At 66.4% G+C, this 57,671-nt stretch carries 49 protein-coding genes and 1 pseudogene (1 of these 50 cut by a window edge); 39 read left to right on the top strand and 11 right to left on the bottom strand.

The annotated features are described in order from the left end of the window. Positions 1-26: 26 nt before the first annotated feature. Positions 27-965 (bottom strand): LysR family transcriptional regulator, encoded by a 939-nt coding sequence (locus tag LGM71_RS23855; RefSeq protein WP_226116742.1) that lies wholly within the window; start codon positions 963-965, stop codon positions 27-29. Between the two features lie 254 nt (positions 966-1,219). Here LGM71_RS23855 and LGM71_RS23850 point away from each other — a divergent pair, with 254 nt between their 5' ends. From LGM71_RS23850 to LGM71_RS23785, 14 genes are all read left to right on the top strand, one after another. Continuing rightward, positions 1,220-2,545, top strand: coding sequence for a cation:dicarboxylate symporter family transporter (locus LGM71_RS23850; protein WP_124901900.1), 1,326 nt, complete (start codon positions 1,220-1,222; stop codon positions 2,543-2,545). A 23-nt stretch (positions 2,546-2,568) separates the two neighbouring features. Beyond that, positions 2,569-3,129 (top strand): carboxymuconolactone decarboxylase family protein, encoded by a 561-nt coding sequence (locus LGM71_RS23845; RefSeq protein WP_124901901.1) that lies wholly within the window; start codon positions 2,569-2,571, stop codon positions 3,127-3,129. Positions 3,130-3,140: 11 nt separating this feature from the next. Next, positions 3,141-3,968 carry an SDR family NAD(P)-dependent oxidoreductase gene (locus LGM71_RS23840; RefSeq protein ID WP_226116740.1) on the top strand — a complete coding sequence of 276 codons (828 nt, stop codon included), beginning with the start codon at positions 3,141-3,143 and terminating at the stop codon, positions 3,966-3,968. Continuing rightward, positions 3,968-4,804: an amidohydrolase family protein gene (locus LGM71_RS23835; protein WP_226116739.1), complete on the top strand. Its 837-nt coding sequence runs from the start codon at positions 3,968-3,970 to the stop codon at positions 4,802-4,804. The genes LGM71_RS23840 and LGM71_RS23835 overlap by 1 nt, the downstream gene beginning before the upstream one ends. Before the next feature lie 79 nt (positions 4,805-4,883). After that, positions 4,884-5,669: a substrate-binding domain-containing protein gene (locus LGM71_RS23830; protein ID WP_226116734.1), complete on the top strand. Its 786-nt coding sequence runs from the start codon at positions 4,884-4,886 to the stop codon at positions 5,667-5,669. A gap of 32 nt (positions 5,670-5,701) precedes the next feature. Continuing rightward, complete coding sequence (locus tag LGM71_RS23825; RefSeq protein WP_226116732.1) at positions 5,702-6,592, top strand: alpha/beta fold hydrolase; 891 nt, start codon at positions 5,702-5,704, stop codon at positions 6,590-6,592. 62 nt (positions 6,593-6,654) lie between these two features. Then, a complete protein-coding gene (locus LGM71_RS23820; RefSeq protein ID WP_226116721.1) occupies positions 6,655-7,545 on the top strand; it encodes an alpha/beta fold hydrolase in 891 nt (296 codons plus the stop codon). Between the two features lie 684 nt (positions 7,546-8,229). Next, complete coding sequence (locus LGM71_RS23815) at positions 8,230-9,369, top strand: porin (RefSeq protein ID WP_226116719.1); 1,140 nt, start codon at positions 8,230-8,232, stop codon at positions 9,367-9,369. A 14-nt stretch (positions 9,370-9,383) separates the two neighbouring features. Beyond that, positions 9,384-11,471, top strand: coding sequence for a glycoside hydrolase family 3 protein (locus tag LGM71_RS23810; protein ID WP_226116717.1), 2,088 nt, complete (start codon positions 9,384-9,386; stop codon positions 11,469-11,471). An 86-nt stretch (positions 11,472-11,557) separates the two neighbouring features. Then, positions 11,558-12,658 (top strand): alpha/beta hydrolase, encoded by a 1,101-nt coding sequence (locus tag LGM71_RS23805; RefSeq protein ID WP_226116715.1) that lies wholly within the window; start codon positions 11,558-11,560, stop codon positions 12,656-12,658. After that, positions 12,634-13,131 carry a cupin domain-containing protein gene (locus LGM71_RS23800; RefSeq protein WP_226116713.1) on the top strand — a complete coding sequence of 166 codons (498 nt, stop codon included), beginning with the start codon at positions 12,634-12,636 and terminating at the stop codon, positions 13,129-13,131. Before LGM71_RS23805 ends, LGM71_RS23800 begins: the two co-directional genes overlap by 25 nt. Positions 13,132-13,270: 139 nt before the next feature. Further along, complete coding sequence (locus LGM71_RS23795) at positions 13,271-13,951, top strand: hypothetical protein (RefSeq protein ID WP_226116712.1); 681 nt, start codon at positions 13,271-13,273, stop codon at positions 13,949-13,951. Between the two features lie 187 nt (positions 13,952-14,138). Continuing rightward, entirely contained in the window at positions 14,139-15,098 is a 960-nt protein-coding gene (locus tag LGM71_RS23790; protein WP_226116710.1) for an amidohydrolase family protein, read from the top strand. A 4-nt stretch (positions 15,099-15,102) separates the two neighbouring features. Beyond that, entirely contained in the window at positions 15,103-16,434 is a 1,332-nt protein-coding gene (locus LGM71_RS23785; protein ID WP_226116709.1) for an MFS transporter, read from the top strand. A 94-nt stretch (positions 16,435-16,528) separates the two neighbouring features. On the opposite strand, the gene LGM71_RS23780 is transcribed toward LGM71_RS23785, so the two are convergent. After that, positions 16,529-16,912, bottom strand: a complete 384-nt coding sequence (locus LGM71_RS23780) for an AMP-binding enzyme (protein WP_226116708.1) — start codon at positions 16,910-16,912, stop codon at positions 16,529-16,531. A 300-nt stretch (positions 16,913-17,212) separates the two neighbouring features. On the opposite strand from LGM71_RS23780, the gene LGM71_RS23775 reads away from it, so the two are divergent. Both LGM71_RS23775 and LGM71_RS23770 read left to right on the top strand, forming a co-directional pair. Further along, on the top strand, positions 17,213-17,602 hold the full coding sequence (locus LGM71_RS23775; RefSeq protein ID WP_226116706.1) for a fucose-binding lectin II: 390 nt from the start codon (positions 17,213-17,215) through the stop codon (positions 17,600-17,602). A 108-nt stretch (positions 17,603-17,710) separates the two neighbouring features. Further along, entirely contained in the window at positions 17,711-18,571 is an 861-nt protein-coding gene (locus LGM71_RS23770; RefSeq protein WP_226116703.1) for a fucose-binding lectin II, read from the top strand. 498 nt (positions 18,572-19,069) lie between these two features. On the opposite strand, the gene LGM71_RS23765 is transcribed toward LGM71_RS23770, so the two are convergent. Next, positions 19,070-20,461, bottom strand: coding sequence for a PLP-dependent aminotransferase family protein (locus LGM71_RS23765; RefSeq protein ID WP_059599616.1), 1,392 nt, complete (start codon positions 20,459-20,461; stop codon positions 19,070-19,072). A gap of 381 nt (positions 20,462-20,842) precedes the next feature. Between LGM71_RS23765 and LGM71_RS23760 the strand changes: the two genes are divergently transcribed. Genes LGM71_RS23760 through scpA form a run of 10 tightly spaced genes read left to right on the top strand, consistent with a single transcriptional unit; the run spans position 20,843 to position 30,786 of the window. Further along, a complete protein-coding gene (locus LGM71_RS23760; protein WP_059599615.1) occupies positions 20,843-21,325 on the top strand; it encodes an MSMEG_0572/Sll0783 family nitrogen starvation response protein in 483 nt (160 codons plus the stop codon). Between the two features lie 19 nt (positions 21,326-21,344). Next, positions 21,345-22,367, top strand: coding sequence for a Nit6803 family nitrilase (locus tag LGM71_RS23755; RefSeq protein WP_059599702.1), 1,023 nt, complete (start codon positions 21,345-21,347; stop codon positions 22,365-22,367). Then, the gene (locus tag LGM71_RS23750; protein WP_059599701.1) at positions 22,360-23,430 is read left to right on the top strand and encodes an MSMEG_0568 family radical SAM protein; all 1,071 of its coding nucleotides are present in this window, start codon (positions 22,360-22,362) and stop codon (positions 23,428-23,430) included. The genes LGM71_RS23755 and LGM71_RS23750 overlap by 8 nt, the downstream gene beginning before the upstream one ends. A gap of 2 nt (positions 23,431-23,432) precedes the next feature. After that, positions 23,433-23,993: an MSMEG_0567/Sll0786 family nitrogen starvation N-acetyltransferase gene (locus LGM71_RS23745; protein ID WP_226117060.1), complete on the top strand. Its 561-nt coding sequence runs from the start codon at positions 23,433-23,435 to the stop codon at positions 23,991-23,993. Then, entirely contained in the window at positions 23,990-24,976 is a 987-nt protein-coding gene (locus tag LGM71_RS23740; RefSeq protein WP_226116701.1) for a sll0787 family AIR synthase-like protein, read from the top strand. The genes LGM71_RS23745 and LGM71_RS23740 overlap by 4 nt, the downstream gene beginning before the upstream one ends. Continuing rightward, on the top strand, positions 24,973-26,157 hold the full coding sequence (locus LGM71_RS23735; RefSeq protein WP_226116698.1) for an MSMEG_0565 family glycosyltransferase: 1,185 nt from the start codon (positions 24,973-24,975) through the stop codon (positions 26,155-26,157). Before LGM71_RS23740 ends, LGM71_RS23735 begins: the two co-directional genes overlap by 4 nt. A 9-nt stretch (positions 26,158-26,166) precedes the next feature. After that, complete coding sequence (locus LGM71_RS23730) at positions 26,167-26,451, top strand: MSMEG_0570 family nitrogen starvation response protein (RefSeq protein WP_059599611.1); 285 nt, start codon at positions 26,167-26,169, stop codon at positions 26,449-26,451. 56 nt (positions 26,452-26,507) lie between these two features. Further along, positions 26,508-27,809, top strand: coding sequence for an MSMEG_0569 family flavin-dependent oxidoreductase (locus LGM71_RS23725; RefSeq protein WP_226116686.1), 1,302 nt, complete (start codon positions 26,508-26,510; stop codon positions 27,807-27,809). Between the two features lie 5 nt (positions 27,810-27,814). After that, positions 27,815-28,648 (top strand): Pnap_2097 family protein, encoded by an 834-nt coding sequence (locus tag LGM71_RS23720; RefSeq protein WP_226116683.1) that lies wholly within the window; start codon positions 27,815-27,817, stop codon positions 28,646-28,648. Beyond that, positions 28,645-30,786 (top strand): methylmalonyl-CoA mutase, encoded by a 2,142-nt coding sequence (gene scpA / locus LGM71_RS23715; RefSeq protein ID WP_226116680.1) that lies wholly within the window; start codon positions 28,645-28,647, stop codon positions 30,784-30,786. The genes LGM71_RS23720 and scpA overlap by 4 nt, the downstream gene beginning before the upstream one ends. A gap of 64 nt (positions 30,787-30,850) precedes the next feature. Here scpA and LGM71_RS23710 read toward each other — a convergent pair. The 8 genes and pseudogenes from LGM71_RS23710 to LGM71_RS23675 form a co-directional block, all read right to left on the bottom strand. Beyond that, positions 30,851-31,279: pseudogene (locus tag LGM71_RS23710) on the bottom strand (acetate--CoA ligase family protein); the annotation flags it as partial. Positions 31,280-31,499: 220 nt separating this feature from the next. Continuing rightward, positions 31,500-33,458 (bottom strand): phosphatase PAP2 family protein, encoded by a 1,959-nt coding sequence (locus tag LGM71_RS23705; RefSeq protein WP_226116678.1) that lies wholly within the window; start codon positions 33,456-33,458, stop codon positions 31,500-31,502. 236 nt (positions 33,459-33,694) lie between these two features. Further along, positions 33,695-35,215 carry a sensor domain-containing diguanylate cyclase gene (locus tag LGM71_RS23700; protein ID WP_226116676.1) on the bottom strand — a complete coding sequence of 507 codons (1,521 nt, stop codon included), beginning with the start codon at positions 35,213-35,215 and terminating at the stop codon, positions 33,695-33,697. 203 nt (positions 35,216-35,418) lie between these two features. Then, positions 35,419-36,891: an NAD-dependent succinate-semialdehyde dehydrogenase gene (locus LGM71_RS23695; protein WP_124901924.1), complete on the bottom strand. Its 1,473-nt coding sequence runs from the start codon at positions 36,889-36,891 to the stop codon at positions 35,419-35,421. 108 nt (positions 36,892-36,999) lie between these two features. Next, complete coding sequence (locus tag LGM71_RS23690) at positions 37,000-37,491, bottom strand: Lrp/AsnC family transcriptional regulator (RefSeq protein WP_006749694.1); 492 nt, start codon at positions 37,489-37,491, stop codon at positions 37,000-37,002. An 85-nt stretch (positions 37,492-37,576) separates the two neighbouring features. Next, positions 37,577-38,977: an aspartate aminotransferase family protein gene (locus LGM71_RS23685; RefSeq protein ID WP_226116674.1), complete on the bottom strand. Its 1,401-nt coding sequence runs from the start codon at positions 38,975-38,977 to the stop codon at positions 37,577-37,579. 160 nt (positions 38,978-39,137) lie between these two features. Then, positions 39,138-40,064, bottom strand: a complete 927-nt coding sequence (locus LGM71_RS23680; protein WP_226116672.1) for a 2-hydroxyacid dehydrogenase — start codon at positions 40,062-40,064, stop codon at positions 39,138-39,140. A gap of 12 nt (positions 40,065-40,076) precedes the next feature. Next, on the bottom strand, positions 40,077-40,937 hold the full coding sequence (locus LGM71_RS23675; RefSeq protein ID WP_124627510.1) for a GNAT family N-acetyltransferase: 861 nt from the start codon (positions 40,935-40,937) through the stop codon (positions 40,077-40,079). Between the two features lie 479 nt (positions 40,938-41,416). Between LGM71_RS23675 and LGM71_RS23670 the strand changes: the two genes are divergently transcribed. From LGM71_RS23670 to LGM71_RS23610, 13 genes are all read left to right on the top strand, one after another. Then, a complete protein-coding gene (locus LGM71_RS23670) occupies positions 41,417-42,085 on the top strand; it encodes a haloacid dehalogenase type II (protein WP_059599594.1) in 669 nt (222 codons plus the stop codon). Positions 42,086-42,287: 202 nt separating this feature from the next. Further along, positions 42,288-43,826 carry a methyl-accepting chemotaxis protein gene (locus LGM71_RS23665; RefSeq protein WP_226116670.1) on the top strand — a complete coding sequence of 513 codons (1,539 nt, stop codon included), beginning with the start codon at positions 42,288-42,290 and terminating at the stop codon, positions 43,824-43,826. Positions 43,827-44,523: 697 nt separating this feature from the next. Next, positions 44,524-46,107: an ABC transporter substrate-binding protein gene (locus LGM71_RS23660; protein ID WP_059599589.1), complete on the top strand. Its 1,584-nt coding sequence runs from the start codon at positions 44,524-44,526 to the stop codon at positions 46,105-46,107. A gap of 79 nt (positions 46,108-46,186) precedes the next feature. Beyond that, positions 46,187-47,140 carry an ABC transporter permease gene (locus LGM71_RS23655; RefSeq protein WP_059536198.1) on the top strand — a complete coding sequence of 318 codons (954 nt, stop codon included), beginning with the start codon at positions 46,187-46,189 and terminating at the stop codon, positions 47,138-47,140. A 30-nt stretch (positions 47,141-47,170) separates the two neighbouring features. After that, complete coding sequence (locus LGM71_RS23650) at positions 47,171-48,130, top strand: ABC transporter permease (protein ID WP_124627518.1); 960 nt, start codon at positions 47,171-47,173, stop codon at positions 48,128-48,130. Then, the gene (locus LGM71_RS23645) at positions 48,130-50,001 is read left to right on the top strand and encodes an ABC transporter ATP-binding protein (protein ID WP_226116662.1); all 1,872 of its coding nucleotides are present in this window, start codon (positions 48,130-48,132) and stop codon (positions 49,999-50,001) included. Before LGM71_RS23650 ends, LGM71_RS23645 begins: the two co-directional genes overlap by 1 nt. A 166-nt stretch (positions 50,002-50,167) precedes the next feature. Next, a complete protein-coding gene (locus LGM71_RS23640) occupies positions 50,168-51,445 on the top strand; it encodes an NAD(P)/FAD-dependent oxidoreductase (RefSeq protein WP_226116659.1) in 1,278 nt (425 codons plus the stop codon). Between the two features lie 183 nt (positions 51,446-51,628). Further along, positions 51,629-52,084: a helix-turn-helix domain-containing protein gene (locus tag LGM71_RS23635; protein WP_226116657.1), complete on the top strand. Its 456-nt coding sequence runs from the start codon at positions 51,629-51,631 to the stop codon at positions 52,082-52,084. 89 nt (positions 52,085-52,173) lie between these two features. After that, positions 52,174-52,908 (top strand): cupin domain-containing protein, encoded by a 735-nt coding sequence (locus LGM71_RS23630; protein WP_124901933.1) that lies wholly within the window; start codon positions 52,174-52,176, stop codon positions 52,906-52,908. 2 nt (positions 52,909-52,910) lie between these two features. Next, a complete protein-coding gene (locus LGM71_RS23625) occupies positions 52,911-54,236 on the top strand; it encodes an NAD(P)/FAD-dependent oxidoreductase (RefSeq protein ID WP_226116654.1) in 1,326 nt (441 codons plus the stop codon). A gap of 137 nt (positions 54,237-54,373) precedes the next feature. Next, positions 54,374-55,651: an NAD(P)/FAD-dependent oxidoreductase gene (locus LGM71_RS23620; RefSeq protein ID WP_226116652.1), complete on the top strand. Its 1,278-nt coding sequence runs from the start codon at positions 54,374-54,376 to the stop codon at positions 55,649-55,651. Next, complete coding sequence (locus tag LGM71_RS23615) at positions 55,648-57,117, top strand: aldehyde dehydrogenase family protein (RefSeq protein WP_226116650.1); 1,470 nt, start codon at positions 55,648-55,650, stop codon at positions 57,115-57,117. The genes LGM71_RS23620 and LGM71_RS23615 overlap by 4 nt, the downstream gene beginning before the upstream one ends. 31 nt (positions 57,118-57,148) lie before the next feature. Then, on the top strand, positions 57,149-57,671 hold the 5' end (the start) of the coding sequence (locus LGM71_RS23610; RefSeq protein ID WP_226116647.1) for a M20 aminoacylase family protein. It continues 665 nt past the right edge of the window; only the first 523 of its 1,188 coding nucleotides appear in the window; it begins with the start codon at positions 57,149-57,151; its stop codon lies beyond the right edge, outside the window.

Genomic DNA, 57,671 nt, shown 5'->3' with positions numbered 1-57,671 from the left:
GCGCACACATGGCCGGCACGCGGGGTTCAGGAGTCCGATGCGAGCCATACGACCTGGTCGCTCCAGGTCTGCTCGCGCGTAAAGCGGAACAGCGTGTCCTTCAGCATGCGGATCCATGCGTCGACCAGACGCGACGGCCGGTTTTCGCGCAACGTGGTGATCGATACGGTCGAGCGGATTGCGGGCCGTTCAATCGCAATGGCTTTGAGCTCGCCGCGCGCCAGTTCTTCCTGGATCGCAACGTAGGTAAGCAGCGAATAGCCGACGCCCGCGCGCACGAGCTGCTTGGTCAGCGCCACGCTGTCTATTTCGAACGCGACGCGCAGCCGCACGCCGTGCTGAACGGCGGCCTGGTCGATCAGTCGGCGGTTGCTGTGCGGCAGGCCGGGCAGGATCAGCGGCATGCTCGCGAGATCGCGAATGCTCAGCGCCTTTCGCACGGATGCCGCGTCCGGCGGCGCGACGACGATCAACGGTTCGCTGAAAAGGGGAACGACGTCGAACGCATCGAGGGGCGGCTGGTTGTAGACGACGGCGAGATCGACGCGCCGATCGAGCACCCATTCCTGAAGCGAATTGCTGAGCCCCTCGCGAACGTGCAGCGACACGCCGGGCCAGCGTGCATGAAAGTCGCGCACGAGATCGGTGCCGATCAGCCGGCCGATCGTCGGCGGCAGGCCGACCGCGAGATAGCCGCGTTCGGTGTCGGCGCTGGCACGCACCTGATCGGCCGTTTCGCTGACCATTCGTGTGATCATCTCCGCATGCTCGAGGAGCCGCGAACCCGCGGCCGTCAAGCGAACTCCGCGTCCGTAGCGGGTGAACAGCGCAACGCCGATTTCTTCCTCGAGCTTCGCGATCTGGCGGCTCAACGCGGGTTGCGCGATATACAGCTCCGCCGCCGCGCGGCTGAAGCTGCCGGCGCGTGCGACGTGAATGAAACTGCGCAGTTCTCGAATGTCCATTTCGGTTTTGAGCTATGCCGACGTGGCATAGAAATACATGTTCATAAGGTCTTTGTCAAAGAAGACGCCAGATTCTATGCTGCGGTTAGATAGCAATTCAACCCAATAACGATTCCGGAGACGCCATGCATCCTCTTCCCCCCGCCCATCCCGTTCCTCATTCGCGGTCGCGTCGCAGCGCGCCGCCGCATCGTCGCTGAGCGTTTCGTCGTTCGATCGAAGCGCCATCCGAACCGAAATATGAAGGAATACTGATGAAGAGCCTGAAAAAACTGCACGTCCAGGTGCTGATCGGCCTGGCCTGCGCGATCGTGCTGGGCCTGCTCGCGCCGAAGACCGCGATCGCGATGAAACCGTTCGGACAGGGGTTCATCGCGCTCCTGAAGATGATGCTGGCGCCCATCATTTTCTGCACGCTCGTCCAGGGCATGGCGCACGTCAAGGATCTCAGGATGCTGGGCCGGATGGGCGTGAAATCGCTCGTCTACTTCGAGGTGGTCAGCACGATCGCGATGGTGCTTGGCTTCGCGATGGTCAACCTGTTTCCGCCGGGCACGGGCCTGCACGCCGCCAACATCGCAGAGAGTGCCGAAGCGCTGAAGACGACGTCGAATGCCGGCGAGATCTCCGCGGTTGCGTATCTGCTCAGCCTCATTCCGCATACGCTCGTCGATGCGTTCGCGAAAGGCGACATCGTGCAGGTCCTGATCATCTCGATCCTGGCCGGGCTCGCGCTGAACGTATCGGTCGGCGCCGATTCGGTGGTGCTGCGCGGCATCGACGAAGCGCAGAAAGTGCTGTTCCGGATGCTCGCGTTCATCATGCGCCTCGCGCCGCTCGGCGCGTTCGGCGCGATGGCGGCCGCCGTTGGCAGCTATGGCGGCGTGACGCTGCTGTACCTGTTCAAGGTCATCGTTCTGTACTACGCGACCTCCGCGATCTTCGTGTTCGGCGTGCTCGGCGCGATCAGCTGGTCGATCGGCCTGCCGTTCGCCGCGATCATGCGCCTGATTCGCGACGAGCTTCTGCTGACGCTCGGTACCGCGTCCAGCGAAGTGGTGTTTCCGCGCCTCGTCGAGAAGATGAAGCGCGCCGGCTGCGACGAAGTCGTGGTCGGGTTCGTGCTGCCGGCCGGCTACAGCTTCAATCTGGACGGCACCGCCATCTACATGGCGATCGCGATCGGCTTCATCGCCCAGGCGACCGACACGCCGTTCTCGCTCTGGCAGCAGCTTGGCCTGCTCGCGATCCTGAGCCTGACGTCCAAGGGCGGCACGACCGTCGCCGGCGGCGCGTTCGTCAAGCTGGCGGCCACGCTGCAGTCGGTGCGTTCGTTGCCGCTCGCCGGGCTCGGTCTGCTGTTCGGCATCGACCGGATCATGGCGACCGCGACCGCACTCGTGAACGTGGTCGGCAACACGATGGCGGTGTTCGCGATTGCCCGTTGGGAAGGGCTGTTCGATTCCGCCGCGTTCAACCGCGAAACCGGCCGCACGGCGCGACGCTCGATGCTGCGCGCGCGCGTCGCGCCTGCCGATGCACGAGCCGAACGGTCCGGCGCGCCCGCCGAAGCCAACTGAATTCTGTCGAGGTGATTTCATTCATGGAACGTATTGCTACGCTCGCCCCCGAGCACATGTCCGACGCGCAGCGCCAGGTGTACGACGCGATCGCCAGCGGGCCCCGCAAAGGTGTGCGCGGCCCGCTGGCCGTCTGGCTGCATCGCCCGAAGCTTGCAGGCTGCGCGCAGGCGCTCGGCCAGTACTGTCGCTATGACAGCAGCGTGCCGCCCCGGCTCTCCGAGCTGGTCATCCTGTCGATGGGGCGCCATTGGCTCGCCGAGTACGAATGGGCTGCGCACAAGCCGTTCGCGCTCGAGGCAGGCCTGACGATCGACGTGATCGACGCGATCCGCGACGGCGTCGAACCGCCGTTCGTCCGGCACGACGAGAAGCTCGTCCACGCCTTCGTCACGCAATTGCACGAACGCCACGAGATCGACGATGCGTTGTATGCGGCGCTCGTCGACACGCTCGGCGAAGGCGCGGTCGTCGACCTCGTCGGCATCGCCGGCTACTACACGCTGATCTCGATGACGATCAAGGTCTTCAACGTGCCGCCGCCAGCCGGCGTCGCCCCCGAACTCCCTGCAACACACGGTTGAACACACCCATCATGAACGACACATCCATCAACGAGGCAGGCACCGGCCGCCTGCAAGGCAAGGTAGCGATCGTCACCGGCGCGGGCTGCGTCGGTCCCGGCTGGGGCAACGGCCGCGCCGTGGCCGCGCTGTTTGCCGCCGCGGGCGCGAAGATCTTCGCGGTCGACATCAACATGGACGCGATGGCCGAAACGGTCCGCCGCGTCGCCGAGCTCGGCGGGGAGATTACCGCGCACACGTGCGACGTCACGAACAGCGCCGCCGTCGCGGCCATGGTCGACGCGTGCCGCGAAACCTACGGGCGCGTGGACATTCTCGTGAACAACGTCGGCGGCTCGGCCGCGGGCGGCCCGGTCGCGTTGTCCGAGGAAGCGTGGGACAAGCAGGTCGCGTTCAATCTGAAGAGCGTCTACCTGACCTGCAAGCACGTGCTGCCGGTCATGGAGCAACAGGGCGCCGGCGCGATCGTCAACACGGCGTCGACCTCGGGCATCCGCTGGACCGGCTCCGCGCAGGTTGCCTACGCCGCCTGCAAGGCCGGCGTGATCCAGCTGTCGAAGGTGGTGGCCGTCGAATACGCGAAGAAGGGCATTCGCGTCAACACGGTCGTGCCCGGCCAACTGCATACGCCGATGGTCGAGGCGCGTCTCGCCGGTCAACGCTCCGGCGGCGATGTCGACAAGCTGCTCGAAAGCCGGCTCGCGCGCATTCCGCTCGGCTTCATGGGCGACGGTCGCGACACGGCGAACGCCGCGCTGTTCCTGGCCTCCGACGAAGCCCGCTTCATCACCGGGACGGAGATCGTCGTGGACGGCGGCATGACCGCACGGTGCGACTGATGGTGCACGCTCGGCAGGATGGCCCGGTCGCGCCTGTGTGGGATTGCCACACGCACATCTACGGGCCGTGGGAACGGTTTCCGGTGCCGGCCGACGCCGCATACGTGCCCGAGGCGGCGCCGATGTCGCGCTTGCTCGCGCTGCACGAACGGCTCGGCGTCACGCATGGCGTGATCGTCCAGGCCGCGTGCTATCGGCACGATCACGCCGCATTGCTTGCCGCGATCGCCGCGACCGGCGGCGCCTATCGCGGCGTCGCGCTCGTCGACGACACGATGGACGACGGCACGTTGCGCGAGCTTCACGAAGGCGGCGTGCGCGGCATCCGGTTCAACTTCATGGGGCACCTGCCCGGCGAGCGTGACACGGACAAGCTGCTGCGCACCGCGGAGCGCGTTGCAGCGCTCGGCTGGCACGTGCTTCTGCACGGCCGGCTCGCCGAACTGCTGCCCGTGCTCGACACGTGGGCCGGGGTCGACATTCCGATGGTGATCGACCACATGGCGCGCCCGTCGTTGCAAGCGCCGTGGACCGACGACGAACGCGGCGCATTGATCGCGCATCTCGGCAATCCGTATCGCTGGGTCAAGCTGTCCGGCGTTGATCGATTCGCGGGCGGCAACGCGCATGCGTGGCCGGATGCACGGCCGCTCGCGCGCCGGCTGCTCGATGCCGCGCCCGACCGGTCGATCTGGGGATCGGACTGGCCGCATCCGAACATCGAAGGCGCGGCCCCGGACGACTCCGTACTGCTCGCGTTCGTTCGCGCCTTGTGCGGCGACGCCGCGCTTGCGGATGCCGTGCTGGCCGGCAATCCGCGGCGGCTCTACGGCTGAGCCGAAGCAGTCCGCGAATCGCCGCTCGGCGGGAAAACAGAAAACACGTTCGACTCGCAGTGAACCCCGAGGAGGAGACATGAAGGAAAAATCGAACTGGCGCGCCTGGGCGGCCGCCACGGCGTGCATGACGTTCGGTGCGACATCGCCAGGCGCGCATGCGGAGAACATTCACGTATTGGCGACCGGCGCGCTGCATGGTGCGTTCGAACACCTGGTACCCATGTTCGAGCGTTCGTCGGGGCATCGTCTCGACATTGGATGGGGGCCATCGTATGGCACCTCGAGCGAAGCATTGCCGATGCGCCTGCGCAACGGCGAGAAGGTCGACATCTGCTTCATGATCAAGCCGGCGCTTCAGCAGGAAGTCGACGCCGGTCGATTCGACCGGGCCACGCTGTCGGACATCGCCGCGAGCGGAATCGGCGTCGCGGTGCGCAAGGGTATCGCCGTGCCCGACGTCAGTACGGACGACGCGCTGCGTCGCACGTTGCTCTCGGCCAAATCGGTTGCTTTCTCCGAAGGGGCGAGCGGCACCTACATCGTCGGCACGCTGTTCAAGCGGCTCGGCATCGCCGAGCAGATGAAATCGAAGAGCGTGCTGATTCGCGGCAAGGAACTGGTCGGCACCGCACTCGCGCGCGGCGACGCCGAGCTGGGGCTGCAACAGATCAGCGAACTGAAGGTGACGCCGGGCATCGACTTCGCGGGGGCGCTGCCTGCCGACGTGCAGAAGACCAGCGTGATCTCGTCGGCGATCGCCGTGAACGCGCAGGCCGCCGACGCATCGCGCGCGTTCGCGGCGTTCCTGAAGACGGCACCCGCCCGCGCCGTTCTGCAAGAAACCGGCCTCGATCCGCTTTGACGCGACGGTTCGTATCGATTCACGAGGAGACAATGAAAGCAAACCAGATACTGACGCGGCTCGCGCTCGCCGCCGCACTGGCGACGTCGGTTGCCGCCTGCACCACGCCCGCCGCCGACGCGAACGCGGTTCAACGCACGCTCGTGTCGAAGGGCGACGTCCGGATCGAAACGCTCGCGCAAGGGCATGGCCCGGTGGTCGTGATCCTGCCGTCGCTCGCGCGCGGCGCGGAAGATTACGACGAGGTCGCGCGCATGCTCGCGCACGACGGATTCCGCGTATTGCGTCCCCAACCGCGAGCTATCGGCCGCAGCACGGGGCCGATGCGCGACCTCGACTTGCATGCATTCGCATCCGACGTCGCGCTCGTGCTCGATCACGAGCACACCGGGCCGGTCGTCGTCGTCGGGCATGCGTGGGGCAGCCAGCCCGCGCGCATGCTCGCGGTCGACCGCCCCGACCTCGTGCGCGGGCTCGTGATGGCCGCGGCCTCCGCGGGCAAGTTGCCGCCGGGATCGACAGAGAAGCCCTATGGACGCCTGCGCGAAGCGATCGACGGCGCCGGCGATCCCCGGGTGCCGGAACCGCAGCGGCTGACCTACCTGCGGCAGGCATTCTTCGCACCGGGACACGATCCGAGTGCGTGGCTGACCGGCTGGTATCCCGCGGTACACGCGGCACAGGCCCATGCACGCAACGTCACCCCGATCGATGCGTATTTCGGCGGCGGAACGGTGCCGATGCTCGATCTGCAGGCACAGTACGACGCCGTCGTCGTGCCTAACGTGTTCAAGCCGTGGCTGGGTGAGCGCGTGACCGTGCAGGTCGTCGCGGACGCCGGGCACGCGATGGCGCCCGAGCAGCCGCGCGCGATGAGCGATGCGATCGCGGGCTTTGCGCGCAAGGTCTACGGCACGCGCTGAGCTGTATTCGCACGGACAGCAAGGGGCGAATGCGTTCGTCAATCAACGAGGAGATTCAAATCATGAAGGTATCGAAGCGCGGCATCGTCGCCGCATGCGTGTTGTGGTGGGCGGCGTCCGCCTTTGCATCGTCCGGCGTGGCTGCGGTCGATCGGGAGATCGTCCGGCATGGCGACGTGCAGATCGAGGTGATGCGCCAGGGGCAAGGCCCGCTGATCGTGATCCTGCCGTCGCTCGGGCGCTCGGGTCGGGATTACGACGTGGTTGCCGCGCGGCTCGTGGCGGACGGCTTTCGCGTGCTGCGTCCGGAGCCGCGCGGCATCGGACAGAGCAAGGGGCCGATGGAAAACCTGTCGGTCCACGATTTCGCGGCGGACGTAGCGACCGTGATCGAGAACGAGCATCGCGGGCCGGCGATCGTCGTCGGCCATGCATGGGGGAACTTCCCGGCGCGCATGCTGGCCGTCGATCGGCCCGATCTCGTTCGCGGGGTCGTGCTCGCGGCCGCGTCCGCGGGCAAGGTGCCGCCCGGTTCGACGGAAAAGCCGATCAGCGCGGAGATTCGGCAGGCGATCGACGGCGCCGGGGACCTTTCGCTGCCGGAAGCCAAGCGGATCGAATACCTGAAGAAGGCATTCTTCGCACCAGGCAACGATCCGCGGGTCTGGCTCGACGGCTGGCATGCCGCCACGCACGACGCCGAATCGCATGCGCGCGAGACGACGCCGGTCGATGCGTATTTCGCGGCCGGCACCGCGCCGATTCTCGACCTGCAGGCCGAGCACGACGCCGTTGCGCCGCGCCGGTTCTCCAACGTGTTGAAGTCGATGCTCGGCGATCGCGTGACGATCGTGAGGATTCCGGATGCCGGCCACGCGCTTGCACCCGAACAGCCGGCCGCAATGGCTGACGCCATCGCAGCCTTTGCGCGGAAGATCAACGCCGCGCAGTGATGATCATGCATGGCGGCTCCATCGGGCCGCCGTGCATGATCGAGGGGAGTGCGCCGTGCTCCCCCGCAAGCTTTCCACCTGACGTATGCGGACCTGTCCGTATGCGCATCCCGATACGACTTCGCGTGTCATGTCACGCTGTCCACCCTCCTCAATTTGGATTGTTTGCCGCGACAGGGGCGAGAAAATTGGTGCGTCGTGTCGTCACGTTGCGCGATGCCGGACCTTGGGCGGCACTGCGGAGAACAGTCAGGTATCCATATCGAATGTCGTGTGTCGCCATTGATCTCGTGTGTCGAACGCGCAAGCGACGGCGATGTGCGAATGACGCCGATTAATTTACGCAACTACATAATAATCAACACCCTTGTTTCAAGGAATGAAACTGCGCCATTGAGAGAAATAAGGGATCGTTTATCGTTCTGACTCGAGCTGCGGTTGTCAGCAAATACAGTTCGAGTTCGACGTGAGTATCGTCCGCAGACTATAGATATGCTGCGCGCCGGCATCTCGGTGGATTGCGGTGCGGAGCGCACGTTCCGGAAACCGATGTCGCACCATGAACGGGCACGCGGTCGGCGAGTAGGGGCGAGCGACGTTTCGGCGGAGTTCGATGCCTGCGCCGGCAACTGCGCGACACCGGCCTGATCGCATGGTGATCGGATTCGATGGGGCGCAGATGGCATGTCCCTTGCGCTCGCAGATGCAGTGACATGGCCGATCAGGATCGGCGCACGGACCTCAAAGGTCTGCTGGCGACATCAGATCAATAAGTACAACGATACGAATTTCTGGGGATGGTCGATGAGAAGTCGAAGGATCGAATTAATCGGAATGCTGATGATTTCAGGAGCTGCCGCCGCACAATCCAGTGCGACACTCTTCGGCGTAGCAGACGCGTCGGTCAGGCGCATTGGCAACGGGGCGGATGCCGCCTATTCGATCGGAAGCGGGGGGCTTGCCGCGAGCCGGCTCGGCTTTCGGGCGGACGAGGATATCGGAGGAGGAACGAAGGTGCGCGCCTGGCTGGAGGGCACGGTGAACTTCAATGACGGCACGGGCAATCCGTCCCGCTACTGGAACCGGCGTTCGACGTTGAGCGTGATCGACCGCTACGGCGAACTGCGTATGGGCCACGATCTGACGCCGAGCTATACGTCGTTTGGGGAGTTCGACACGTTTGGCGTCAGCGGTCTGGCCGACCAGGGGAAATTCTATTCGACGGCGTTCGGCAGTGGCATCGAGGCGACCGGGCTTTGGGCTCGTGCCGACAACATGATCGCGTATTACACGCCGCCCCGTCTGGGCGGATTTTACGCGCAGGCTGCCTATGCGCTGGGTGGAGGCGAGCGGGCGAAGCGGTATGCGGGCGGCCGCGTTGGCTATGCGAACGACACCGTCAACGTCACGGCGGCATTCGGCGTATTCGACGGTCTGCAGGGGCCGCTCAAGCGCATCGGCTTTGCGGTCGGCTATGACCTCAAGTACCTGACATTACTGGGGTCGGCGGTGCGCAACCAGTATCTGGAAGCGTCTCGGCTGATAGCGCAAGCCGGGGTGATCGTACCCGTCAATCCGTTTCTTTCCTTTCGCGCCAACTTCACGCGTGTGAGTGAATCCGGTGCATTGGGCAAGACCTCGATCGATGCAAATCACGCCACCCAGGTCGCTGTGGGCTACACGTACGCGCTTTCCAAGAGGACGAGCACGTATGGAACGGTCGTGCGACTGAGCAACAAGGTCGGCGATGCATTCGGCTTCGGCACGCAGCCGGTCGGGCGCCTGCTCGTCGGTGCGGAGCTCGGCGTCAGCCATCGCTTCTGAAGTTCGGCGATCGATTGTCAAGGCGGCGCATATCGTGCCGGAGCGACTGGCAGGTTGCAGTCCACTTCGGCGAATTTCTCCTTCAGTACCTTTCGGAAAAGGATGAAATCCAGGTGATTCGATCGAGATCCATCTCTGGTGTAGTCGGCGTACTGTTGCTCTCCATTCTGGCAGTGTCCGGGTGCGGAACCTCGCACCCGGAATCCTCGAAGCAGGTCAGACTCGCCGGCGGTGCAATTCCGCTGATCCACGCCGACGGATTGCTGTTCCGCGATCTGGACCGCAGCGGCGTGCTGGAGCCGTACAAGGATTGGCGCCGGCCCGCGGCGGTGCGGGCTGCCGATCTCGTTTCAAGAATGACGCTCGAGGAAAAGGCCGGCGCGATGATGCACGCGAATCCACCGGCAAAAGAGGCGGCGGGCGTGCCGGGAGCCGGCTCGGTATGGGACATGGCTGCCGTCGGCCGCCTCGTGCTCGACCGGCACGTGACATTCTTTCTGAACCGGCTCAAAGCCGACCCGGCGAGCCTGGCGAATCAGCAAAACGCGCTGCAGGCGATTGCAGAGCAGGGGCGCCTCGGGATTCCCGTCACGATCAGCAGCGATCCGCGCAGCCAGTTCTCGTATGCACAGGGTGTAAGCGTCGACGCCGGCGCCTTCACGAAATGGCCGGATCCCGTTGGCATGGCGGCGACGGGCGATCCGGAACTGGTCCGTCGGTTCGCCGACAGCGTGCGCCGGGAATACCTGGCAGTCGGCATCCGGATGGCGTTGTCGCCGCAAGCCGATCTGGCCGTCAATCCACGCTGGCATCGCAGCAGCGGAACATTCGGCAGCGATCCGGCGGCGTCCGCTCGATTCGTTCGCGCCTATGTCGCCGGCATGCAGGACGGCGAATCCGGGATTCACCGGAGCAGCGTCGTGTCGGTCATCAAGCACTGGGTCGGCTATGGCGCGACGATGAACGACGGGGCGGACGCACATAACTATTACGGTCGCCTGCTCGATATCGACGGGGCGAACATCGAGCGGCACATTATGCCGTTTACCGGCGCATTCACCGCGCGGGTCGGCGCGGTGATGCCTTCGTACGGCATGCCTGCGGCGCCATTTCGCGTGCGCGGCAGCGCCGAACCGGTCGAACCGGTTGGCATGGGATTCAACCGAGCCATGCTGACCGATGTATTGCGTGGCCGCATGGGGTTCGACGGCGTCGTACTGTCCGACTGGCAGATCACTGACGACTGCACGCGGGTATGCCGGAGCGGCGCGAATCCCGGTGAGAAGCCACAGTTCTCCGACATCGCGATGCCGTGGGGTGTCGAAGCACTCGACAAGGCCGGGCGCTACCTGAAGTCGATCGACGCAGGGGTCGACCAGTTCGGCGGCACGAGCGACCCGGAGATCGTCGTAGGTCTCGTCAGGAGCGGAAGACTCGACGTGTCGCGGGTCGATGCAGCGGTGCGGCGAATCATGACGCAGAAGTTCGAGCAGGGGCTCTTCGAGGATCCGTACGTCGATGCCGGCCGTGCCTCGTCGATCGTGGGAAATGCCGAATTCAGGCGGATCGCACTCGATGCGCAGCATCGCTCGCAGGTACTGCTGAAGAACGGCCGACATCTGCTGCCGGTGAGCCGGAGGATGACGAAGGTATTCGTGTACGGATTCGACGCGGAGGCAATGCGACGGCGCGGGTTCACGGTCGTGCAGCGTCCCGAGGAAGCGGATTTTGCCGTCGTCGGTATGGCGACGCCATTCGAGATGCTGCATCCGAACTTTTTCTTCGGTGCACGGTACCGCGAAGGCAGCACGCGTTTCAGGGCGGACGATCCGGCGTTCGCCGTGCTTGAGAAAGCCGCCGCCGTCGTGCCGACCATCGCGTCGATATACATGGAGCGCCCGATCGACCTGTCCGGTATCGCGCACCGCGCGACAGCGATCGTCGCCAATTTCGGTGCGGCGCCCGACGCGATCGTCGATGTCCTGACCGGCGAGTCCGGTCCTGTCGCTCGCCTGCCGTACGACCTGGTATGGACCGATCGCCTTCACGAGCAAACGAACGAGCCGGTGTCGTATCGAATGGGTGAAGGTCTTAAGTACTAACCAATTTTGCATTGTTAGCGAGGAACGTATCGATGATATTCAGAAATTTCAGACGATGCCGGACGCTTGCCTGCCTGGCGACTGCCGTGGCGATCACGTCCGCCGCAGGCGGTATGGCGTCGGCGGCGGAGTTCGGCCCGCAGCAGTTCATCCCGACGAAAGTCACGCGGCATGCGTCGTTCTATGTCGGCGGGCGGTATGTCGAGAAGGACGGCAAGACGACAATGGACGGACAGATGTATGTCGAGGGCTGGGCGCCCGCACGCATCACGCATCGGTATCCGATCGTGTTTCTTCACGGCCTCGGCCAGACGGCGACGAACTGGATGAGCACGGCGGACGGGCGAAAAGGGTGGGCCGACTACTTTGTCGATCAGGGTTACGTGGTCTACATGGTCGATCAGCCCGATCGCGGCCGCTCGTCCTGGTCGACGGACGCCGATCGCCGGTTTCGGGTGACCGATGTCGCGATGGCGCAGCGCCTCTTTACGTCGCCGGAGCGCGACAAGGGGTGGCCGCAGGCGGAAAAGCACATGCAATGGCCCGATGCCGGGCGGCGTGGCGACCCGGTGTTCGATGCGTTCTATGCCGCACTCGTGCCGTCGCTTGCCGACAACGTGCAGAGTGAACTGCTCGTCAAAAATGCGGCGGCCGCGCTGCTCGACAAGATCGGACCCGCCATCCTGCTCGTCCATTCACAGGCGGGCCTGTTCGGCTGGTCGATTGCCGACGCCAGGCCGCAGCTTGTCAAGGGGATCGTATCGGTCGAGCCGTCGGGGCCGCCGTTCCAGAACGCCACGCAAGCGAAACCCGAACTCGCGTGGGGGCTGACGAACATTCCCGTTCAGTACGACCCGCCCGTCACCGATCCGGCGCAGCTGGCGATCGAACAGCAGGACACACCAGACGGAAGGGATCTGACGAAATGCCGGCTCCAGAAGGAGCCAGCCCGCAAGCTCGTGAATCTTCAGCATGTGCCGGTGCTGGTGTTGACCAGCGAGGCGTCCTATCACGCGCCCTATGACCACTGTACGGCGTCATTTCTCGAACAGGCCGGTGTGAAGACGACATTCGTGCGCCTCGACGCAATAGGCATTCACGGCAACGGGCACTTGATGATGCAGGAAAAAAACAACCTGGACGTCGCCGCCGTGATCCACTCGTGGATCGCGAAGACGATGCAATGATGCGCGCGCGCGTGCATTCGGGTAATGAAAGACCATTTGAGGAATCGATCATGCATCGTAAATTGAACAAGTTGCGTTGGCACCCTCTCGTCGGCGCGATACTGGCACTGGGCTGGAGCATCTCGCATGCGCAGGCGCTGCCCTCGCAGCGGGTCGGCGTCGACGGGAAGACGCTCGGGTCGATCCCGTTGAGCGCCGAGTTCCTGGCGGCGGCCGGCAGTCGCGAACTGCGAATGCGCGAAGTCACCATACAGCCCGGCGGCGTATTACCGATGCACAGCCATCGCGATCGGCCGTCCGTCTCGTATGTTCTGAGCGGGACCGTGACCGAGTATCTCGACGGCGCCCCGGTGCCGCGGGAAGCGCTGGCAGGTCAGGCCTACACCACTTCCGGCCCGCGCGCGCACGCGCTGCGCAATACCGGCTCGGTTCCGGCGGTGTTTCTCGAGGTCGACCTGCCGCCCGCCAAATAGCTCGACGTTTGCCGAGACGGTCCGCATACGGCAGATCCGTGCGGACCTATTCATTCCGGTTATAGGTTTCTATCGATAAAAGGTTTTGGTCAATCCCGGGAAAAGTGTTCACAGTGACTGGCATAAACAGGAGACGAGCTTGCACGATGCCACGACGCTGCCGAGCGCCATGTTGATGGTCCTGATGGAACCACCGTCCGATCTCGAGGACGAGTTCAACGACTGGTACGACACCGAGCATTTCCCCCAGCGCCGATCGCTGCCCGGATGCATCGCGGCTTCGCGATGGGTATGTGTGCACGGGTGGCCCCGCTGGATGGCGCTTTACGATCTGGCGAGCGTCGACGTGCTGCGAAGCGACGCGTATCGCTCGATGTCGGGCAGGCAATCGACGCCCTGGACACGCCGGATCCTGTCGCGCACGGTGGGCCGACGCCGCGTCGTGGCCACGGCGCTTGCCGGGACCACGGCGACCCAGCATGCCGGATGGGAAACTTCGCGGCTTGTCGTGATGGGCATTCCGGTCGAGACGCATGGCGACGCGCTGGATGTCGCCGGGGGGCTGCAACGCCAACTGGCCTCGTCGAACGAGGTGCTTCAGCTTCGCGGATTTTTCGAATCACGCGCTCAGCCGACGCGCGACGGCCCGCATCAAAGCGCAGTACCGGCAGGCATCGCATGGTTCATTGTCGCGCTCGTCGCGCCCGTGGAGCACGCACTTCTCGACGCGACGCGCCGGGGCGCAGCCGGCCACTCCCTGACGGTATTCAATGTCTATGCGCCGTACCTGCGTGATGCCGGCCTGTCAGCCGACCCGTAAATGCAGATGGGGTTTGTGTCGGATCGGCGTGCCCGATCTGCAACCAGCTCGGCCTTGAAAACAGGATTTCGAACTGCCAGTCAAGACTTGATCGCACAGCTCGATCGCCTCGATCGGACACGCGCAATCTCGCGCCCGACTACGTGCGTATGAATGCCGGATTCGCACCACACGCGCGCGCCCAACGATGCGTTCTCCGGTGCGGTACCCATACCTTTCGCCTACCTTCAAGGAATCTGTCGACATGACCATGCCTTCTCCGAATTCCTCGGGGCATTCACTCAAGTTTTCTCCGCCGCCGCTGGCGGAACCGCGCCGCCCGGTCTTGCGCCTGCCGGCAAACAGCTGCGACGCGCATTGTCATGTGTTCGGGCCGTTCGACCGCTATCCGCTGCCCGACGACCGCAGTTTCGATCCGTCTGCGGCACCCGAAACTGCGTTGCGACGACTGCATGAGCGCATCGGATTCTCGCGCGCCGTGATCGTACAGAGCCAGGGCCATGGGTTCGATCATCGGCCGATGCTCGACGCGTTGCGTGACGGAGCCGGGCGTTACAAGGGTGTCGCACTCGTTCGGCCGGGCGATTCCGATGAGCTCCTCGCGAAGTACGACGCGAATGGGGTGTGCGGTGCACGGTTCAACTTCCTTGCGCATCTCGGCGGCCGTCCGGATTTGAATGCAGTCGGGACGGTTGCCGCGCGCATCAGGCCGCTCGGCTGGCATCTGGCGATTCACGTGGCCGGGCAGGACATCATCGAGTTTTCGCCGTTCATCCGTTCGCTCGACATGCCGGTGGTCATCGATCACATGGCGCGTCTCGACATCGACGAAGGGGCGGACAGTCCGTCAGTGCGGGCGTTGTGTGCGTTGCTCGATACGGGAAACGTCTGGGTCAAACTGTCGGGCGCAGACCGGATGTCGAAGGCCGGGGCGCCATTCGAGGACACGCTGCCTGTCGCGCGCCGCTTTGCCGAACACGCGCCCGAGCGCGTTCTGTGGGGCAGCGACTGGCCGCACGTCAACCTGAGCCATCCGATGCCGGACGACGGCGACCTGGTCGATCTGATCGCACGGATCGTGCCGGACGAGACGCGCCGCATGCAGATGCTGGTCGACAATCCCGCTCACTTCTTCGGATTCAGGTGAACCCATGGCATCGACGCTCTCCATTGCGCACGACCGGCCGGATGTGACGAAAGACGCCGCGCTTCAGCGCGCGTTGCGCAAGAACCTGATCCGTCTCGTCCCGCTGCTGGCGATCGGCTATTTCTTCAATTACATCGATCGCACCAACATCGGCTTTGCTGCGCTGACGATGAACCGCGATCTCGGCCTGACCGGTAGCCAGTTCGGCATGGCCGCCGGTCTCTTTTTCGTCGGCTACTGCGTGCTCGAGGTGCCGAGCAATCTCGCACTCTATCGGTTCGGCGCGCGGCGCTGGCTGGCCCGCATCATGATCAGCTGGGGGCTGCTGTCGGCCGCCTGTGCGTTCATCCAGGGGCCGACCAGTTTCTACGTACTTCGCGTGCTGACCGGTGCGGCCGAAGCGGGCTTCTTTCCCGGCGTGCTGTTCTATCTGTCGTGCTGGTTTCCGAAAGCGTGGCGTGTGCGCGTGCTGGCGTGGTTTCTGGTCGCGATTCCATTGTCGTCGGTGGTGGGCGGCGTGCTGGCGGCGTTCGTCATGCAACTGGACGGGGCAGGGGGGCTCAAGGGCTGGCAATGGCTTTTCATCGTCGAAGGGTTGCCTGCGTGCCTGCTCGGCCTGCTGACCCTGTGGCTCCTGCGCGACCGACCGGAACAGGCCGACTGGCTGACGCGGGAGGAATCCGCGGCGCTCTCCGAAGTCCTGGCCCGGGAATCGGCCGAACTGCCGAAAAGGAACTTCGGCGCCGTGCTCCGCGACGCGAGGGTCTGGTTCATGGTCGGCATTCTCTTCTGCTATTGGATCGGCATCAACGGCATTGCGATCTGGTTGCCACTGATGCTCAAGGGGCACGGATTGTCGACGTTCTCGGTGGGCCTGCTGTCGGGAGTGCCGTATCTCGTCGCGGCGGTCGTCATGATCGTGTGGGCCAGGCTGATGGAGCGTCACGGTAGGCACCTGCTGCATCTCGCGCTGGCGTGCGTCGTCTCCGCCGCGGGGTTGATCTTCGCCGTCGTTTTTTCGTCGCTGCTGCCTGCGCTCGTCGGCATGGTGTTCGCGGTGATCGGGTTGAGCGCGGCGCGGCCGGCGTTCTACAGCCTGCCGTCGCGGTATCTGACCGGGATCGCGGCGGCGGGCGGCATGGCGTTCATCAACTCGATGGGCAGCCTCGGTGGCTACGTCGGCCCGTGGATGGTCGGCGTGCTCAAGGACACGACGCATTCGTATGCACCGGGAATGCTGGCGATGTCGGTGTCGCTCGCGCTCGCCGCGCTTTTGACGTGGGGTCTTGCGGTCTATACGCGACATGAATCGTCCGGAGAGACGAACGGCAACTGACGCATATTCGGATGAGGCCTGCGTGCGCAGGCCTCGATTCAGAAGCGAACGACTGAAGGCGCGAAGAATCGGCATTCGCGTCTTCGCCGGAACCTCAGCGTTCCATCGAAACGCTGGCTTTCTCGCGATCCCACAAGGTTTTGGGGAATTCGGCCGCCTGCAGACGCAGTTTGAACTTCTCGATCTTCTGGCTTGCATTGAGCGGTAGCTCGGACGCGAATTTCACGTAACGCGGCACCATGTAATACGCCATCTTTGTGGCACAGAAGGCAATCAGCTCAGCATCGGGTAACGCATGGCCGTCTCTCAGAATGACACTCACGGCCATTTCGTCCTCGGAGAGATCGGGTTTCACCGCGTAGGCGGCCACGTCGACGACAGCGGGGTGCTGCTGGATAGGTGTTCGGTGGTGGTCGGTGGCGCGGCCACGACAGAGATGCCGATATTGAAACAACACGCTGCCATCTGCGCGCACCACGCGCCAGCTCTGAAGCCGGATTGCCCTGCCTATCCGCCCCCCCGCGCCGCCGTGCGAACATGTATCACTCAACAAATCGACACAACCAACAATCTCGTTTCGAGAATATATCCAATTGGTCGCATTGATATCGATTCATTAAATCGACGTCACTTCATTTTCAATTTATAGAACAATAATCATTCTCAATCGAATATTTTTCTATTTATTTTTCGGCATGATTTTCGAACCGCATTTCGAACGGCAAACGTTTGCGCGGCACGATGCAATACCTTGTTCGACAATGCTCAGGAGGAACTCATGGCCGACCCTCAAACGTCTTCCAACCGCGCCGGCGATTTTTCGATTCCGCCCAACACCGATTTCCGCGCGATTTTCTTTGCGAATGCGGTTGAGCAACGGCACATCAAGCTGTTTATCGGCGACAGCAATGAACCGGCCGCGTATCACAAGCTGACGACGCGCGACGGCCCGCGCGAAGCCAAACTGAATTCCGGCAACGGCAAGCTCCGCTTCGAGGTGACGGTGAACGGCAAGCCGTCGGCCACCGACGCGCGGCTCGCGCCGATCAACGGGAAGAAAGCGGACGGTTTGCCGTTCACGGTCAACTTCGGGATCGTCGTATCGGAAGACGGCCACGACTGCGACTACAACGACGGCATCGTCGTGCTTCAGTGGCCGATCGGCTGATCTGACGCGCGATCGGCGGCCAGCCCGCCGGCCAGCGAGCCGGTGCGTCGTTCGACGGCGTGCCGCGCATCCACCTCAACAAATAATCACCGATCATCGGAGACTTCCATGCCTCTTCTTTCAGCGTCGATCACCAGCGCACCCGTGGTGACGTCCGAAACCTACGTCGACATCCCCGGCCTGCATATCGACATCGCGAATGCCGACATTCGCGACGGCAAGCTTCTGGTCACCCTCAACGTGCCGACGCCGTACGCGACCGGCAACAACTTTCCCGGCATCTATTTCGCGATCGCGACCGACAAGGGCGTCGTCGCGGACGGCTGCTTCAGCTACTCGTCGAAAGTGCCGGAAATTACGGGCCGCATGCCGTTCACGCTGGTCGCGACGATCGACGTCGGCAGTGGCGTCACGCTCGTGAAGGGCCAGTGGAAAAGCGTGCGCGGCAGTGCGATGCACATCGATTCGTATGCGAGTATTTCTGCGATCGGCTGCACGGCTGGGCAGTCGTCGTCGGCGGGTAGCGGCACGCCGGGCAATCCGGGCGGCGAAGGCGGCGGCACCGGCACCGGCACGGGCACGGGTTCGGGCCCGGCCCCGGGCAACATCGGCGTCGGCGGCGAGCGCGACGGTGTCTTCAATCTGCCGCCGAACACCCGGTTCGGCGTTACCGCGCTCACCAATGCGGCGAACGACCAGACGATCGACATCTATATCGACGACAACCCGAAACCCGCCGCCACGTTCAAGGGCGCGGGCGTGGAGGATCAGAACCTCGGCACCAAGGTACTCGACTCCGGCAAGGGGCGCGTGCGCGTGATCGTGACGGTGAACGGCAAGCCGTCGCGGCTCGGCTCGCGGCAAGTCGATCTGTTCAAGAAGTCGTACTTCGGGATCGTCGGCTCGGAAGACGGCACCGACGACGACTATAACGACGGCATCGTGTTCCTGAACTGGCCGCTGGGCTAAGCGTTGGCCGCATTAGGCGAACATCGCCACGCCGTCCGGCGTGGCGATCCGCGGGAACGGCCGAGTCACGCAGGCGCCGTTCACGCATCGAGCGTTCCGTACGGGTTTCGGCGGCTTGCGTTCCCAATCACCACGCCCATTGCCCCCAATTGGACGCCACCGTACGCCGCGGGAGGGGGCGTCCATACCATTTCCCTCAAGAGCTGTAGCCTCCACAAAACTCGGGGCGGCACACTCGAACCGGATTCGGTGATCTCCTGAACCATCTCATGTCGATGCGCGAAAGTGAGTCGGGCATTCTTATGCGTGTCCATCCGGCTGGGTTCCTGGAAGGTTGAGTGTTTGACGACTTCCAGGAACCCAGACTCAGTTCGGATGAACCATCGATACAACCTATTGAAGCTTCCCAGCTAGCGGGGACATGCGGCGCATTCGGGCGACACGTTGACCTGCGGCACGGCGTCCGGTTCGTGCGATCCATCCGCGACCCCGGCGCTGCTACATCGCCGCACTGTAAAGATGATGTGCGTCGGCCAGTGCGTCGGCGACGAGTTGCAAGCCGTCCCGACACCGCTCCCGATCCTGCGGCCCGCCAAGGCAGATGCGAATCGCCGCCGGCGGGTCGCCGTCCGTCGAAAATGCCGCGCTAGCCACGGCGGCGACGCTCCGACTCCGCAGATATTGCGCCAGGTCCGGCGCAGTCCACTGGCACTCGCGGGGAATCGGCAACCAGAGATGGAAACCGTCGGGATGCGCTTCGAAAGGCCATGCGCCGAGAACGCGGCTAGCGATCGCCTGCCGCGAATGCGCCTCGGATCGGATTGCGGCCAGCATCTCGCTTGCCGTGCCGTCATTGATCCACTGGGTAGACAGCAGCATCGTGAACGGGCTCGGCATCACGGTCGTGGCGCGCAATGCACCGGCGATACGCTGTGCTTCGCGCGCCGTCGGCGCCAGCAGGTAAGCGATTCGCAGCCCGGCGCCGAGGTTCTTCGACATGCCGGTGACGTAATAGGTCAGTTCGGGTGCCAACAACGCCAGGGGGGGCGGTGCGCTCTGTGGCAGCATCGCATAGGCGTCGTCCTCGATGATGGGCACGCTGTAGCGCATCGCGATATCGGCCAGCGCTTCGCGGCGCCTGAACGGTATCGTGAGCGTGCTCGGATTCTGCAGGGTAGGGTTGCAGTACAGCGCCGCGGGCTGTCCGCTTCTGCAGAGCGATTCGAATGCGTGCGGCAACGGACCGTCGTCGTCCCGAGGCAGCGGCTGCAACTGCACGCCCAGTTGCGATGCGATGGCCTTGATGCCGGGGTAAGCGAGTGAATCGAGGCAGATCGAGTCACCGCGGCGCGCAAGCCGGGAGACGAGCGCGACGAGGGCGCTGTGGATCCCCGGGCACACGAGCACGGTATCGCCGCTGCAGCCGGGCAGGCGATTGGCCAGCCATGCGCGGCCGGCGGCGCGATCCGCCGGTGTGCCGCCGAAATCCTGGTATCGCATCAGTTGGTAAGGATCCGCTGCGGCGAATAATGCCGCTGCCGATTGTTGCAGCCGGCCGACCATCTCGGCCGGTTCAGGGGGCATGTTCATCGACATCTCGACGCTGCTGCCGCCCGACAGCGGGACCGTTTGCGTTGGGCCGCGCACAAACGTACCGCTTCCTGCCCGTGTATCGAGCAAGCCGCGTCGGCGGGCTTCCGCATAAGCACGGGCGACCGTCGTGTAGTTCAGGTTCAGCGCGCCGGCGAGATCGCGCAGCCCGGGCAGGCGGTCGCGCGGTTTCAGCCGGCCGGCCGCGAGGTCTTCCTCGATGAGGTCGGGGATCAGCAGATAGGCCGGTTTCCTGCTTTCCAACAAGCGCTTCGACCAATGATGGATTGCGTAATCCATACCCGTTTCCATTTGACGATTCATCAAAACGTTAGCATGGCGCATTAATCGAAAATATATATATCGCCACGTCGAAGCCGACTGATTGCATTGATCGCATCGTGTATCGGATTGATGCATCGATGCACGCTAGACGCGCACCGGTTCACGCGCGCTGCATCAGTCAGGTGCGCCGTTCGGCCCGGACAGGCCTGTTCCAGTTGGATCCGAATTGGGGCACGCAAGGATCGGACCGACTGCAGCGGCATTTTTCGATTGAATGATTGGAGAGTGATTGCATCGGGTCTGCGCCTGGTTGGCATATGCGTTGCGTTAATGAGCTCGCCCGGATTCGAAAGCGTCCGGGAACCTCACTCAACTCATTTTCAGACGGAGCGTGCCATGCCCGCAGTCAATCAGCCTCTGCACAAGAAGGGAGATTTCCTCGTCGACTACGAGGAAAAAGTATTCGAAGACGTGAAGGCGGAACCGGGCGAGAAGGCGCTCGTGACGTTCCACACGGTTGCGTTCGAGGGATCGATCGGCTTCGTGAACCTCCTGCAGGCGACGCGCCTGCAGCGCAAGGGGTTCGAGACGTCGGTGCTGCTCTACGGCCCCGGCGTGACGCTCGGCCTGCAACGCGGGTTTCCGACCCTGGGCGACGAGGCATTTCCCGGTCACCTGAACTTCAACAAGCAACTCGTCAAGTTCATGGAAGAAGGCGGGAAAGTCTATGCGTGCCGCTTTGCGCTGCAGGCGCTTTACGGGCATGGCGAAGCGTCGCTGATCGAGGGCATTCGACCGATCAATCCGCTCGACGTGCTGGATATCCAGCTGCTTCACCGCAAGGAGAACGCGCTGATCATCCACACCTGGACCGTTTGACCGAATGACGGGTGCCATCATGTCCGACAAACGCATCGTCCGGGCGGCAGCCGTCCAGATCGCACCCGATCTGGACCGCGCCGGCGGCACGCTCGACAAGGTCTGCGCGGCGATCGACGAGGCCGCCGGCAAGGGTGTCCAGCTGATCGTCTTTCCCGAAACATTCGTGCCGTACTACCCGTACTTCTCGTTCGTGCGGACGCCGGTCGCGTCCGGCGCCGATCACATGCGGCTCTACGAGCAGGCCGTGGCGGTGCCGGGCCCCGTGACGCATGCGGTTGCCGAGCGTGCGCGCCTGCACGGGATGGTGGTCGTGCTCGGCGTGAACGAGCGCGACCACGGCAGCCTGTACAACACGCAGCTGATCTTCGACGTCGACGGGCGCCTCGCGGTGAAGCGCCGCAAGATCACGCCGACGTTCCACGAGCGGATGATCTGGGGACAGGGGGACGCTGCCGGACTCAAGGTTGCGCAGACCGGTGTCGGACGGGTCGGTGCGCTCGCGTGCTGGGAGCACTACAACCCGCTCGCCCGTTATGCGTTGATGACGCAGCACGAGGAAATTCATTGCAGCCAGTTCCCCGGTTCGCTGGTCGGCCCGATCTTCGCGGAACAGATCGAGGTCACGATCCGCCACCACGCGCTGGAGTCGGGGTGCTTTGTCGTCAATGCGACCGGTTGGCTGACGGACGCGCAGATCGAGTCGATCACGGGCGATCCTAATCTGCAGAAAGCCCTGCGCGGCGGATGCAATACCGCGATCGTGTCACCAGAGGGGCAGCATCTGGCCGAACCCTTGCGGGCCGGCGAAGGGATGGTGATCGCCGACCTGGACATGTCGCTGATCACCAAGCGCAAGCGAATGATGGATTCGGTTGGCCACTATGCGCGGCCGGAGCTGCTGAGTCTTGCCATCAACGATCGGCCGGCGACGACGGTGACCCCGATGGGGATCAGCGGGTCGGCCGCACGCGACTTCGAGGGACATTGCCATGAGCGCGAACGCGAAACCGTCGGTGCAGAGCCGGCAATTGATGACTGAATTGCAGTCGGTGGGGCTGCGCCTCGCGGATCCGAGGGTTGGCGCCGCGAGCCGGCGCGGCGGCGCCGGACCATCCGATCACAAGGCCGTGACGGTCGACGGCGTGACCATCATGGTGCCCGTGCACACGAGCACCGCGTGGGATTCGCCGTTCGTCGCGGCGGCGCCCGATGCGGCGGGTGTCAGCCTGCTCTCGCGCGGCACTATCCCGATCGCGAGCATCAGCTTTCCGTCGAGCCCGCGCTTCTACGCGTTGCAGACGCTGGAGGGCGTGCCGTACTCGCACATCGCGACGCTGCATGGTGCCGATGTGCTTGCGACCACGGTGTTGCAGACCTGCATTCGCTACGAAAGCCGGCGCAAGACCTGCCAGTTCTGCTCGATCGGCCAGTCGCTTGCGGCCGGCCGGACGATCGCACGCAAGACGCCCGAACAACTCGCCGAGGTTGCGCGCGCTGCGGTCCTGCTCGACGGCGTCAAGCACATGGTGCTGACGACCGGCACACCGCCGACGCCGGATCGCGGTGCGCGCGTGCTGTGCGAAAGCGCGTTCGCGATCAGGGCCGCGGTCGATCTTCCGATCCAGGCCCAATGCGAGCCGCCCGACGACGACGCCTGGTTCGACCGGATGAAGGCTAGCGGGATCGATACGCTGGGCATGCATCTGGAGGCCGTGACGCCGGCCGTGCGCGAACGAATCATGCCAGGCAAGGCAAGCGTGCCGCTGTCCCGGTATATGGCGGCATTCCGCGCGGCCGTCGCGGTGTTCGGCCGCGGACAGGTCAGCACTTACATCCTCGCCGGGCTCGGCGACAGCGCGACCGCGATTCTCGACATGTCGCGCGAACTGATCGCGTTGGGCGTGTATCCGTTCGTGGTGCCGTTCGTCCCGATCAGCGGCACGCCGCTGGAGAGTCATCCCGCGCCGTCGCCGGACTTCATGCGGGCGGTGCTCGAACCGCTCGGCGCCATGCTGCGCGACGCCGGCATGCGCTCCGCCGACATCAAGGCAGGCTGCGGAAAGTGCGGCGCCTGCTCGTCGCTTTCGACCTACGAGGGGTGAGCATGTACTGCGCAGAGATGGGACTGGCCGATAGCCGCGACACCTACCGGCCTGCCGAATACCGGATCAAATGGGCGGAGCTTCCGTGGGAAATCGATGAAGCGTACAAGCTGCGCCGGGCGGTGTTCTGCATCGAGCAGGGGATCTTCGCCGGCGACGATCGCGACGATATCGATCGCCACGCGCAATTGCTGGTCGCGGTCAGCTGCTGCGCCGGGCTGCCGGAGCAGGTGGTCGGCACGGTGCGGATTCATGAAACCGTGCCCGGAACCTGGATGGGTTCGCGGCTCGCGGTGCATCCCGCGTTTCGCAGGCAGGGCCGGATCGGCTCGATGCTGATCGCGCTGGCCGTCAGCAGCGCGCATGCCGAAGGTTGCCGGACCTTCGTCGCACACGTGCAAGCGCAGAACGTGCCGCTGTTTCGTCGGCTTCACTGGGACGCGCTCGGCGAAGAAACGTTGTTCGGACGTCCTCATCAACTGATGCAGGCGCAGCTTGCACACTATCCGCCGTGCGGCACGCCGTTCGAGGGTTTCGTCCTGCGCGCGGAGGGGCGGCAATGAGTGTCGAAGATCGCATCGCAACGTTGCGCGCAAGCCGCGGCTTCCAGCACAAGCACGACATTTCCGGCGTGGTGGCGTCGCTCGCGGCGGCATTGCCGAACGGCGAACGGGATCTCGCACAGGCCGTTGCACTCGGCGACGACTGCGCGGCGATTCCCGACGCGGACGGCTACCTGCTATTTGCGATCGAGGGCATGGTCGGCGATTTCATCGAGTCGATGCCGTGGTTCGCCGGTTACAGCGGTGTGATGGCGAACGTCAGCGACATCTACGCGATGGGTGGGCGGCCGATCGCCGTCGTCGACGCATTGTGGAGCGACGGAATCGACGCCGCGCGCCCGGTGCTCGCCGGGATGGCCGCGGCGTCGTCGGCGTATGGCGTGCCGATCGTCGGCGGCCACAGCAACACGCGCAGCGCGCAGGGGCAACTGGCCGTATCGATCGTCGGCCGGGCGCGCGCGCTGCTGTCGAGCTTCAGTGCGCGGCCGGGCGATCGCCTGATGATGGCGGTCGACCTGCGCGGCGCATTCGAGGAGCCGTATCCGTTCTGGAATGCGTCGGTCGCCGCGCCGCCGGCCCGGCTGCGTGGCGATCTCGAGATTCTGCCGACGTTGGCTGAAGACGGGCTGTGCGATGCCGCGAAGGATATCTCGATGGCGGGCGTGCTCGGTACGGCGCTGATGCTCGTCGAATGCTCGCGCGTCGGTGCGCGCATCGAGCTCGACGCGATTCCGCGTCCGCCCGGCGTCGACTTCGATCGCTGGCTGACGGCCTTTCCGAGCTACGGATTCCTGATGTCGGCCCGGCCGGCGCATGCCGACGCGATCGCGGAACGCTTCGCGGCGCGCGGGCTCGCGTGCGCCGTGATCGGCGATATCGATGCAACGCGTGAGGTCGTCGTCGAAGAAGCGGGCGAAACCGCGATGCTGTGGGATTTCCGGATCGAACCGTTCATGACCGGCGTCGGCGGAGGTGTGCGATGAGCGGCGATACGTTGCGCATAGCGCTGCTTACCCACTCGGTCAATCCGCGCGGCGGTGTCGTGCACGCACTTGAACTCGCCCGTGCGCTGCACGAAACGGGAAGCAACGTCACCGTGTTCGCGCCGGCCGCGCCGGGCGAGGCGATGTTCCGCGAGGTCCCGTGCCGCGTCGTGCTGGCACGCGTCGATGGCCATCCGCGCAGCGTCGCTGAAATGGTGCGCGCGCGAATTTCCGCGATCAAGCACACCTTGCTGGAGAACGACGCAAGCGGGTTCGACGTTCTGCATGCACAGGACAGCATCACGGGCAATGCACTGGCCGAGCTGAAGCAGTCAGGGGCAATCGATGGATTCGTACGGACCGTACATCACCTCGACGTATTCGACGACCCGCAGCTCGAACGCTGGCAGGAGCGCGCGTGGCGAGAGGCGGATCAGGTGCTGTGCGTGAGCGCCGCCTGGGCGGCCACGATGCGGAACACGTTCGGGGTCGACGCAAACGCGGTGCCCAACGGCGTGAACGTCGCCCGGTTCGCTCGTGCGCACCAGGCGGACATGCAGGCGGTGCGGAAGCGATTCGGCCTGCACGGCGCGCCGGTTGTCCTGGCGATCGGCGGGATCGAGCAGCGGAAAAACTCGATTGCGTTGCTCGAGGCGTTCGCACGGCTGCGCGACACGATACCCGAGGCACGGCTCGTGATCGGGGGCGGCGCGAGTCTGCTCGATCACGATGCATATGCGCGCCGTTTCGTCGCGCGTGCCGCAGCGCTCGGGCTGGGCATCGGTGTCGACGAACCCGTCGTACCGACGGGGCCGCTGGACGACGCGGCGCTGATCGCGCTGATGCACTGCGCCGACGTGGTGTCGATGGTGTCGATCCGGGAGGGGTTCGGTCTGGTCGTCCTCGAGGGGCTCGCCTGCGGAAAGCCCGTCGTCGTGTCGGAAATCGCCCCCTTTACCGAGTATCTGGACGAGCGCGCGTGCATCTGGGCCGATCCCGACGACGTGGATTCGATCGCCGACGCGCTGTGCGATGCGCTCACGGGACGGCGTGCTCCCGATTTCGCACATGCCGTCCCCGCGCTGCTGAACCGCTTCACATGGGAAGCGAGTGCGCGCAGGCATCTGGACATCTACCAGGACAGGCTGGCGCAGCGTGCGCAAGCATCGTCCGCCGAGTGAGGAGGAATCATGCCGGTCATGCATTTTCGGGTTCGTTGGCCCGACCAGTCGGAAACCAATTGCTATTCGCCTTCGACCGTCGTGTCGGAATTCTTTGCGCCCGACACGCAGTACGCGCTTGACGATTTCGTCGAGCGGGCCCGCCGCGCGCTGGGTATCGCGTCCGATCGCGTACGCGAAAAATACGGGTTCGCTTGCTCGGCCGCGATGGACGAGCTGGCACGGATTGAAGCGCACGCGGAACGATTTGCGCCGCAGGGCGATGCGACCGTGACCGTCATCGAGCTCGTTTGAGGCGTCCGGCACACGGAAATCCATTGTCGTCTTCAACACACATTCAGGACTGCATCATGTCAAGCGAAAGCGTTGTTTCATCCAGCCTGCCGGATATCGATTCCCATCTCGGCGTAGCCGTCATCGGTGGCGGGCAGGCGGGATTGTCGATGAGCTACTACCTGCAGCAGGCAGGCATCGATCATCTCGTATTCGAAAAGGAAACCGTGACGCACACGTGGCGCAAGCAGCGCTGGGACGCGTTCTGTCTCGTGACGCCGAACTGGCAATGTGCGCTGCCGGGCTATCCGTATCGCGGTGCCGATCCGCACGGCTTCATGACGAAGGACGAGATCGTCGAATATCTCGACGGCTTCATCCGCAGCGTCGATGCACCGGTGCTGGAACACACCGCGGTCGAGCGCGTGGCGCGCGACGCGGACGGACGCTATCGCATCGCGACGTCGCGCGGCACGTACACGGCGGATCGGGTCGTCGTTGCATCGGGTGGCTACCATCGGCCGATCGTGCCGCGCATGGCCGAGCGGCTCCCTGCATCGATCGTGCAGATCCAGTCTTCGGAATACCGGAATCCGGCCGCCTTGCCGGACGGACCGGTTCTCGTGGTCGGATCGGGACAATCGGGTGCGCAGATCGCGGAAGACCTCCACCTCGCCGGACGAAAGGTGTTCCTCGCGGTGGGCGATGCCCCTCGCTGTGCCCGTTTCTACCGGGGCAGGGACGTCGTCGACTGGCTGGCAGACATGCAGTACTACGACATGCCGGTCGATGCGCATCCGCTGCGCGAAGGTGTGCGCGACAACACCAATCACTATGTGACCGGCCGCGACGGCGGGCGCGACATCGATCTGCGCCGCTTTGCCGTCGAAGGGATGGAACTGTATGGTCGGCTGGAGGATTTCACGGAGGGACAGTTGCGATTTTCCGCGGATCTGTCGGCGCGGCTCGACAGCGCGGACGATACGTACAACCGGATCAACGCCGGCATCGACGCCCATATCGAGAAGAACCGGATCGCGGCGCCGCCGGCGACGCGCTACGAACCCGTGTGGCGTCCGGCCGGCGAGCGCACGGCGCTCGATCTCGCGGCCAGCGGCATCGCATCGGTCATCTGGTGCATCGGCTTCACCCCGGATTTCAGCTGGCTGGATGCGCCCGTCTTCAACGGTCGCGGCTATCCCACGCACCGGCGCGGCGTGACGCCGGTTTCGGGGCTCTACTTCGTCGGGCTGCCCTGGCTGTACACGTGGGGTTCGGGTCGATTCTCCGGGGTTGCGCGCGATGCCGCCCATATCGTCGACCAGATCCAGGCAGAGATAACGGCCGGGCGGTGCTCGGCCGAAAGCCTGGCCGCCTGATGCCGATGCATACCGCCATCCATCGCTATCGGGCCGGCATGCCGCAACTCGCGCACACGGGGCTCGCGGAAAACTGGCTGCTCAAGGAGTGCGGGCAACGCCACTGGGACGCGCTGGCCGCGCATAGCGGCCGCGACGTGCCCGAGTTCTTCGACGATGAGGGGCGGCGTGCCTACGCGTCGTTCGTTGCGGTGCGCGTGGACATGAACCGCCGCCAAGCGATTTGCGAGAACGACACGTTCGCGCTTCATGTCGCGCTTCACCGGGTCGGCCCGATTCGCCATTTCAGCGAACAGCGGATCCGGCACGGCGACGAAGAAGCCGGAGTCGTGCGGATGATGTCGACGTTCGTGACGCGCGAACATGCCGGCAGCAACCGTTCGGTGATGAAGGCGCGAATGACCGGCGTCGACGGCCGCACCGGACCGGTCCCGGCCGATGCGCTGTCGATGGCGGAACGGGCGAAGAAGTTGCGGGTGCGGGATTTGTCGATCGTACCGGCGCTCGCCGGCCTCACCGAGGACGACGGCGCAAGCGTCTCGTTCCTGCCGTGCCCGAACATGGATTTCAACGGCGCGGACCTGCTGTACTTCGCCAGCTTCCAGGCATTCGTCGACCGCGCGGAATGGCAGCATTACCGCTTCGCGCACGCACCGGTGCTGGCGGCGCGTCAACTGTACTTTCACGGAAATCTCGACATCGGCGATGCGTTGACCGTGCGTTTCTTGCGTGCCCGACCTGATGCGGGGGGCTTGCTGCACTGGAGCGAAATCGTGCGCGACAGCGACGGGACGAAGATTGCCGACGTGATCACGCAAAAGCACTGGAGCCGGGCATGAACGAAGCGGCAACCATGGAGCCGGGCGCTGACGTGGAGAGCGTCGCGCGGAACGACCGAGGCGCGCGGACGGTGCCGCTGCGCACACTCTACACGCAGCGCGATCTCGAAGCGGTCGCGCATCTCGACGGCATGCCCGGGGCATGGCCCTATGTGCGCGGGCCGTACGCGTCGATGTATACCGATCGCCCATGGACGATCCGGCAATACACGGGGCACGCGGACGCGACCGATTCCAATCTCGCGTTTCGCACGGCACTCGAGCAGGGCGCGCAGGGGCTGTCCGTGGCATTCGACCTGGCGACGCAGCGAGGCTACGACTCGGATTGCGCCGACGCGCGGGCCGATGTCGGTGTGGCCGGCGTCGCGATCGATACGGTCGAGGACATGGTGCGACTGTTCGACGGCATCGCGCTCGACCGCACGACCGTGTCGATGACGATGAATGGCGCGGTCCTGCCGATCATGGCGGCGTTCGTCGTGGCCGCCGAGGAGCAGGGTGTGCCGCCCGCCCGGATCGGCGGGACGGTTCAGAACGACATCCTGAAGGAGTACATGGTCCGCAATACGTGGATCTTCGAGCCGGCGCCGTCGATGCGGATCGTCGCAGACGTCGCGTTGTGGCTGGCGGAGCACGCCCCGCGCTTCAATGCGCTGTCGGTGTCGGGATATCACTTCCAGGAAGCCGGCGCCGATGCCGTGCTCGAACTCGCGTTGACGCTGTCGAACGCGCGTGCGTACGTCGACACGCTGGCCGCACGTGGCATGCCTGCGGATGAAGCGTGCTCCCGTCTGAGCTTTTTTTTCGGCGTGGGCAGTGATTTCTATACGGAAATCGCCAAGCTGCGCGCGGCGCGTCTGCTGTGGGCGGAGATCGCGCATGCGTGCGGCGCGCGTTCGCCCCGGGCGTGCGCACTGCGCATGCATTGCCAGACATCGGGCTGGTCGTTGACGGCACAGGAGCCGGAAAACAACATCGTTCGCGTGACCGCGCAGGCGATGGCCGCGGCGTTCGGCGGCACGCAGTCGCTGCACACGAATGCGTACGACGAAGCGCTTGCGCTGCCCTCGGCGGCGGCCGCGCGCCTCGCTCGCAACACGCAGCTGATTCTGCAGCATGAAACGGGACTGTGCGACACGGTCGATCCGTGGGCCGGTTCGTACATGATGGAGTCACTGACGGACGGCATCGCCACACGTGTGCGCGCCGAGCTGGCTGCCATCGACGCGCAGGGCGGCGTGATCGCCGCAATCGAGTCCGGCTGGGTCAAACGGCGCTTGCTGCGTGCCGCGGCCGCGACGCAGGCGCAGGTCGATTCCGGGCGCCGGACCGTGGTCGGCGTGAACCGTTTCGTCGCGAGCGATCCGACGGACGCGTTCATGGTGCGCGAGGTGGACGGCCGTCATGTTCGGGCCGGGCAGGAACGGCGAATCGCAGCCGTCAAGGCCGCGCGCGATCCGGTGCGGGTTGCGACGGCGTTGCGGCGGCTGGCCGATGCGGCGCGCGACGGCACCGGAAACCTGCTCGCACTGGCGATCGACTGCATGCGGGCACGTGCGACCGTCGGGGAGTGTACGCGCGCGCTCGAATCGGTATGGCCGCGGCATGCCGCGGCGGTGGAAGCGGACGGCGAGGGTGTCTACGGCGACCATCGGCAAGGCGACGCCGCATGGCGGGCGGCGAAGGGCCGCGTCGACCGGCTGGCGAAACGGGCCGGCCGCCGGCCGCGCATCGTGATCTCCAAGCTCGGCCAGGACGGACACGACCGCGGTGCGGCCGTCGTCGCAGCCGCGCTCGAGGACGCTGGATTCGACGTCGTTCGCCTGCCGCTTTTTCAGCAACCCGCATCCGTGGCGGCAGCAGCGCAGGCGCACGGCGCCGATATCGTCGGCATTTCGTCGTTGTCGGGCGCCCACCTCGAGCTCGTCGAAGAGCTGCTCGACGAACTGGCATCGCATCGCGCCGAGATTCCGGTGGTGTTGGGCGGCATCGTTCCCGCCGCGGATGCGCGACATCTGAAGGCGAAGGGTGTCGCAGCGACTTTCGGGCCCGGCGTATCGCTCGACGCGATCGCCGAAGCGCTTTGCGCATGTATCGAGCGGGCTCGATGCGCACACCCGGCGGACGGCGCGAGCTGACGCGGGACGGCCGGCCGTTCATGCGACAGCGGTTGCGTCGCGCGAACGATCGGCCGCAGCCGCGTCAAGCGAGCAAGGCAACGCCGTCGGCCGCTCGCACGCCTTGGCCGGCGTCGAGCACGAACAGCGGATTGATCTCGGCTTCGACGAGCCGCTCGCCGAGCTGAAGCGCCATCCGCGAGAACGCCACGAGCGCGGCGGCGAGCGCTTCGACATCGGGCGCGAAGCCGGCCGCGATCTCGACGTCGCAGCGCATGCGCGTGAGACGCCCGCCGATCCCGCCCGCGCTCAGGCCGACCGCCACGCCGCCGACATTGCTCTTGTGCGTGATGCGGTTCGACAGACGCTCGAGCACGACGCGATCGTCGAAGTCGCGCGCAGCCTGCTCCGCATCCGCGGCGGTGCGGACGATGCGTTCCCGCGCGGGCGGGATGCCGAAGCGCGCGAACAGCGCCCTGTCCTGCGCTTCGTCGAGCGCCTCGGCCGGCAGGTCGGCCAGGTCGACCGCAATTGCTTCAACTACATTGATCGCACCAACATCGGCTGCGCGGCGCTGACGATGAACCGCGATATCGGCCTGACCGTCAGTCAGTTCGGCATGGCGGCCGGGCTGTTCCGGAGGGCGGGTGCAATCCACGTGGATGCGGGCACCCATCAGGCGCGGCGCGGCGGAAAGTCCGAAGCGATGAGCGTCCCGCGCGCACCGCTCCGGATCATGACGCCGACAACCTCATCGACACCCCCGTCGCCGTATAAACCGGCGTCGCCTTGAACCCGTCGACCGTCACGGTCGAGAACTTCGCTGAAGCCGCCGCGCCGTCGATCAGCGCGATCGTGTCGCCGGCCTTCGGCGCATAGCCGTTCACGAACTTCACGTGCAGCGTGCCGCCCGCGACGGTGAGCGGGCCGCCGACACGCAGCCGTCCGCCGCCGTTGCCGTCGATATCGAGTTCGAGCGTCGTGTTGTCGAGCTGCGTGTAGCGTGTCGCGACCGTCACGGGCGACGCGGCCGCGATCCGTACGCTGCCGCCCGAGCCGACATAGACGTCACCGGTGCCGAACGCGCTCGCCGATGCAGCGGAGAGCGTGCCGCCGCTCACCTGCGTGCCGCCCGTATAGCTGTTGTTGCCGGCGAGCGTCAGCGTGCCGGTGCCTTGCAGCGTCAGCTTGCCGGCGCCGCCGATGTCGTTGCGCCACTGGTCGGCCGCATTGAGCCCGCCCTGGGATGCATCCATCGACACGACGACGTTGCCGCTGAACGCGCCGTAACCGTCGGCCGCGGCGAACAGGTTCAGGCGGCCCCAGCCTTCCGCGTCGTCCATCACCGGATAGCCGGACTGCACTTCGGTGGTCTTCAGCACGACGCGCCGCTGATCCGCGCTCAGATACGGGAAGCGCGTCTGCAGCAGAATTTCCGCGCCCTTCGGCACCACGGGCGGCGCGCCGGTCGATTCGATCGTGCCGAAGCCGAACGTCATGCGGCGCGCGAAGGCCGTCTTGTTCGTCGCGTAATCGGCAAACCGGTCGGTGGTCGGCGTGCCCGAGTGCGCGAAGGCGGCGAACGTCGTATCGGTCGTTCCCGTGAGCTGCTGCAGCGTCTGATGGGCTTGCGCATACGCAGCCTGCGCGTCGCTCGCGTACGCGGTCAGGTTCGCCGCGCTGATCGCGAGCGCGAGCATGCGGCCGCCGATCACGTCGAGCGGCGAGTGCATGCCGGCGAGGATCCGGTTTTCGCCGAGTTCGAGGCCGCGGCTGACCATCTCCTGGAAGCGCTCCGGCACGAGCCACGCCATCGTCATCGCGTCGCGCACCGCTTCGGCCGTGTGGCCGCTGATGAAGCCGCCGTCGGTGGCGGGCGTCGTGCTTTCCGCCGGCACGAGCGTCGGCGCGACGACCACGCTCGTGCTCCAGCGGTACGGCCGCGCATACTTGTAGAAGCGCTTCGACGGCTCGGTCGACGCGTTGTTGCCCATCTCGTTGAGCAGGTCGACGACCTTGCCGAAGTTCGTGTTCGTGCTGCTGCCGACACCGACGTTGTTGCCGGAATCGTTGTACAGCACCGTCGTCGCGTCGGCGGGCACGCTGGTGATGCTGGTCGTCTGCTGGGCCGCGGTGCGCCATGCGTCGGTGAGCGGCCCCATGCCGTCGGTCACGCTGTAGCCCTTGCCGCGCCGGTCGTCGAAGTAGGCGGCGTCGGCCTGTTGCTGCGTGCGGGCGGTGGTTGCGTTGATCACGTACTGGACATTGGCGTTGAGCACCGTGTCGTTCAGGATCGTGCCGCAAGGCGTGCCGCTGCCGGGCAGGCCCGAGCAGGTCGACGGCGAGATCGCCGGAAACGCGCCGTTGGCGGGCGCGCTCACGCCGGCATCGACCAGCATCGTCGCCGGCTGCCACAGGTCGAGGAAGCGGCTCACCACGCGCACGGCGGCGTTGGTCGACAGCGTTGCATAGCGCGCGTCGCCGCGCTGGTTGGTCGCGATGTTGTCGACGAAGGCCGGCACGCTCGGCACGGGCGCGCTGTCGACGAAACCGGGGTCGGCCGGCGGTGCCGGCATGGCCGCGCTGGTCGCGGTGGTCGACGCGACATCGTCGCCGCCGCCGCATGCGGCGAGAACGATCGCACTCGACAGCGCTGCGACGTGCAGCGGGAAACGGCTTCGTGACGCAAACATGCGAGACTCCATCCTGAGTGTTGAAGATGGCGGATTGTCGTGGGCGATCGTGACGCAGCCGTTAAGGATTTGTTTCGGGTCGCGGACGATGCGCCCGAATGTTCACTATGTGGTGAATTCGTGATGCTGAACGTTTGCGGCCCGATCGATTCTGCCGTCGGCCGATGTTCTGCAGCGTGCGGATACGGGCAGGCGGTGCTCGCGCGGGTGCTTGAAGGAGAGCGGAACCGGCACGGTCAAGCCGGTTGAGCCAACGACTTCGCGTCGGCGTGGCACACGCGGTTTCTGCCCTGGCGCTTCGCCGCATAGAGGGCGAGGTCCGCCTGATGCGACAACGCGTGCACGGACCTCGGGTGCGCGCGGTGCCCGGTCGCGCAGCCGATGCTGACCGTGAAAGCCGGAATCGTCGCGTCGAACCCGTCGAGCCGGTTGCGCTCCACGGCGCGGCGAATCGCCTCGGCGACCTGCGCGGCGCCGCCTTCGTCCGTATCGGGCAACACGGCGACGAATTCCTCGCCGCCGTAGCGCGCGGCGAGATCGCCGCGCCGCCGCGTATGCGCACGGATGCACTCGGCGAGAAAGCGCAGCGCGACGTCGCCTTGCGCATGGCCGTACCGGTCGTTGTACTGCTTGAAGTGGTCGGCGTCGATGAACAGCACCGACAGGCTGCCGTCGCTGCCGCGCTGCAGCCGCTCCCATTCGTCGGCGAGCGCGGCATCGAGCGCGCGACGGTTGTGCAGGCCCGTGAGCGGATCGGTGCGCGTCAGGTCGGTGAGCAGCGTCTGCTTGCGCAGGTTGTCCCGCAGCGCGAACGCGAGCAGCCATACCACCGCGCAGAACAGTGCACCGATGACGGACGCAGACACACCGACCGTCCACGCGAGGTGCGTGGTGCCGGCCAGCACGTCGCGCTCGGCCGGCGCGACCACGGCAATCAGCGGCGTTCCGGGCACACGCTGGAACGTATAAAGCCGCACGGTGCCGTCGATGCTCGAGCGCGCCACATAGAAACCCGATTCGCGGTTCACCATCCGTTCGAACGACTTCGAGCGGCGCAGGCGGACCATCTGGTGATCGCTCAACGGCGGGTTGCGCGCGAGGATCGTGCCGTCCGCGCGCAGGATTGCGCTGACGCCGTGCGGCCCGACGTTCAGGCGGGACAGGAGGCGATCGAAGTAGGCGAGGTCGATGGCGACGACCGCGATCCCGTCGAACGTGTGATCCGCCCGCTCGATGCGCCGCGACAGCGCGATCGATTCCGTGTCGCCGCGCGAACGCGCGCGATACGCCTCGGACACGTAGAGGCCGACGTTGTCCGCATCGCGATGGACCTTGAAGTAGTCGCGATCGCTGAAGTCCCAGTTGTGGGTCGGGCTGCAACAGCCGTCGATCAAATGGCCGTAGCGGTCCGTCACGCCCATGCCGGTCACGTATTGCGCCGCCGTGCGCTCGAACAGCACGTCGTGACGCAGCCCGGCGTCCATGCGTGCGACGGCGGGATTGCCGAGATCGATGGCCAGCGCGACGAGCGCATTGTTGGACGTTTCGACGGTGCGCGCGATCTCGCTGACCAGGACGGCCGCGACATTGCGCGACGTCTCGTGCGCATGCTCGACGACTTCGCTTCGCGCGGCCCACAGCGTCGCTGCGCTGATGCCGAACGCCGCGAGCGACATCAGCGTGCCCAGCACACCGACGATCAGATGGTGGCGGCCGGCCCAGTCGGCAATTTTCTCGATCGAAGTGAATGCAGGCATTGCTCGCGTTCGTGCGGGGAGCCGGCTGCGACCGCAGCGGCGCGGGTCAAATCCAGGTTAACGGCACCGTTAACCGGAAATCGAGGCCGGCATGCGAAGCGATGACTGCATGGGTGCCGCAAACGTATGCGGCCGGAGCACGCCGGTCGCGGCGCGCCGCGCAACGGAACGCAGCGGCCGCGGATGCGGGCGGCTGCGCGGGATCAGTCGAGCCCGCCCTGGCACAGATACTTGATCGACAGGTAATCGTCGAGTCCGTAGCGCGAGCCTTCACGGCCGTAGCCCGATTCCTTCACGCCGCCGAACGGCGCGGCTTCGCTCGCAAGCGCGCCCTCGTTGATGCCGACGATGCCCGTTTCGAGCCGCGCCGACACGCGCGCGATGCGGCGCACGTCCTGCGTGTAGAAATACGCGGCAAGCCCGAACGGCGTGTCGTTCGCGGCGTCGACGGCTTCGTCCTCGGTGGCGAACCGAAACAGCGCGGCGACGGGGCCGAAGGTTTCCTCGCAGGTCAGCTGCATGTCGGCGGTGGCGTCGGCGAGCACCGTCGGCGCGTAATAGTTCGGCCCGAGTTCGGGCAGGCGCTTGCCGCCCGTGAGCACGCGTGCGCCGCGCTCGATCGCGTCGCCGACGTGGCGCGCGATCTTGTCGATCGCGCGCGCGTTGATCATCGGGCCGATCTGCGCGGCCGGGTCGGTCGCCGGCGCGACCTTCAGCGCGGCGACGCGCGCGGCGAGTTTCGCGGCGAAGGCGTCGTAGACGCCGGCCTGCACATACACGCGATTCGGCGACACGCAGGTCTGGCCACCGTTACGGAACTTGGCGGCCATCAGCCCGTCGACCGCGGCGTCGAGCTCGGCATCGTCGAACACGATGAAAGGCGCATTGCCGCCGAGTTCCAGTGACAGCTTCTTGAGCGTCGCGGCCGATTCGCGCGCGAGCAGCTTGCCGACGGGCGTCGATCCGGTGAACGTGATCTTGCGTACGCGAGCGTCGGCGAGCCAGTCGGCCACCGCGTCGATGCCGCGGTCACGCGACGCGGCGATCAGGTTCAGCACGCCGGGCGGCACGCCGGCTTCCTGTGCGAGGAAGGCCAGCGCGAGCGCCGTGAGCGGCGTGTCTTCCGCCGGTTTCGCAACGACCGTGCAACCGGCCGCGAGCGCGGGAGCGATCTTGCGCGCGATCATCGCGAGCGGAAAATTCCACGGCGTGACTGCGGCGACGATGCCGATCGGCTCCTTGACCGCACTCAGCCGCTTGCCGCGCTGCTGCTGCGGAATCAGGTCGCCGTAGGTGCGCGTCGCCTCCTCGGCGAACCACAGCACGTACGACGCGCCGTACGCGACTTCGCCGCGCGCTTCGGCGAGCGGCTTGCCTTGTTCGCGCGACATCAGCGCAGCGAGATCGTCGGTGTGCGCGACGATCGCCGCATGCCAGGCGCGCAGGATGGCGGCCCGTTCGCGAGCGGGCGTTGCGCGCCATCCGGGCAGCGCGCGCGCTGCCGCGTCGGTCGCGGCGCGCGCGTCGGCGGCGCCGCTGTCGGGTGCGTGGGCAACGATCTCGAGCGTCGCGGGATCGGTGACGTCGAAGCGGCGGCCGTCGAGCGCATCGCGCCAGGTGCCGTCGATCAGGTTGGCGGTGCGAACGAGTTCGGTTCGGGACAGCGTAAGCGGCATGACAGATCCTTGGATGGGGCGATTCGGTGACGACGGCAGCGGCGCGGGCGCGCGACTACCCCGCGCGGACGGCTAGCCGCCGCGTTCGTGGATGCCGCGCGCCGTCCGTCAGTGACGCTCGCCGAACAGCGATTCGAGCGGGTAGTGCCGTTTGACGAACGGCGACTTGATGATGACGTAACTGAAATACTTCTCGATGCCGATGTTCTGCTCGAGCAGCCCTTCGACGATCGTCTGGTAATGGCTCACGCTGCGCGTGATGAACTTCAGCAGATAGTCGTAGCCGCCGCTCGCGAGGTGGCACTCGACGATCTCGTCGACGTTGCGGATCGCCGCGACGAAACGATCGAAGTCCTCGCGCCGGTGGTCGGCCAGCGTGACTTCGGTAAACACGACCTGCACGTCGCCGAGTTTCTCGAGCTGGATGTGCGCGCCGTAGCCGCCGATGTAGCCGGCCTTCTCGAGCCGCTTCACGCGGATCAGGCAAGGACTGGGCGACAGCCCGACCGCATCGGCCAGTTCGACGTTGGTCATGCGGCCGCGCTTTTGCAACTGGGAGAGGATGCGCAGGTCGATGCGATCCAGCTTGCTGTCCGTCATGTTCACGTGAGAGGGAAAAAATGGAATGTCCGGTTACTTTAGAGTCGAACGATGGCCGCCACAAGCCCGGCTTTCCCTTGGCCGGTCAGGCCGGCTGCGCGTGCGCGGCGTCGAGCGCGCGTTGCACGTCCGCGTCGGCCAGCACGTCGTCGAGCGTCTTGCGCACGCGTTCGAACATCAGGTCGAACTCGCCCGCGCTGAAGCTCAGCGCCGGCGCGAAACCGAGCACGCCGTCGCCGAATGCGCGAAACACCACGCCGTTCGCGTACGCGGCGGCGGCAATCCTGTCGGGCACGTTCAGCGCAGGGTCGAAGCGCGTCTTGCGTGCCTTGTCGGCGACCAGCTCGAGCGCGCCGAGCAGCCCGACCGAACGGGCGTCGCCGACGAGCGGATGCGCGCGCAGCGCATCGAGCCCCGCGGCGAAACACGGCGCCATCGCCTGGCCGTTCGCGAGCAGCCCGCCTTCGTGATAGAGCTTCAGCACCTCGAGGCCGATCGCCGCGCTGACCGGATGCGCGGAATACGTATGGCCGTGGCCGACCGCGGGCGAATCGGCGCGGCTACCCGCGATCCCTTCGTAGATTTCATCGGACATCAGCACGGCCCCCATCGGCGCATAGCCGGCGGTCAGCCCCTTCGCGACGGTCATCAGGTCCGGGTCGACCTGCTCGGTCTCGCACGCGAACAACGGGCCCGTGCGGCCGAAGCCGGTGATCACCTCGTCGGCGACGAACAGGATGCCGAGGCGCCGGCACGCGTCGCGCATCGCCTTCAGCCAGCCGGCCGGCGGCACGATCACGCCGCCGGAACCCTGCACGGGCTCGCAGAAGAAGGCCGCGACGTTGTCCGCGCCGAGTTCGGCGACTTTCGCTTCGAGCGCGGCGACCGACGCGGCGATCAGCGCCTGCGAATCGTTGCCGAGCGGGTGGCGATACGGGTAGGGCGACGGGATGTGGTGCTGGTCCGCGCGCGGCAGGTCGAAGTGACGGTGGAACGCGGGCAGCGCGGTGAGGCCGGCGCCGATCGACGACGAGCCGTGATAGCCGCGCTCGAGCGCGATCATGTGCTTTTTCGTCGGGCGACCGGTTGCGTTGAAATAGTGCGTGATGAAACGCACCGCGGAGTCGATCGCATCCGAGCCGCCGAGCGTGAAGTACACGCGATTCAGCGACGGCGGCGCGAGCGCCGCGAGGCGTTCGGCCAGCTCGATCGCGGGTCGTGAGCCGAAATGGAAATAGCCGGTCGCGTAGGGCAGCTTCGCCATTTGTTCGGCGGCGGCCTTCACGATGCTGTCGCGGCCGTAGCCGACGTTCACGCACCACAGGCCCGAGAACGCATCGAGCAACGTGTGGCCGTCGGCGTCGCGCAGGAACACGCCTTCGGCGGATTCGAGCACGGTGACGCCGCGCGCCTCGTGCGCACGATAGTTGACGACAGGGTGGATCAGGTGTTGACGATCGGCTTCGATCAGCGCGGCTTGGTTCATGGCAGGGCGGGACTCTCGTCGGGTGTCAGCGTGAGGTCATGCTACCGGGCGAGAAATCCGCATGCGTCTTCAATTTGCGGCCTGAAACGTACGAAAGCGGTGTTTGCACGGGGCGCTTCGGCATTTTCTGCTGCGCGCCCCGCGGGGCCGGGCGCGCGTGTCAGTAGCCGCGTGCGCGATCGACGACGCCGATCATCGGCTGCCCCGCGCGATGGCGCGCGAGGTTTGCGAGTACGGCGTCGGCCGCGGTGTCGGGCCGCGTCGCGCTGGCGATGTGCGGCGTGATGCGAACGCGCGGATGCGTCCAGAACGGGTGGCCGGCCGGCAAAGGCTCCGGGTCCGTCACGTCGAGGATCGCGCTGTCGAGGCGGCCGCTGCCGAGCGCGGCGAGCAGCGCGGTCGCATCGAGCTGCGGGCCGCGCCCGACCTGCACGAGCGATGCGCCGGCCGGCAGCGCGTCGAACACACGCGCGCCGAGCAGGCCGCGCGTGTCGTCGGTGAGCGGGAGCAGGCAGATCAGGATGTCGGTGCGGGCCAGGAACGCGTCGAGCGCCGCGTCGCCCGCGTAGCAGTCGATGCCGTCGAGCGTGCGCGGCGTGCGGCTCCAGCCGGCGCACGGGAAGCCGAAGCGCAGCAGCGTGTCGAGCACGGCCTGCCCGAGCGTGCCGAGCCCGAGCACGCCGACGCGTCGCGACGCAGCGGCGCGCACCGGCTTCTCGCGCCACACGTGCTCGCGCTGCTGCGCCGCATAGTCGAACAGGTCGCGATGGATCGTCAGCACGGCCTGCGTCATGTATTCGACCATCCCTTCGACGATGCCCGGCTCGATCATCCGCACGACCGGGATGTGCGCGGGCACGCACGACAGGTCGAACTGGTCGATGCCGGCGCCGACCGAAAACACGATCTCCAGATTCGGCAGCAGCGCTAACGGATCGTCGGGCGGCTGCCACGCGGCGAGATAGCGCACGGCTTCGGGATCGCCGATGTCCGGCCAGATCCGGAACGCGAGGTCGGGCGCCTGTTGCGCGAAGCGCTGCGCCCATTGCGCGCCGCGCACCGGGTCGGCCTTGTAGAGAAAGCTCATCGTGCGTGCGGTTCAGCCGAGCGCCTGGTTGACGATCGCGAACGCGCGCAGTGCCGGATCGCGGGCAGGCGCCGCGCCGCGCGCCATCGCGACGACGGTGTCGACGCGCGGCAGGCCGAGCCCCTGCAGCCAGTCCGACAGCCCGCTGTCGCCCGGCACGTCGACGCGCACGAACATGCCTTCGTGCAGCGCGAGCCAGTGGCTGATAAGCGCCTGCGCGCGCAGCGCGTCCGGTGCGATCACGGGGCCGATCACGTGGCCGCGACCGAAACGGCGAAAGAGCGCGAAGCCGAGCAGTTCGCCGTCGCGGTCGAGTGCGATCCCGTTGGCGACGCCGAGCAGCGCTTCGATCACCGCATCGCGCGGGTAGCCGGCCGCGCGCGATGCGAGCGCGGCGAGGCGCGGACCGTCGTTGGTGCCGAGCGGGCGCAGCCGCTCGCCCGGCGGCAGGGAGATCAGCGGCGGCTGGAACGCGGCGCCCTGGTGCTGGTCGATCGTGCCGATCGCCGCGAAGCCGAACTTCACGTAGAGCGGTTCGCCGGACGGTGTCGCGTGCAGGAGGATCGTGCGCGTGCCGAGGCTGTCGACGACGCGCGCAAACAGTTCGCGGCCGATGCCGCGACCTTGGCGCTCGGGCGACACGATCACCATGCCGAGCGATGCGTGCGACTCGCCGAAGCGCCAGCCGAGCGCGGTGCCGACGATGCCGGATTCGTCTTCGGCGACGAAGCCGCTGCCGAGCTGGAATGCGAAGCGCCAGTCGTCGAGCCGGTGCGGCCACTTGACTGCTTCCGACAGCCGCAGCGCGGCAGGCAGGTCGGTCTCGGCGAAAGGACGATAGGTAAGCGTGCTGGAAGAATTGAGGTCGGCCACGCCGGACTCCGGATGGGTAGGAATGACATGTCGACTGTGCCAGCGCCACCACGGCGCGGATAGGACGATTCGCCTGTTTTCCGGCGGCGACGAGCGCGCGAGAGAGATCGACGCAAACCCGCTCGATCGGCGTGCGCGAACGCGCGGATCGTGCCGCCTCGGCCCGGCTTCCCGGCAGCTTCTGCTGCATGAACGCCAGTACGATGGAAGCGGGGTGGCGCGCCGCTCGCTGCCGCGCCGAACCGCGTGGCGGCCACGCCGGGCGCGCGCGTCGCGGTTTTGCGAGAGCCGTCGGCCGGCCCGAGCGCACCGCCCGGAATCGCACCGCAGATCGTGCCGTGCAGCGCGCCCAACACGCGGTGATTCTGCGTTTTGACCGGCGTCGAACGATGCGCGAAGGACTTTTTGCCCTGATTCAATTTCGTACAACCCAGCCCGTCCCCGGCCCTGCCGGGGCTTCACACCGACAGGACGTCACCATGATCCAATTTGAACCGAAGTTCATCACGTTCGACTGCTACGGCACGCTGACCCGCTTCCGGATGGCGGAAATGGCGCGCGAGGTCTACGCGGACCGGCTGTCGCCGGTCGCGATGGAGGAATTCGTGCGCGCGTTCGCCGCCTATCGGCTCGACGAGGTGCTCGGGGCGTGGAAGCCGTACCGCGACGTCGTCGTCAATGCGATCCGGCGCACCTGCGCGCGCATCGGCGTGCAGTTCGACGAGGCCGAGGCCGAGCGTTTCTATCATGCGGTGCCGACGTGGGGTCCGCATCCGGACGTGCCGGCCGGGCTTTCGCGGCTGGCCACGAAGTACAAGCTGGTGATCCTGTCCAACGCGTCGGACGACCAGATCATGAGCAACGTCGACAAGCTCGGCGCGCCGTTCCATGCGGTGTTCACCGCGCAGCAGGCGCAGTCGTACAAGCCGCGGATGCAGGGCTTCGAATACATGTTCGGCAAGCTCGGCTGCAAGCCGGAGGACGTGCTGCACGTGTCGTCGAGCCTGCGCTACGACCTGATGACGGCCGAGGACCTCGGCATCAAGCACAAGGCATTCGTGAACCGCGGCCACGAGCCGGGCACGCCGTTCTACAACTACTACGAGGTGTCGGACATCGGCCATCTCGCGACACAGCTCGGGCTGTAAGCGACGCCGCGCCGGCGTGGGGCCGCGTGCCCTGCGCGCGCGGCCGTGCCCATCCCGATCGACCGGGTGGCGCGACGGCCGTTCCGCCTTGCGCGTGCGATCACCGCACGAAACGAGGGTAATTACCGATACAGAGCCATTCAAGGCAGGGCCGCCCGGGCCGATATATGTACCGAACGGTTAATATATCGAGGCCCTCCGCATGAAGTTGTCCACGAAACTGCTGATGCTCGTCGCCGCGGCGCTGCTCGGCGTTGCATTGCTTGCCGCGATGTCGCTGTATACGCTGCGCGACGCGCTGATCGACAGCCGTCGTGAAGAGATCGTCATTCTTCTGACCAAAGCCGAGCATCTGGTCGACGCGTACCGCGCGATGCAGGCGAACGGCACGCTCACGCCAGATCAGGCCCAGCAGCAGGCCAAGGCCGCGTTGTCCGCGCTCAATGCGAATTCGAAAAGCTACTACTGGGTGACGACGTCCGACGGCGTCAACCTCGTGCATCCGAACGCGAAGTTCATCGGCACCCGCGCCAAGGGCAATCGCACGACCAGCGGCATGACCGACAGCGAGGCGTACCGCACCGGAATGGCCCAGGCGCATTTCGCGCTCGTCGACGTGCTGATCAAGCGCAGCCCGGACGCGGACGTGGAGCCGAAACTCCAGGGCGTGGTCTCCATTCCGGAGTGGGACTGGTGGATCGGCACGGGATTCTTCTACGACGACATCAATGCCGCGTTTACGCGGCTCGCGCAGGTGCTGGGCGCCATCACGCTCGTCATCGCCGCGGCGCTCGCGGCGATTGCGTGGGGGGTGTTGCGCAGCGTCCGGCGCACGCTCGGCGGCGAGCCGGCGCATGCGACGCACATTGCGGCCCGCATCGCCGCCGGCGAACTGGACGTGCAGTTCGACACGGCGAACGCCGCGCCGGGCAGCCTGCTCGTCGCGCTCGCCGACATGAAGGCCCGACTGACCGAGACCATCGCCGAAATCCAGACCACGACCCACTCGATTGCCGTCGGCACCGGCGAGATCGCGCAAGGCAATCTGGACTTGTCGCAGCGCACGGAGGAACAGGCCGCGTCGCTGCAGCAAACGGCCGCCAGCATGGAGCAGATCACGTCGACGGTCAAACAGAATGCCGACAATGCACGTCAGGCGAATGCGCTCGTGACCCACGCGAAGGAGGCGACCGAACTCGGCGGCGCCGCCGTGCGCGAAGTCGTCGAAACGATGCGGCAGATTTCGGACGGATCGGTGCGGATCGCCGACATTACCGTCGTGATCGAAAGCATCGCGTTCCAGACGAACATTCTCGCGCTCAACGCCGCGGTCGAGGCCGCGCGGGCCGGCGAGGAAGGGCGCGGGTTCGCGGTCGTGGCCTCGGAGGTCCGCTCGCTCGCGCAACGCAGCGCGGCGGCCGCGAAAGACATCAAGGGATTGATCGAGGCGTCGGTCGAGCGGGTCGGCAGCGGCAGCCGGCTCGTCGAGACAGCGGGCGCGCGCATGACGGAGATCGTGCGGTCGATCGACCGGGTGGCCGACATCATGGGCGAGATTTCAGCGGCATCCGCCGAGCAAAGCACCGGCATCGAGCAGGTCGGCCTGGCGGTCGCGCAAATGGACGAAGTGACCCAGCAGAATGCCGCGCTGGTGGAGCAGGCTGCCGCTGCCGCGTCCTCGCTGGATGAACAGGCGGCACGCTTGCGGGCCGCCGTATCGGTGTTCAGGCTGGCTCACTGACGGCCGCGTGCCGGCATCTGCCGGCAACGACATCAACTCGTCTCCCTCACGCCACGCCGGCATGTGTCCGGCGTGCGCGCCGACACGCCGGCATCGACCGCATCGACCGCATCGCGGCAGGGAATCACGGCCTGGTGGCCCGTCACGGGTTCGTTCCCGGCGTCGGGCAACCCGGCCGTCTTCCCGTTATCCGGCACAGCCGCTTCGACGTCGCCGCAATCTCCCGATCTTTCAGGCTCAAGGCGTCCTCACGGCCGGCACCCGCTGTCGCATGTGCACGCGGCGTTCCGGTCGTTTCGGGCACTGCGGACCGCGAGTGCCCATTCCACGCAAACATGCTGTTTGAGGGAGCCGAACGCGCTTCGGATGCCGAACGGCCAATTTTGTCGGCGCAATCTGCCGCGTGCATCACTTTACGATTTCCTTCGTCGCGCACGCGCTGCGCAGCCGTCGCGACGTGGCATCGAGCAAACGGCGGCACGCGTGGTCACGCAGCAAATCATGCTGCGCAGGTGGCCCAAAACGGTCGAATCGTGTCGTGCAGCCGCCCCGAATCGCGACAACCCGCATTTTGGCGATGCTTAAATGAACTCAATGCGCACGACGTCGTGTTCGCCACCAGCAGGCAGGCGCGGCGGGTTTTCTCGAACCACGCTGGATCCCAGGACCCCACTTTCCACAGTCAGGAGCAGTTCGGATGAGCGACGATATCGACAACGGCGGCAAGGGCGGCATCACGCGCCGCGACATGATGCGGGTCATGGCGGCGAGCGGCATGATGGCCGTCGGTGGCGGCGGCCTGCTGACCGGCATGCAATCCGCGTTCGCCGCGCCCGCGCCGAAGCGCGGCGGCAAGATCCGGGTCGCGAACGAATCGAGTTCGACGGCCGATACGCTCGACCCGGCCAAGGGCTCGACGGGCGCCGACTACATTCGATTCTTCATGTTCTACAGCGGCCTCACGCAGCTCGATGCGAGCCTGACGCCGCAAATGAATCTCGCCCAGTCGTTGCAGACGACCGACGCGAAAACGTGGGTCATCAAGCTGCGCAAGGGCGTCACGTTCCACGACGGGAAACCGGTCGGGCCGGCCGACGTGGTGTTCTCGCTGATGCGCCACAAGAACGCGGCCACCGCCTCGAAGGTCAAGCCGCTCGCCGATCAATTCGCCGATGCGAAAGCGAGCGGCCCGGACGAGGTCACGCTCACGCTCGCCAGCGCGAACGCCGATCTGCCGGTGATTCTCGCGACGCCGCAGCTCGTGATCGTCAAGGACGGCACGACCGACTTCAGCACCGGCATCGGCTGCGGCCCGTACAAGCTGAAGTCGTTCAAGCCGGGCGTGTCGACCGTCGGCGTGCGCAACGACAGCTACTTCAAGCCGGGGATGCCGTATCTCGACGAGATCGAGCTGATCGGCATCAGCGACAGCGCCGCGCGCCTGAACGCGCTGCTGTCGGGCGACGTGCACCTGATCAACGCGATCGATCCGCGCTCGACGCAGCGGGTCGCGTCGACGCCGGGCTATGCGCTGCAGGAAACCAAGTCGGGGCTATATACCGACCTGATCGTGCGTAGCGACAACCCGATCACCGCGAACCCGGATTTCGTCGAAGGGATGAAGTATCTGTTCGATCGCGAGCAGATCCGCTCGGCGGTGTTTCGCGGCTACGCGGTGATCGGCAACGACCAGCCGATCCCGCCGGGGCATCGCTACTTCAACGCATCGCTGCCGCAGCGGCCGCACGATCCGGACAAGGCGAAGTTCCTGTTCCAGAAGGCGGGCGCGCTGGGCGCCACGCTGCCGCCGATCTATGCGACGTCCGACGCGAACGGGTCGATCGAAATGGCCGTGCTGCTGCAGCAGGCCGGCCAGAAGATCGGGTTGAACCTGCAGGTGAACCGCGTGTCGCCCGACGGCTACTGGTCGAACCACTGGATGAAGCATCCGCTCGGCTTCGGCAACATCAATCCGCGCTCGAGCGCCGACGTGTTGTTCACGCAGTTCTTCAAGTCGGACGCGCCGTGGAACGAGTCGGGCTGGAAGAACGCGAAGTTCGACCAGTTGCTGCTCGCCGCGCGATCGGAAACCGACGACGCGAAGCGCAAGCAGATGTACGGCGACATGCAGGTGCTCGTCGCGCAGCAGTGCCGGGTCGGCATTCCGGCCTTCATCAGCTTCCTCGACGGCTACGACAAGCGGCTCGCCGGTCTCGGCTCGATTCCGACCGGCGGAATGATGGGCTTCATGTTCGCCGAGCACGTGTGGTGGAACGCCTGAGCACGACGCGTGCCGCCGCCGCGCGACCAGTGCGGGCCCTCGCCCTGGTCGCGCGCGAATTTTTCCGGAGTGCCGCTTCATGAATCGAATCCTGCTCGGGCTGATCGGCCGGCGCATCGCGGTTACTGCGCTGACGCTGCTGATCGTGTCCGCGATCATCTTCACGATCACGAACCTGCTGCCGGGCGACGCCGCGCAGGCCGCGCTCGGCCAGTCCGCGACGCCGGAGACGGTCGCCGCGCTGCGTCAGCAGTTCGGCCTCGACATGCCGGCCCACGTGCGCTACCTCCACTGGCTCGCGGGGCTGCTGCACGGCGATTTCGGCCGCTCGCTGTCGGGCGACATGCCGGTGTCGGAGATGATCGGCGGACGTCTGCCGAAGTCGCTCGCGCTCGCGGCGATCACGACCGCCGTGTCGGTGCCGATCGCGCTGCTGCTCGGGATCCTCGCGGCGGTCAAGCGGGAGTCGGTGGTCGATCGCGTGATCAGCCTCGGCACGCTGTCGCTCGTCGCAACGCCGGAATTCCTGATCGCGACGGTCGCAGTGCTCGTGCTGGCCGTGAAGCTGCACTGGCTGTCTGCGCTGTCGTACAGCGGCCCGATCGAAAGCCTGCACGATTTCCTGCGCGCGTATGCGATGCCGGTGCTGACGCTGTGCGCGGTCGTGATCGCGCAGATGGCACGGATGACGCGCGCCGCGGTGATCGAGCAACTGAGCGCGTCGTACGTCGAGATGGCCGTGCTCAAGGGTGCGAGCCCCGCGCGCGTCGTGCTGCGCCATGCGCTGCCGAACGCGATCGGCCCGATCGCCAATGCGGTCGCGCTGAGCCTGTCGTATCTGCTCGGCGGCGTGATCGTCGTCGAGACGATCTTCAACTATCCGGGGCTCGCGAGCCTGATGGTCGATGCCGTCGGCAACCGCGATTTCCCGCTGGTCCAGGCGTGCACGCTGATCTTTTGCGTCGCCTATCTGACGCTCGTGCTGTTCGCCGACCTGTGCTCGATCGTGTCGAACCCGAGACTGCGGACCTGAGCGTCCCGTCCTCCTTCCGAGATGCCGCCCATGCACCCGACCGAACCTGTTCAACGCAGCAGCGCGCTGCCGCCGTCCGGCGATCAGCCTCCGCCGTGGAGCGGCGCGACGCCGCCCGCCGCGCCCGCCCCCGACCAGCCGCGCAAGCGCCGCGCCGCGCGCGTGAAACTGACGACCGGCGGCCGCGTCGGCCTGTCGATGGTCGGCCTGATGCTGTTCATCGCGGCGTTCGCGCCGCTGCTCGCGCCGCACGACGTCGGCGCGATCGTCACGCCCGACGTGTTCGCGCCGTTCAGCGCGAAGCTGCCGTTCGGCTCCGACTTCCTCGGCCGGGACATGCTGAGCCGGATCCTGTACGGCACACGCCTGACCGTACTGCTCGCGCTCGCGGCGGTGTTGCTCGCCGCGCTGACCGGCACGACGCTCGGGCTGCTCGCGACCGTCTCGGGCCGCGCGGTCGACGAGACGATGAGCCGGCTGCTCGATGCGCTCACGTCGATTCCGTCGAAGATGTTCGCGCTGATGTTCGTCGCCGCGTTCGGCTCGTCGCTGCCGCTCCTGGTCCTGACCGCCGCGGTCAGCTACATGCCGGGCTCGTACCGGATCGCGCGCGCGCTGGCGGTCAACATCAGCACGCTCGAGTTCGTGCAGGTCGCGCGAGCCCGCGGCGAGAGCGCGCTGTACATCGCGTGCGTCGAGATGCTGCCGAACATGATCCACCCGATGCTGGCCGATACCGGGCTGCGCTTCACGTTCGTCGTACTGCTGCTGAGCGGCCTGAGCTTTCTCGGGCTCGGCGTGCAGCCGCCATACGCGGACCTCGGCTCGCTGGTGCGCGAGAACATCGCGAGCCTCGGCGACGGCTCGGCCGTCGCGATCATGCCTGCGGTCGCAATCGCGATCCTGACGGTGGGCGTCAACCTGTTGATCGACGGCCTGCCGCATCGCGGCCGCCGCAAGGGCGCGGCCGCTGCCGCGGGAGAACACTGATGCGAGATGAATCGACTCCGCTCGTCGAGGTGCGCGGGCTGCGCGTCGTCGGCGGCCGGCCGGGCGGCGAGGAAACGACGATCGTCCACGGCGTCGACTTCGAGATCGGGCGCGGCGAGGTGCTCGCGCTGATCGGCGAGTCCGGCTCCGGCAAGACGACGATCGCGCTGTCGCTGATGGGCCATGCGCGTGCCGGGTGCCGGATCGCCGGCGGTTCGGTGAAGCTTGGCGGCGTGGACGTCTGCACGTTGCCAGCGCCGGCGCTGGCCGCGCTGCGCGGGCGCAAGGTCGCGTATATCGCGCAGAGCGCGGCCGCCGCCTTCAACCCGTCGCGCACGATTCTCGACCAGGTGATCGAGAGCGCGCTGATCCACAAGACGATGACGAAGCGCGATGCGCAGGCGAAGGCGGTCGAGCTGTTCCGCGCGCTCGCGCTGCCCGAGCCGGAGACGATCGGCAGGCGCTATCCGCACCAGGTGTCGGGTGGCCAGCTGCAGCGGCTGATGGCCGCGATGGCGCTGATCACCGATCCGGAGCTGGTGATCCTCGATGAGCCGACCACCGCGCTCGACGTCACCACGCAGATCGACGTGCTGCAGGCGTTCAAGAGCGTGATCCGGCGCTGCGGGATGAGCGCGGTGTACGTGTCGCACGATCTGGCGGTGGTCGCGCAAATGGCCGACCGGATCGTCGTGCTGAGCGATGGCGTGATCCGCGAATCGGGCGACACCGAACAGATCCTGCATGCGCCGACGCATCCGTACACGCAGAGCCTGATCGCGGCGGTCACGCCGAGCGATGCCGAACGTGATGCGCTCGCGGCGAGCGCCGCGCCGGCGCCGCTGCTCGACGTGCGCGGCGCGGTCGCCGGCTACGGCGGCCGTACCGCGAAAGGCTGGCCCGCGAAGGTGATCCTGCACGAAGTGGACCTGCGCATCGGGCGCGGGCAGACGGTCGGCGTGATCGGCGAATCGGGCTCGGGCAAGACGACGCTCGCGAAGGTGATCGCGGGCCTCGTGCCGGCGACGGCCGGGCAGATCCTGCTCGACGGCGAGCCGCTCGCGCTCGACATCGGCAAGCGCACCAAGGAGCAGCACCGCCGCGTGCAGATCGTGTTCCAGAACGCCGATACCGCGCTCAATCCGGTGCATACCGTCGAGCGCACGCTGGCGCGGCCGCTCGCGTTCTATCACGGGATCAAGGGCGCGCGTGCACGGCAGCGCGTCGCGGAACTGCTCGAACTCGTGCGGCTGCCGCAGGCGGTCGCCGCGCGGCGTACCGGCGAGCTGTCCGGCGGGCAGAAGCAGCGCGTGAACCTCGCGCGCGCGCTGGCGGCCGAGCCCGACCTGATCCTGTGCGACGAGGTCACGTCGGCACTCGACACCGTGGTTGGCGCCGCGATCATGGACCTGCTGCGCGACCTGCAGGCGAAGCTCGGCGTGTCGTACGTGTTCATCACGCACGATATCGCGAAGGTGCGCGCGATCAGCGACGACATCGTCGTGCTGTACGCGGGCCGCCGCGTCGAAACCGGTAGCCGCGATGCGCTGTGCGCGCCGCCTTACCACCCGTATTCGCACCTGCTCGTGTCGTCGGCACCGGAGTTGCGCGCGGGCTGGCTCGACGATGCGGCCGAGCGCTGCCACCGGCCGCTGGTGCCGATCGGCGCGAGCGCCGACGATGTCGAGCTGTGTCCGTTCCTGTCGCGCTGCGCGATGCGGGTGGACGGCGTGTGCAACCGCACCGCGCCCGCGCTGCGCACGCTCGAGAACGGTGCGCAGGTGCTGTGCCATCGCAGCGAGGAAGACCTCGCGCGCTTCCAGGCCGAGCCGGCGGCGGACGTCGCGCCGGTGCAGCCGGTGCGTCTGTAGCGCGTCGCGCGGCCTTCCGCATAGTGTGCTGCGGCGGTCGTGCAAAACGGTGGATCGTGCGCGCGCCGTGTGTGAATACGCGGCAACTGCGCTTTTTGACGGTGATTAAATGACTTTCAACGGGCGATCGCCAATCGCTGTCGCCGGAATGCTCGACAAGGATCCGATGAAATTCGAATCGTACTGGCTGGATACCCGCCCCGCGTTTCGTGCCGGCTGCGAAGGGCCCGTCGAAGGGCGCGCCGACGTGGTCGTGATCGGCGGCGGCTTCACCGGCCTGTCGGCGGCGCTTGCGCTGGCACAGCGCGGCGTATCGGTGGTCGTGCTGGAAGCTGCGCAGATCGCGGGCGAAGCGTCCGGCCGCAACGGTGGCCAGTGCAATACGGGTGTCGCGCAGGACTACGCGTCGCTGGCCGCACGCATCGGCGCCGAGCCGGCGAAGCAGTTCTATCGCGCCTACGAAAGTGCGGTGAAGAGCGTCGAGACGATCGTCGCCGAGCATGCGATCGACTGCGACTTTCGGCGGGCGGGCAAGCTGAAGCTCGCGGCGAAACCGCAGCATTTCGCGGGACTCGCGAAGACGTTCGACGCATTGCGGCGCGACGTCGATCCGGATATCGAACTGATCGAGCCGTCGCGAATCCGCGATGAAATCGCGTCCGACGGTTTCCACGGCGGGCTGTTGCAACGCAATGGCGTGCAGATGCACATGGGCAAGTTCGGCGTCGGGTTGGCGCAGGCGGCCGTGCGAGCCGGCGCACGCATCTACGAGCACGCGGCCGTTACGCGACTCGATCGGATCGACGGCGAGCGCCACACGATCACCAGCACACGCGGCACGCTCGTCGCCGATCGCGTGCTGGTCGCGACCGGCGCGTCGCAGCACGGCCCGTTCGCGTGGTTCCGGCGGCGCATCGCGCCGGTCGGCAGTTTCATCGTCGTCACCGAACCGCTGCCCGACGCGCAGTTGAACCGGCTGTTCCCGCATCGCCGCGCATACGTGACGTCGCGCCAGATCGGCAACTACTTCCGCGTGACGCCCGACAACCGGCTGCTGTTCGGCGGCCGCGCGCGCTTCGCGATGTCGAGCCCGCGCTCCGACGCAAAAAGCGGCGAGATCCTGCGCGCCGGCATGGCCGGCTATTTTCCGGAACTCGCGAAGGTGCGGCTCGATTACTGCTGGGGCGGGCTGGTCGACATCACCGCCGACCGGCTGCCGCGCGCGGGTCAGCACGACGGGCTCTATTACTCGATGGGCTACAGCGGCCACGGCGTGCAGATGTCCGTGCACATGGGCCGCGTGATGGCCGACGTGCTGTACGGCGCGGCCGCGTCGAATCCGTGGCGCGAACTCGACTGGCCGGCGATGCCCGGCCACTTCGGGCAAGCGTGGTTCCTGCCGTTCGTCGGCGCGTATTACCGGATGCAGGATTTCCTGCACTGAAGCGGCTGCCTCGGGAAGATTCGATATGAACGCACGATTCGTTTGCCTGCTCGCCGCCGAAGAACGTCGCCGCGACGGGACGGGCGTCGGTGACATGATGGCCTCGTTGATCGAGCGACGCTCGATCGCGCATTTCGCCGCACAAGGCGCGGCCGTTGAGACGATTGCATGAGGACGGCGAGCATGGCCACCCTGTTCCACGATTTGCCTGAAGCCGCGACGCCGCGCGCACTGCGTATTCCGCAGCCCGTCTCGCCAGCGATCGGCGACGTGCTGCGCACGATCGATGCATCGTTCGCGCAGCCGCTGAATCTCGACACGCTCGCGGCGGTGGCCGGACTGAGCGTGTCGAGGTTCACGGCGCGCTTTCGCAGCGAAGTCGGCTTGTCGCCGCACCGGTATCTGTGTCTCGTGCGTGTGCGGCGTGCGCAGGATTTGCTGCGCGCCGGTCTGGCGCCCTCGGTCGTCGCGACCGAGGTCGGCTTCTTCGATCAGAGCCATCTGTGCCGGCATTTCCGGCGGGTGCTCGGGATTACGCCGCGCGATTACGTGGTCGCCCGGGCGGGTGACGTGCCGGCGCGAACGTCGTCGATGCGCACGCATGCCGAACGCAGCGAAGCGTTGTGTCACGCCGCGTAGGCGCGGCGCGGGCGACGCCCGCGAACAACGATTTCCGATACCGCGCGACGGGTTGTCGACAACATCGCCGCGCACAGGCAGGAGCAGAAATGACCGCAGTTTTCGTGTTGCATCGTGCCGACGGCACGGCCAATACAACAGCTTTCCGCAAGCAGGCGTTCGGCGAGCGTGATCCTTTCGCGCGACATCGTGAGATCGCGTGGGAAGGGCCCGATTCGATGGCCGCCGGGCGTATCCGTTTCGTCGGCGAGCTCGACGTCACGCGTTATCCGCACATCGAGACCCTCGTCGTCGTCGAAGGCGAGCTGACACTTGAAGCAGCGGGCGCCGCACCGTTGGTGCTCGGGCCGGGGGAGGGGGCAGTGATCGGCGGCGGCACGGCGCTTCGCGTCACCGCGGAATCGCGCGTGCTCGTCACGTTCTGCGCGGCTGCGTGCGCGCAACCGACGAAGCGCGGCCTGTTCCCGCTGCGTGCCGACGCCGACTTCAAGCCGTCCGCATCGCTGCCGGCAGAGGTGCTGCTCGGCCCCGCACCGCAATGCCGTAGCGACAACGTGTTCATTGACGACGGCGCCGAGTACTGCGCGGGCACGTGGGATTCGACGCCCTATCACCGGATCGTTCGCCCGCATCGCGTGAACGAGTTCATGCTCCTGCTCGCCGGCAGCGTACGGTTCGCCGCGCCCGACGGCAGCGTGCTGTCGCTCGGCGCCGGCGACGCGCTCTTCGTGCCGCGCGGCGCATCGATCGGATGGGAAAGCAGCGAACGCGTGGCGAAATTCTACGTCGTGCAAAACATCCACGTATCAACCGAACGAGACTGAACATGTCCCCTCCGTTGCGCCAAATCGAAACGCCGTCCACGCCGCCGGCTTCGGCCGATGTCGTCGTGATCGGCGGCGGCATCATCGGCGTCTTCACTGCCTACTACCTGGCCCGGCGCGGGGTGTCGGTCGCGCTGGTCGAGAAGGGCCGAATCGGGGCCGAGCAGTCGAGCCGCAACTGGGGCTGGTGCCGGCAGCAGAACCGCGACGAACGCGAATTGCCGATGGCGAGCAAGAGCATCGATCTGTGGGAACGATTCGCCTCAGAATCCGGCGAAGACACGGGCTTTCACCGCTGCGGGCTGCTGTATCTGAGCAACGACGAGGCCGAGCTGTCGCGCTGGGCCAGCTGGGGCGATTTCGCGAAGACCGCGGGCGTAACGACGTACATGCTCGACAGCAAGCAGGCCGGCGAGCGCGGGCACGCGACCGGGCGGTCGTGGAAGGGCGGCGTGTTCTCGCCGAGCGACGGCACGGCCGACCCGGGGAAGGCCGCGCCGGCCGTGGCGGCCGCGGTCATGAAGCTCGGCGGCAGCATCAACCAGCACTGCGCGGCGCGCGGCATCGAGCTGGAGGGCGGGCGCGTCAGCGGCGTCGTTACCGAGGCGGGCGTCATCAAGACCAGGACGGTCGTGCTCTCCGGCGGTGCATGGGCGTCGTCGTTCTGCCGACAGTTGGGGATTCGTTTTCCGCAGGCGTCGATCCGTCAGTCGATCCTGAGCGTGTCGCCTGTCGCGCATCCGCTGCCGGATGCGCTGTATACGTCCGGCGTGTCCATCACCCGCCGCAGCGACGGACGCTACGCACTGGCGATCAGCGGCCGCGCACGCGTGGACCTCACGCCGCAGTTCCTGCGATTCGCGCCGCAGTTCGTGCCGATGTTCGCGAAGCGCTGGCGCAATCTTCTTCCGGGCGGCCTCGAAGGCATGCGCGGCGGACACGAAACGCTGAAGCGGTGGCGGCTCGATGCGCCGACGCCGATGGAGGCGGTGCGCATCCTGGATCCGAAGCCAGACATGCCGACGGTCGCCGAAACGTATCGACGTGCCGTCGAACTGCTTCCTGAACTTCGCGAGTCGACGATCACGCACGCATGGGCCGGGTTCGTCGACAGCACGCCGGACGGCGTGCCGGGTATCGGCGAAGTGCCGGGCGTGCCGGGATTGATCCTGGCGGCAGGCTTTTCCGGGCACGGCTTCGGCATCGGCCCCGGCGCCGGTCACTTGATCGCGGATCTCGCCACGGGTGCGCAACCGATCGTGGACCCGGTGCCGTATCGGCCGAGCCGGTTCGGCGATTCCGCCTGGGGCAAGGTTGCCGACTTCTAGTTCGCGGTCGTCACTGGAACGACGGTGGCGGCCTCGGGACGATGCGTTTCGATCCGGACGGCGCGCGAGCGGCCGGATCGGTGTGGTGAATGCTCGCCGCGCTTTGTAGCCTGGTGCTGCCGACATTGGAGTGCGTGATGCGTTTCGGATCCTACTGGCTCGATACGTCCGAGCCGTTCATGAGCCGCTCGACCGAGCGGCCTGACGGAAGTTGCGACGTGGTGGTGGTGGGCGGCGGGATCACGGGTTCGGCGGCGGCGCTCGCGCTGGCGAAGAAGGGCGCGCGCGTGGTTGTCTGCGAAGCGGGCACCGTGGGACAGGCGGCGTCGGGACGCAACGGCGGCATGTGCAACAACGGCTTCGCGCAGGATTACGCGTTCCTTTCGCAGCGCATCGGCACGGAACTGGCGAACCGGTTGTATCTCGCATTCGACGCGGGTGTCGATACGGTCGAGCGGCTGGTCAGGGAGGAGGCGATCGATTGCGACTTCGCGCGCCGCGGCAAGCTCAAGCTCGCAGCGAAGCCCGAGCACTACGACAAGCTCGTGCGAAGCCAGGCGCTGCTCGCGGCAAGCGTCGACCCGGACACGCGCCTGGTGACGAAGGCGGAGCTGCACGATGAGATCGGTTCGAACCGCTATCACGGCGGGCTGATCTTCGAGAAGAGTGCCGGGATGCACGTCGGCCGCTATGTGCGCGGCCTGGCGAACGCCGCGCAAGCGCGCGGCGCGCACATTCTCGAGCATGCGCCGGTGCTCGGCATGACGCGGGAGGCGGGCGGCGCCTACGCGGTGCGAACGCCGCTCGGCGAGATCCGTACGCGCCAGGTGCTGCTCGCGAGCGGCATCTCGCAGGTCGGCCCGTTCGGCTGGATCCGGCGCAGGATCGTGCCGGTCGGCGCGTTCATCATCGTTACCGAGCCGTTGCCGCGCGAACTGCTCGACCGGTTGCTGCCGACCCGCCGGATGGTCACCGACACCAAGAACTTCGTCAATTTCTTTCGCGTCACGCCCGACAACCGGATGCTGTTCGGCGGGCGCGCGCGGTTCGCGACGTCCAACCCGCGTTCGGACGAAAAGAGCGGGCTGATCCTGCGACAGCAGATGTCTGCCGTGTTTCCCGAACTGGCCGCCGTGCGCATCGACTATTGCTGGGGCGGGATGGTCGACATGACGGCCAACCGCCTGCCGCGCGCGGGCCAGCGCGACGGCGTGTATTACTCGATGGGCTATAGCGGCCACGGCACGCACATGGCGACGCTGATGGGCACGCTGATGGCGGAGATCATGGACGGACGCGCCGATCTCAATCCGTGGCAAAGCTTCGACTGGCCCGCGATTCCCGGCCACTTCGGCAAGCCGTGGTTTCTGCCGTTCGTCGGCGCATGGTATCGACTCAAGGACACGCTGCAATGAATTCACTGGTCAATTCACCGGTTCGTCATCTGATGGAAGCCGGCAGGCTCGATCGCTTCTTCATCGACGGCGACTGGGTTTTACCCGACGGCGGCGAGCGCTTCGCGGTCGTCTGCCCGTCCACCGAAGACGTGCTGTGCGACATCCCGCTCGGCAACGCACGCGATGCCGACCGCGCGGTGCGCGCCGCGCGCAACGCGTTCGAACGCTGGGCCGCGACCTCGCCGCAAGAACGCGCCGCGCTGCTCGACCGCGTGCACGCATTGATGCTGGAGCGCGCGGAACGGTTCGCCACGGCGCTTGCGCTCGAAATGGGCGCGCCGATCAGCTATGCACGCGGTGCCCATGTGCCGCTCGCGGCCGAACATATCCGGGTCGCGCGCGACAATCTGGCCCGCTACCCGTTCGTCACGCGGCGCGGGACGACCGCGGTCGTACGCGAGCCGATCGGCGTATGCGCGCTGATCACGCCGTGGAACTGGCCGATCTATCAGATCACCGCGAAGGTCGGCCCGGCGCTCGCGGCAGGCTGCACGGTGGTCTTGAAACCCAGCGAGCTGTCGCCGCTCAGCGCGCTGCTGTTCGCGGAAGTGATTGCCGATGCGGGCGTGCCGGCGGGCGTCTTCAACCTGGTGAGCGGCAGCGGCGAGGCGGTGGGTGGTGCGCTTTCGTCGCACCCCAAGGTCGACATGGTATCGATTACCGGGTCGACGCGCGCGGGCGTGCTCGTGGCGCAGGCGGCGGCCCCAACCGTCAAGCGCGTCGCGCAGGAGCTGGGCGGCAAATCGCCGAACATCGTGTTGCCGGATGCGGACCTGCAGCAGGCGATCGAGCCGGGCGTGGCCGCCGCGTTCCGGAACATGGGGCAATCGTGCAGCGCGCCGACCCGCATGATCGTGCCGCGCGACGTGCTCGGCGCGGTCGAGGAACTGGCCGTCGCGGCAGCGCAACGGCTGATCGTCGGCGATCCGTTCGACGGCGCGACGACGCACGGGCCGCTCGCCAATCGCGCGCAGTTCGGTCGCGTCGCGCAGATGATCGACGCGGGCATCGACGAACGGGCGAAGCTGATCGCCGGCGGCCCCGGACGGCCCACGGGATTCGACCGTGGCTTCTATGCGCGGCCGACGATCTTTTCCGACGTCCGCACCGACATGGCGATCGCGCAGCAGGAGATCTTCGGTCCGGTCCTGGCGATTCTTCCGTACGATACGGTCGACGAAGCCGTCGCGATCGCGAACGACACGGTCTATGGGCTCGGCGCGCATGTGCAGGGCGCCGACAAGGAACGGGCACGTGCGGTGGCCGCGCGCATCCGGTCGGGGCAGGTGCATCTGAACTACCCGGCATGGGATCCGCAGGCGCCGTTCGGCGGCTACAAGCAGTCGGGCAATGGTCGCGAGTACGGGATCGAAGGGATGGAGGAGTATATGGAGACCAAGTCGATCGTCGGCTTTTACGACTGACGCAGCCGTCTATTTTTCGAAGGTGCCGAAATTGGAAAACCCCGTCATCCCCGACACGTCGCTTCAAGCGCATCACGCGCACTGGGCGAAGCTGCGCCGGGACCTGCATGCGCATCCCGAGCTGCGATTCGAAGAACACCGGACGGCCGACGTCGTCGCCCGCGAGCTCGAAGCGCTCGGCTATGCGGTGACGCGCGGGCTGGGCGGTACAGGCGTCGTCGCGAGCCTGCCTGGCGCGGATCCGCGCCGCGGCATCATACTGCGCGCCGATCTGGACGCGTTGCCGATCCACGAAGCCAACGACTTTGCCCATGCCTCGTGCACGTACGGAATCATGCACGCGTGCGGCCACGACGGCCATACCGTGATGTTGCTCGGCGCCGCACGCGTGCTGAAAGCGTTGCCGCAGCTGCCGGGCACCGTCCATTTCGTGTTTCAGCCCGGCGAGGAGGGCGGCGCGGGCGCGCGGAAGATGATCGACGACGGGCTGTTCGAGCAATGCCCGGCGGAAGCGGTATTCGGCATGCACAACTGGCCCGGCTTGCCGGCCGGGC

This window comes from Burkholderia sp. AU33545, from assembly GCF_020419685.1.
GTDB classification, from domain to species: Bacteria; Pseudomonadota; Gammaproteobacteria; order Burkholderiales; family Burkholderiaceae; genus Burkholderia; species Burkholderia diffusa.
Note: the sequence above shows the minus strand (reverse complement) of the source record. Positions and strands in the feature narration are given on the sequence as shown.

Coding starts and splice junctions, on each gene's coding strand:
- LGM71_RS23725 (WP_226116686.1), top strand. CDS start 26,508: ATGTCAAGCGAAAGCGTTGTTTCATCCAGCCTGCCGGATATCGATTCC.
- LGM71_RS23760 (WP_059599615.1), top strand. CDS start 20,843: ATGCCCGCAGTCAATCAGCCTCTGCACAAGAAGGGAGATTTCCTCGTC.
- LGM71_RS23815 (WP_226116719.1), top strand. CDS start 8,230: ATGTCCCTTGCGCTCGCAGATGCAGTGACATGGCCGATCAGGATCGGC.
- LGM71_RS23695 (WP_124901924.1), bottom strand. CDS start 36,891: ATGCCGCTTACGCTGTCCCGAACCGAACTCGTTCGCACCGCCAACCTG.
- LGM71_RS23625 (WP_226116654.1), top strand. CDS start 52,911: ATGTCCCCTCCGTTGCGCCAAATCGAAACGCCGTCCACGCCGCCGGCT.
- LGM71_RS23825 (WP_226116732.1), top strand. CDS start 5,702: ATGAAAGCAAACCAGATACTGACGCGGCTCGCGCTCGCCGCCGCACTG.
- LGM71_RS23835 (WP_226116739.1), top strand. CDS start 3,968: ATGGTGCACGCTCGGCAGGATGGCCCGGTCGCGCCTGTGTGGGATTGC.
- LGM71_RS23720 (WP_226116683.1), top strand. CDS start 27,815: ATGCATACCGCCATCCATCGCTATCGGGCCGGCATGCCGCAACTCGCG.
- LGM71_RS23705 (WP_226116678.1), bottom strand. CDS start 33,458: ATGTTTGCGTCACGAAGCCGTTTCCCGCTGCACGTCGCAGCGCTGTCG.
- scpA (WP_226116680.1), top strand. CDS start 28,645: ATGAACGAAGCGGCAACCATGGAGCCGGGCGCTGACGTGGAGAGCGTC.
- LGM71_RS23790 (WP_226116710.1), top strand. CDS start 14,139: ATGCGTTCTCCGGTGCGGTACCCATACCTTTCGCCTACCTTCAAGGAA.
- LGM71_RS23855 (WP_226116742.1), bottom strand. CDS start 965: ATGGACATTCGAGAACTGCGCAGTTTCATTCACGTCGCACGCGCCGGC.
- LGM71_RS23670 (WP_059599594.1), top strand. CDS start 41,417: ATGATCCAATTTGAACCGAAGTTCATCACGTTCGACTGCTACGGCACG.
- LGM71_RS23830 (WP_226116734.1), top strand. CDS start 4,884: ATGAAGGAAAAATCGAACTGGCGCGCCTGGGCGGCCGCCACGGCGTGC.
- LGM71_RS23685 (WP_226116674.1), bottom strand. CDS start 38,977: ATGAACCAAGCCGCGCTGATCGAAGCCGATCGTCAACACCTGATCCAC.
- LGM71_RS23755 (WP_059599702.1), top strand. CDS start 21,345: ATGTCCGACAAACGCATCGTCCGGGCGGCAGCCGTCCAGATCGCACCC.
- LGM71_RS23850 (WP_124901900.1), top strand. CDS start 1,220: ATGAAGAGCCTGAAAAAACTGCACGTCCAGGTGCTGATCGGCCTGGCC.
- LGM71_RS23690 (WP_006749694.1), bottom strand. CDS start 37,491: ATGACGGACAGCAAGCTGGATCGCATCGACCTGCGCATCCTCTCCCAG.
- LGM71_RS23745 (WP_226117060.1), top strand. CDS start 23,433: ATGTACTGCGCAGAGATGGGACTGGCCGATAGCCGCGACACCTACCGG.
- LGM71_RS23620 (WP_226116652.1), top strand. CDS start 54,374: ATGCGTTTCGGATCCTACTGGCTCGATACGTCCGAGCCGTTCATGAGC.
- LGM71_RS23630 (WP_124901933.1), top strand. CDS start 52,174: ATGACCGCAGTTTTCGTGTTGCATCGTGCCGACGGCACGGCCAATACA.
- LGM71_RS23820 (WP_226116721.1), top strand. CDS start 6,655: ATGAAGGTATCGAAGCGCGGCATCGTCGCCGCATGCGTGTTGTGGTGG.
- LGM71_RS23635 (WP_226116657.1), top strand. CDS start 51,629: ATGGCCACCCTGTTCCACGATTTGCCTGAAGCCGCGACGCCGCGCGCA.
- LGM71_RS23615 (WP_226116650.1), top strand. CDS start 55,648: ATGAATTCACTGGTCAATTCACCGGTTCGTCATCTGATGGAAGCCGGC.
- LGM71_RS23730 (WP_059599611.1), top strand. CDS start 26,167: ATGCCGGTCATGCATTTTCGGGTTCGTTGGCCCGACCAGTCGGAAACC.
- LGM71_RS23655 (WP_059536198.1), top strand. CDS start 46,187: ATGAATCGAATCCTGCTCGGGCTGATCGGCCGGCGCATCGCGGTTACT.
- LGM71_RS23740 (WP_226116701.1), top strand. CDS start 23,990: ATGAGTGTCGAAGATCGCATCGCAACGTTGCGCGCAAGCCGCGGCTTC.
- LGM71_RS23665 (WP_226116670.1), top strand. CDS start 42,288: ATGAAGTTGTCCACGAAACTGCTGATGCTCGTCGCCGCGGCGCTGCTC.
- LGM71_RS23640 (WP_226116659.1), top strand. CDS start 50,168: ATGAAATTCGAATCGTACTGGCTGGATACCCGCCCCGCGTTTCGTGCC.
- LGM71_RS23775 (WP_226116706.1), top strand. CDS start 17,213: ATGGCCGACCCTCAAACGTCTTCCAACCGCGCCGGCGATTTTTCGATT.
- LGM71_RS23840 (WP_226116740.1), top strand. CDS start 3,141: ATGAACGACACATCCATCAACGAGGCAGGCACCGGCCGCCTGCAAGGC.
- LGM71_RS23785 (WP_226116709.1), top strand. CDS start 15,103: ATGGCATCGACGCTCTCCATTGCGCACGACCGGCCGGATGTGACGAAA.
- LGM71_RS23765 (WP_059599616.1), bottom strand. CDS start 20,461: ATGGATTACGCAATCCATCATTGGTCGAAGCGCTTGTTGGAAAGCAGG.
- LGM71_RS23735 (WP_226116698.1), top strand. CDS start 24,973: ATGAGCGGCGATACGTTGCGCATAGCGCTGCTTACCCACTCGGTCAAT.
- LGM71_RS23680 (WP_226116672.1), bottom strand. CDS start 40,064: ATGAGCTTTCTCTACAAGGCCGACCCGGTGCGCGGCGCGCAATGGGCG.
- LGM71_RS23750 (WP_059599701.1), top strand. CDS start 22,360: ATGACTGAATTGCAGTCGGTGGGGCTGCGCCTCGCGGATCCGAGGGTT.
- LGM71_RS23700 (WP_226116676.1), bottom strand. CDS start 35,215: ATGCCTGCATTCACTTCGATCGAGAAAATTGCCGACTGGGCCGGCCGC.
- LGM71_RS23770 (WP_226116703.1), top strand. CDS start 17,711: ATGCCTCTTCTTTCAGCGTCGATCACCAGCGCACCCGTGGTGACGTCC.
- LGM71_RS23650 (WP_124627518.1), top strand. CDS start 47,171: ATGCACCCGACCGAACCTGTTCAACGCAGCAGCGCGCTGCCGCCGTCC.
- LGM71_RS23645 (WP_226116662.1), top strand. CDS start 48,130: ATGCGAGATGAATCGACTCCGCTCGTCGAGGTGCGCGGGCTGCGCGTC.
- LGM71_RS23845 (WP_124901901.1), top strand. CDS start 2,569: ATGGAACGTATTGCTACGCTCGCCCCCGAGCACATGTCCGACGCGCAG.
- LGM71_RS23660 (WP_059599589.1), top strand. CDS start 44,524: ATGAGCGACGATATCGACAACGGCGGCAAGGGCGGCATCACGCGCCGC.